The sequence below is a fragment of the Pseudomonas sp. H3_D04 genome, from assembly GCF_054669175.1.
Genome location: NZ_CP162801.1, coordinates 5,783,005 through 5,840,347, shown reverse-complemented (window position 1 = coordinate 5,840,347; position 57,343 = coordinate 5,783,005). Strand labels below are relative to the sequence as shown.

At 57.7% G+C, this 57,343-nt stretch carries 54 protein-coding genes (2 of these 54 running past the window's edge); 14 read left to right on the top strand and 40 right to left on the bottom strand.

The annotated features are described in order from the left end of the window. The 25 genes from AB4N91_RS26835 to rpmH all read right to left on the bottom strand — a co-directional run. Window positions 1–1,482, bottom strand: the 5' portion of a protein-coding gene (locus AB4N91_RS26835) for a TnsD family Tn7-like transposition protein (protein WP_460111912.1). It extends 186 nt beyond the left edge of the window; 1,482 of the gene's 1,668 nt are visible here — the first part of the coding sequence; its start codon is at window positions 1,480–1,482; its stop codon lies beyond the left edge, outside the window. A gap of 15 nt (window positions 1,483–1,497) precedes the next feature. Continuing rightward, window positions 1,498–2,949, bottom strand: a complete 1,452-nt coding sequence (locus tag AB4N91_RS26830) for an ATP-binding protein (protein ID WP_160767911.1) — start codon at window positions 2,947–2,949, stop codon at window positions 1,498–1,500. Then, on the bottom strand, window positions 2,946–5,114 hold the full coding sequence (locus AB4N91_RS26825) for a Mu transposase C-terminal domain-containing protein (protein ID WP_460111910.1): 2,169 nt from the start codon (window positions 5,112–5,114) through the stop codon (window positions 2,946–2,948). Before AB4N91_RS26825 ends, AB4N91_RS26830 begins: the two co-directional genes overlap by 4 nt. Continuing rightward, window positions 5,111–5,965, bottom strand: a complete 855-nt coding sequence (locus tag AB4N91_RS26820; protein ID WP_460111909.1) for a TnsA endonuclease N-terminal domain-containing protein — start codon at window positions 5,963–5,965, stop codon at window positions 5,111–5,113. Before AB4N91_RS26820 ends, AB4N91_RS26825 begins: the two co-directional genes overlap by 4 nt. A gap of 280 nt (window positions 5,966–6,245) precedes the next feature. Then, on the bottom strand, window positions 6,246–8,078 hold the full coding sequence (gene glmS / locus AB4N91_RS26815) for a glutamine--fructose-6-phosphate transaminase (isomerizing) (RefSeq protein ID WP_010465454.1): 1,833 nt from the start codon (window positions 8,076–8,078) through the stop codon (window positions 6,246–6,248). A 1-nt stretch (window position 8,079) separates the two neighbouring features. Beyond that, a complete protein-coding gene (locus tag AB4N91_RS26810) occupies window positions 8,080–8,856 on the bottom strand; it encodes a DeoR/GlpR family DNA-binding transcription regulator (protein ID WP_010465456.1) in 777 nt (258 codons plus the stop codon). A 256-nt stretch (window positions 8,857–9,112) separates the two neighbouring features. Beyond that, window positions 9,113–10,480, bottom strand: a complete 1,368-nt coding sequence (gene glmU, locus AB4N91_RS26805; protein ID WP_311097020.1) for a bifunctional UDP-N-acetylglucosamine diphosphorylase/glucosamine-1-phosphate N-acetyltransferase GlmU — start codon at window positions 10,478–10,480, stop codon at window positions 9,113–9,115. Window positions 10,481–10,596: 116 nt separating this feature from the next. Then, entirely contained in the window at window positions 10,597–11,022 is a 426-nt protein-coding gene (locus tag AB4N91_RS26800) for a F0F1 ATP synthase subunit epsilon (RefSeq protein ID WP_010465460.1), read from the bottom strand. 45 nt (window positions 11,023–11,067) lie between these two features. Next, on the bottom strand, window positions 11,068–12,447 hold the full coding sequence (gene atpD, locus AB4N91_RS26795; protein ID WP_008155715.1) for a F0F1 ATP synthase subunit beta: 1,380 nt from the start codon (window positions 12,445–12,447) through the stop codon (window positions 11,068–11,070). A gap of 27 nt (window positions 12,448–12,474) precedes the next feature. Beyond that, window positions 12,475–13,335 carry a F0F1 ATP synthase subunit gamma gene (atpG, locus tag AB4N91_RS26790; RefSeq protein WP_010465463.1) on the bottom strand — a complete coding sequence of 287 codons (861 nt, stop codon included), beginning with the start codon at window positions 13,333–13,335 and terminating at the stop codon, window positions 12,475–12,477. Between the two features lie 50 nt (window positions 13,336–13,385). Continuing rightward, entirely contained in the window at window positions 13,386–14,930 is a 1,545-nt protein-coding gene (gene atpA, locus AB4N91_RS26785) for a F0F1 ATP synthase subunit alpha (RefSeq protein ID WP_010465465.1), read from the bottom strand. Between the two features lie 21 nt (window positions 14,931–14,951). Beyond that, window positions 14,952–15,488 (bottom strand): F0F1 ATP synthase subunit delta, encoded by a 537-nt coding sequence (locus tag AB4N91_RS26780; RefSeq protein ID WP_010465467.1) that lies wholly within the window; start codon window positions 15,486–15,488, stop codon window positions 14,952–14,954. 12 nt (window positions 15,489–15,500) lie between these two features. Then, complete coding sequence (locus tag AB4N91_RS26775) at window positions 15,501–15,971, bottom strand: F0F1 ATP synthase subunit B (RefSeq protein ID WP_007948090.1); 471 nt, start codon at window positions 15,969–15,971, stop codon at window positions 15,501–15,503. Window positions 15,972–16,027: 56 nt separating this feature from the next. Beyond that, on the bottom strand, window positions 16,028–16,285 hold the full coding sequence (atpE, locus tag AB4N91_RS26770; RefSeq protein ID WP_002555987.1) for a F0F1 ATP synthase subunit C: 258 nt from the start codon (window positions 16,283–16,285) through the stop codon (window positions 16,028–16,030). Between the two features lie 133 nt (window positions 16,286–16,418). After that, on the bottom strand, window positions 16,419–17,288 hold the full coding sequence (gene atpB / locus AB4N91_RS26765; protein ID WP_010465471.1) for a F0F1 ATP synthase subunit A: 870 nt from the start codon (window positions 17,286–17,288) through the stop codon (window positions 16,419–16,421). A gap of 16 nt (window positions 17,289–17,304) precedes the next feature. Next, on the bottom strand, window positions 17,305–17,712 hold the full coding sequence (locus AB4N91_RS26760) for a F0F1 ATP synthase subunit I (protein ID WP_010465473.1): 408 nt from the start codon (window positions 17,710–17,712) through the stop codon (window positions 17,305–17,307). 148 nt (window positions 17,713–17,860) lie between these two features. Next, window positions 17,861–18,733, bottom strand: coding sequence for a ParB/RepB/Spo0J family partition protein (locus AB4N91_RS26755; protein ID WP_077748853.1), 873 nt, complete (start codon window positions 18,731–18,733; stop codon window positions 17,861–17,863). 9 nt (window positions 18,734–18,742) lie between these two features. Then, window positions 18,743–19,540 carry a ParA family protein gene (locus AB4N91_RS26750; RefSeq protein ID WP_010465477.1) on the bottom strand — a complete coding sequence of 266 codons (798 nt, stop codon included), beginning with the start codon at window positions 19,538–19,540 and terminating at the stop codon, window positions 18,743–18,745. Between the two features lie 18 nt (window positions 19,541–19,558). Beyond that, window positions 19,559–20,203: a 16S rRNA (guanine(527)-N(7))-methyltransferase RsmG gene (gene rsmG / locus AB4N91_RS26745; RefSeq protein WP_102594524.1), complete on the bottom strand. Its 645-nt coding sequence runs from the start codon at window positions 20,201–20,203 to the stop codon at window positions 19,559–19,561. Continuing rightward, window positions 20,200–22,098, bottom strand: a complete 1,899-nt coding sequence (gene mnmG, locus AB4N91_RS26740) for a tRNA uridine-5-carboxymethylaminomethyl(34) synthesis enzyme MnmG (protein WP_083375399.1) — start codon at window positions 22,096–22,098, stop codon at window positions 20,200–20,202. Before mnmG ends, rsmG begins: the two co-directional genes overlap by 4 nt. A gap of 550 nt (window positions 22,099–22,648) precedes the next feature. After that, window positions 22,649–24,019, bottom strand: a complete 1,371-nt coding sequence (gene mnmE / locus AB4N91_RS26735; protein WP_010465483.1) for a tRNA uridine-5-carboxymethylaminomethyl(34) synthesis GTPase MnmE — start codon at window positions 24,017–24,019, stop codon at window positions 22,649–22,651. Between the two features lie 79 nt (window positions 24,020–24,098). Then, window positions 24,099–25,784 carry a membrane protein insertase YidC gene (gene yidC, locus AB4N91_RS26730; RefSeq protein WP_042932461.1) on the bottom strand — a complete coding sequence of 562 codons (1,686 nt, stop codon included), beginning with the start codon at window positions 25,782–25,784 and terminating at the stop codon, window positions 24,099–24,101. Between the two features lie 2 nt (window positions 25,785–25,786). Then, complete coding sequence (gene yidD / locus AB4N91_RS26725; protein ID WP_010465488.1) at window positions 25,787–26,032, bottom strand: membrane protein insertion efficiency factor YidD; 246 nt, start codon at window positions 26,030–26,032, stop codon at window positions 25,787–25,789. Continuing rightward, the gene (gene rnpA / locus AB4N91_RS26720) at window positions 26,025–26,426 is read right to left on the bottom strand and encodes a ribonuclease P protein component (protein WP_010465490.1); all 402 of its coding nucleotides are present in this window, start codon (window positions 26,424–26,426) and stop codon (window positions 26,025–26,027) included. Before rnpA ends, yidD begins: the two co-directional genes overlap by 8 nt. Before the next feature lie 16 nt (window positions 26,427–26,442). After that, window positions 26,443–26,577, bottom strand: a complete 135-nt coding sequence (rpmH, locus tag AB4N91_RS26715; protein WP_003213577.1) for a 50S ribosomal protein L34 — start codon at window positions 26,575–26,577, stop codon at window positions 26,443–26,445. A 566-nt stretch (window positions 26,578–27,143) separates the two neighbouring features. Between rpmH and dnaA the strand changes: the two genes are divergently transcribed. The 4 genes from dnaA to gyrB are packed head-to-tail and all read left to right on the top strand — an operon-like array spanning window position 27,144 to window position 33,360. Next, window positions 27,144–28,664, top strand: coding sequence for a chromosomal replication initiator protein DnaA (dnaA, locus tag AB4N91_RS26710; RefSeq protein WP_077748849.1), 1,521 nt, complete (start codon window positions 27,144–27,146; stop codon window positions 28,662–28,664). A 39-nt stretch (window positions 28,665–28,703) separates the two neighbouring features. Continuing rightward, the gene (gene dnaN, locus AB4N91_RS26705; protein ID WP_008155702.1) at window positions 28,704–29,807 is read left to right on the top strand and encodes a DNA polymerase III subunit beta; all 1,104 of its coding nucleotides are present in this window, start codon (window positions 28,704–28,706) and stop codon (window positions 29,805–29,807) included. A gap of 20 nt (window positions 29,808–29,827) precedes the next feature. Beyond that, on the top strand, window positions 29,828–30,931 hold the full coding sequence (recF, locus tag AB4N91_RS26700; protein ID WP_010465495.1) for a DNA replication/repair protein RecF: 1,104 nt from the start codon (window positions 29,828–29,830) through the stop codon (window positions 30,929–30,931). Between the two features lie 5 nt (window positions 30,932–30,936). Continuing rightward, a complete protein-coding gene (gene gyrB / locus AB4N91_RS26695; RefSeq protein ID WP_010465497.1) occupies window positions 30,937–33,360 on the top strand; it encodes a DNA topoisomerase (ATP-hydrolyzing) subunit B in 2,424 nt (807 codons plus the stop codon). A gap of 264 nt (window positions 33,361–33,624) precedes the next feature. Here the strand turns inward: gyrB and AB4N91_RS26690 are convergent, their stop codons facing one another. From AB4N91_RS26690 to glyQ, 4 genes are all read right to left on the bottom strand, one after another. Next, entirely contained in the window at window positions 33,625–34,404 is a 780-nt protein-coding gene (locus tag AB4N91_RS26690) for a lysophospholipid acyltransferase family protein (protein ID WP_010465499.1), read from the bottom strand. A gap of 82 nt (window positions 34,405–34,486) precedes the next feature. Beyond that, window positions 34,487–35,026 (bottom strand): D-glycero-beta-D-manno-heptose 1,7-bisphosphate 7-phosphatase, encoded by a 540-nt coding sequence (gmhB, locus tag AB4N91_RS26685; protein ID WP_167362290.1) that lies wholly within the window; start codon window positions 35,024–35,026, stop codon window positions 34,487–34,489. A 4-nt stretch (window positions 35,027–35,030) separates the two neighbouring features. Then, window positions 35,031–37,085, bottom strand: coding sequence for a glycine--tRNA ligase subunit beta (gene glyS / locus AB4N91_RS26680; protein WP_010465502.1), 2,055 nt, complete (start codon window positions 37,083–37,085; stop codon window positions 35,031–35,033). Continuing rightward, the gene (gene glyQ / locus AB4N91_RS26675; protein WP_003213601.1) at window positions 37,082–38,035 is read right to left on the bottom strand and encodes a glycine--tRNA ligase subunit alpha; all 954 of its coding nucleotides are present in this window, start codon (window positions 38,033–38,035) and stop codon (window positions 37,082–37,084) included. The genes glyS and glyQ overlap by 4 nt, the downstream gene beginning before the upstream one ends. Before the next feature lie 81 nt (window positions 38,036–38,116). Here glyQ and tag point away from each other — a divergent pair, with 81 nt between their 5' ends. The 3 genes from tag (at window position 38,117) to AB4N91_RS26660 (ending at window position 40,003) form a co-directional block, all read left to right on the top strand. After that, window positions 38,117–38,674, top strand: coding sequence for a DNA-3-methyladenine glycosylase I (gene tag, locus AB4N91_RS26670; protein ID WP_010465505.1), 558 nt, complete (start codon window positions 38,117–38,119; stop codon window positions 38,672–38,674). Between the two features lie 40 nt (window positions 38,675–38,714). Further along, window positions 38,715–39,602 carry a lysophospholipid acyltransferase gene (locus AB4N91_RS26665; protein WP_010465508.1) on the top strand — a complete coding sequence of 296 codons (888 nt, stop codon included), beginning with the start codon at window positions 38,715–38,717 and terminating at the stop codon, window positions 39,600–39,602. A gap of 161 nt (window positions 39,603–39,763) precedes the next feature. Continuing rightward, window positions 39,764–40,003 carry a PilZ domain-containing protein gene (locus AB4N91_RS26660; protein WP_288114365.1) on the top strand — a complete coding sequence of 80 codons (240 nt, stop codon included), beginning with the start codon at window positions 39,764–39,766 and terminating at the stop codon, window positions 40,001–40,003. Here AB4N91_RS26660 and AB4N91_RS26655 read toward each other — a convergent pair whose 3' ends face one another. The 5 genes from AB4N91_RS26655 to def form a co-directional block, all read right to left on the bottom strand. Then, window positions 40,004–40,318, bottom strand: coding sequence for a tetratricopeptide repeat protein (locus tag AB4N91_RS26655; protein ID WP_010465512.1), 315 nt, complete (start codon window positions 40,316–40,318; stop codon window positions 40,004–40,006). Window positions 40,319–40,496: 178 nt separating this feature from the next. Then, the gene (trkA, locus tag AB4N91_RS26650) at window positions 40,497–41,870 is read right to left on the bottom strand and encodes a Trk system potassium transporter TrkA (protein ID WP_010465514.1); all 1,374 of its coding nucleotides are present in this window, start codon (window positions 41,868–41,870) and stop codon (window positions 40,497–40,499) included. 23 nt (window positions 41,871–41,893) lie between these two features. Continuing rightward, on the bottom strand, window positions 41,894–43,204 hold the full coding sequence (gene rsmB, locus AB4N91_RS26645) for a 16S rRNA (cytosine(967)-C(5))-methyltransferase RsmB (protein ID WP_460111908.1): 1,311 nt from the start codon (window positions 43,202–43,204) through the stop codon (window positions 41,894–41,896). Next, the gene (gene fmt / locus AB4N91_RS26640) at window positions 43,201–44,160 is read right to left on the bottom strand and encodes a methionyl-tRNA formyltransferase (protein ID WP_221107872.1); all 960 of its coding nucleotides are present in this window, start codon (window positions 44,158–44,160) and stop codon (window positions 43,201–43,203) included. Before fmt ends, rsmB begins: the two co-directional genes overlap by 4 nt. Before the next feature lie 57 nt (window positions 44,161–44,217). Further along, window positions 44,218–44,724 (bottom strand): peptide deformylase, encoded by a 507-nt coding sequence (gene def, locus AB4N91_RS26635; protein WP_010465519.1) that lies wholly within the window; start codon window positions 44,722–44,724, stop codon window positions 44,218–44,220. 170 nt (window positions 44,725–44,894) lie between these two features. Between def and AB4N91_RS26630 the strand changes: the two genes are divergently transcribed. The 3 genes from AB4N91_RS26630 (at window position 44,895) to AB4N91_RS26620 (ending at window position 47,716) form a co-directional block, all read left to right on the top strand. Then, window positions 44,895–45,920 carry a LysM peptidoglycan-binding domain-containing protein gene (locus AB4N91_RS26630; RefSeq protein ID WP_010465521.1) on the top strand — a complete coding sequence of 342 codons (1,026 nt, stop codon included), beginning with the start codon at window positions 44,895–44,897 and terminating at the stop codon, window positions 45,918–45,920. Window positions 45,921–46,000: 80 nt separating this feature from the next. Further along, window positions 46,001–47,104 (top strand): DNA-processing protein DprA, encoded by a 1,104-nt coding sequence (dprA, locus tag AB4N91_RS26625; protein WP_010465523.1) that lies wholly within the window; start codon window positions 46,001–46,003, stop codon window positions 47,102–47,104. Window positions 47,105–47,158: 54 nt separating this feature from the next. Then, window positions 47,159–47,716, top strand: a complete 558-nt coding sequence (locus AB4N91_RS26620) for an L-threonylcarbamoyladenylate synthase type 1 TsaC (protein WP_010465525.1) — start codon at window positions 47,159–47,161, stop codon at window positions 47,714–47,716. 127 nt (window positions 47,717–47,843) lie between these two features. On the opposite strand, the gene AB4N91_RS26615 is transcribed toward AB4N91_RS26620, so the two are convergent. Further along, complete coding sequence (locus tag AB4N91_RS26615; RefSeq protein ID WP_460111907.1) at window positions 47,844–48,821, bottom strand: NADPH:quinone reductase; 978 nt, start codon at window positions 48,819–48,821, stop codon at window positions 47,844–47,846. A gap of 163 nt (window positions 48,822–48,984) precedes the next feature. Here AB4N91_RS26615 and hemF point away from each other — a divergent pair, with 163 nt between their 5' ends. Both hemF and aroE read left to right on the top strand, forming a co-directional pair. Continuing rightward, complete coding sequence (gene hemF, locus AB4N91_RS26610) at window positions 48,985–49,899, top strand: oxygen-dependent coproporphyrinogen oxidase (RefSeq protein WP_010465529.1); 915 nt, start codon at window positions 48,985–48,987, stop codon at window positions 49,897–49,899. Window positions 49,900–49,912: 13 nt separating this feature from the next. Then, window positions 49,913–50,734, top strand: coding sequence for a shikimate dehydrogenase (gene aroE / locus AB4N91_RS26605; protein ID WP_010465531.1), 822 nt, complete (start codon window positions 49,913–49,915; stop codon window positions 50,732–50,734). A 128-nt stretch (window positions 50,735–50,862) separates the two neighbouring features. Here the strand turns inward: aroE and AB4N91_RS26600 are convergent, their stop codons facing one another. The 3 genes from AB4N91_RS26600 to betC all read right to left on the bottom strand — a co-directional run bounded on the left by AB4N91_RS26600 (window position 50,863) and on the right by betC (window position 55,036). After that, entirely contained in the window at window positions 50,863–52,431 is a 1,569-nt protein-coding gene (locus AB4N91_RS26600) for a SulP family inorganic anion transporter (protein WP_460111906.1), read from the bottom strand. 153 nt (window positions 52,432–52,584) lie between these two features. Next, on the bottom strand, window positions 52,585–53,505 hold the full coding sequence (choX, locus tag AB4N91_RS26595) for a choline ABC transporter substrate-binding protein (RefSeq protein ID WP_010465535.1): 921 nt from the start codon (window positions 53,503–53,505) through the stop codon (window positions 52,585–52,587). 16 nt (window positions 53,506–53,521) lie between these two features. Then, window positions 53,522–55,036 carry a choline-sulfatase gene (gene betC / locus AB4N91_RS26590; protein ID WP_010465537.1) on the bottom strand — a complete coding sequence of 505 codons (1,515 nt, stop codon included), beginning with the start codon at window positions 55,034–55,036 and terminating at the stop codon, window positions 53,522–53,524. A 114-nt stretch (window positions 55,037–55,150) separates the two neighbouring features. Between betC and AB4N91_RS26585 the strand changes: the two genes are divergently transcribed. Continuing rightward, a complete protein-coding gene (locus AB4N91_RS26585) occupies window positions 55,151–56,101 on the top strand; it encodes a choline sulfate utilization transcriptional regulator (protein ID WP_077748841.1) in 951 nt (316 codons plus the stop codon). Here the strand turns inward: AB4N91_RS26585 and AB4N91_RS26580 are convergent. After that, entirely contained in the window at window positions 56,088–56,765 is a 678-nt protein-coding gene (locus AB4N91_RS26580) for an NAD(P)-dependent oxidoreductase (RefSeq protein WP_010465542.1), read from the bottom strand. The two genes, AB4N91_RS26585 and AB4N91_RS26580, sit on opposite strands and share 14 nt — an antisense overlap. An 84-nt stretch (window positions 56,766–56,849) precedes the next feature. Here AB4N91_RS26580 and AB4N91_RS26575 point away from each other — a divergent pair, with 84 nt between their 5' ends. Then, entirely contained in the window at window positions 56,850–57,176 is a 327-nt protein-coding gene (locus tag AB4N91_RS26575) for a DOPA 4,5-dioxygenase family protein (protein ID WP_010465544.1), read from the top strand. Here AB4N91_RS26575 and AB4N91_RS26570 read toward each other — a convergent pair whose 3' ends face one another. Beyond that, window positions 57,177–57,343: the end of a GFA family protein gene (locus AB4N91_RS26570; RefSeq protein ID WP_010465546.1), read on the bottom strand. 235 nt of this gene lie beyond the right edge of the window; 167 of the gene's 402 nt are visible here — the last part of the coding sequence; the start codon falls outside the window, past its right edge — the gene reads right to left on this strand; the stop codon is at window positions 57,177–57,179.

The window sequence follows — 57,343 nt, the reverse complement described above, 5'->3', positions numbered from 1 at the left end:
CAGAACATGAAGTTCTCTCCCAATTCTGGTACGTGACACGCGGACCGGCTTACCTTTAAAACGATAGAGTACATCAGCACAGTGCCGTACTTCCCCGGCTAGTCTGTTATCGAGAGAAGCGAACATCTCTGAGCTATTGATTCGGGGTGCGCGATGGATACTTGGGTTTGTAGTTGATCTCGACAGCCACTGCTTGTCATTTCGATATAGCCAAGCGTACCCCTTGCACGCATGTGCTTTTTGCAAACGGTAATCGGCCTCGAAGACCCTGCGTCTTGCACATAGCTGAATTTGAAATCGAGCCTTCCTCCAAGCATCTTGACCGCCAGGTACGCTGCGGATGCGGCGATAGACGCACGCCAATGAGACACCTAAAACGGCAGCAATCTTTTTGGCATCAGCTCCCTCAAGGGCATGTTCCCATACAGCGGTCAACGAACAGTCCTGTCCTTTACTCGACGTCTCCGGTAGATCGCGCCTGGGTAGCCGCATGTGTGTTTTCGGACCAGACGCCACTTCCCGCTCCAGCGGGCGTTGTTCATGCAGCAACCTCGCCATGTCAACGTCCAGTGCACCGGCTAACAGAATGTATTTGAGCGGATGATGAGAGGTGATTGGCTTACGAAGCAGCTTCGTGACCCATGTGGCGGGTATATCCCCACCGACGTTCCCGAGTACAGCAAACTCCCAATCTCGAGGCAGTGCTGCAAAAAAATTGGTCATGTGCTGTGCCAGCAGTTGCAGATATAAACGGTGGTTTCCAGAGGCAAGATTAAGCTGTGTTGCCTTTTGCATAAACGTGTAGCGCATCGTATCTGCCGACAACGCACTGACTTCAGATTCAAGGATCTGAAGCGAGCGCAACGCTATATCGTGGAGCGGCGGCTTGCACACCGACGGGATATCAAGAGGTATCGTGTGTGCTTGGACATGCTCGTCACTCGGCAGTGTGAGTTGTCGAGAGTTGCGGCTGGACCAGCGATGATCAAGGATCCTGAGTGACGTGCCGTGATGCGGACAGACCAGCACGCCCGGAAGCATGTGAACCCTATGCCAGTAAGCGACCCCCCGTTGTACCTGATCTTGGGCAATACACTCTTCGCATAACCGCACTCTAGAGGCGAATTCAATACGGCTCGCGTTGACACCCAGCTTCAGCATCAGGCCTTTGCCATCAGCGGTCATCAACATACGAGCATGTTCTACCTGGCGCATACTCAAAAATGGCGCGTAGTAGGGTAATAACGTGTGGCGCATAAGAATCTCGGCTACTGATAGCTCGGTACCGCTGGGTAGCGCTTCGACAAAATCCCTAAGATGACTTGGGAAGGCGACATTCTGTGAAAATGCCGCCGCCGATTTCAGGCCGGAGAACGCGGCTCGGATACTACGAACACCGCAAAGACTGGCATAGCGAGAAATCAGGCTGTGCAGCGTTTCGTCTGGAAACGCTGTGGGGAAGAAATGGAGTTTAAGGTGCACTTCATCACCCCCTACTTACTCTTTTTGATACATCGGCGAGAACTCAAATAGATCCTCGTTAAGCCAGTCCGCAGCTCGCAACGCATCGAGAGGATTGTTGTGTTCACTTAACGATTTAGCCTCTGAGCTTTCCACTGCAGCAGCAACCGGCGATTGGCGCTCTTTCGCGGGAGATGCATCTGCCGGCTTTTCACGGGAAACAACGCTTCGAAGTAAGGAAAGGCGGTCCGCTCGTGCCAACCCGTCGAAAACCATCATTTCGTTCAGTTGCTCCTCAATCGGAAGCAAATCGTCGAACTGCCGCATGCGCTTCGGATCTCGGCTACGCAGAGCCGAAAGGGCTGGCTTGAGAATCTGCATTTTTGAGTTGCTGACCTTCACCAAAGTCTCGGCAGTCAAACACTCGGAGCCACTCTGAACCGCGTATCGCTGACTCAATACCAGCAGCTTGACCAGGAAATCTGTGACACCTTGGGTGTGCTCATACAGTGTGTCTAAAATTTCGTCGGTCAGCTCAGCGGTCTGCTTGCACCATTGATAGCTCCAAAGATTTTCGACCAACAACCGCCACTCCTCATCATCTTTCTCGAAGCGTTTGAATTCGAGCGTACCGGCTCCACAGACTCGGCGGGCCGTACGCATCACTTCTGAGAACAGGCTAATCATCGAGTTCGTGCCACTGAAAACGACCGGAATACCGATGTTGTTAACCAAGTGCAGAAAAAAATTCAGCATGCTCTCCTTACCACCAGTTTTCGCCAGGTGGAGGTTTTGCAGCTCGTCGATCAACAAGGCGCCGATGAAAAATGTACTCGCCACCTGCTCCATTTGTTGCAGCGCATCATTGATGTTTCGGTGCCTGTAGCGCTTGTGGTAGTCCTTGTCCCCTAGAGCATCCCCAACCGCATAAAAAAACTGCTGGCAAAACCCAGCCAGTGATCCATCCCGAGGGCAGTCAAGCTTCAGCCAAGTGATTTGGGTATGAACAAACTGTCTCCCTTCATAGCGCTCATGACGGATTGTCTGTGGATAAAGGCTCAAAATGGCGTGAAGTGCCGTCGACTTTCCAATGCCGCTCAGGCCGACGACGGTAAATGTCTCTGCGGTGGATTTGAACGCATCGTGGTAACGCTGAGCACCGGATAAAGAATGCAAATGCCGGACGGTAGCGGGCGACATCGGGTTACGCCCAACATACCCTCGACGGATGAGCAGCGAGAAGAGAGCCTCCAGTTCCAAGTGCAACAGAAACGGCTGTACCACTGTTCTCAAACGGTCGATACAGTGAATACGAGTGGCTCCTTCGAGGCTCAGCTCTTTCGGATCCACCGGCTGAGGAAAATTCGAGATCAGCTCTATAGCCGTCGCCTCCGAGAGTATTGGAGGCAAAGCTTCAATTAGCGGATTTCCGGCATACTCACGAATATCCTGTTTGACGTAATTGGCAAACGTCTGTGCACCTTTCATTGCGCCTGTCCTGGCCGAATTCTTTTGAGCAAATCGATAACCTGCGCGGTGCGCTCGCCGGCATATGAGTCACGCGCTGTCGGCGTCGATTCAGATTGTTGAGAAGCTGGCTCAGCCCTGACACCTGCTGGTACAACAGCATTTTCACGCTCACGGAGCCGTTCTTCGGCGCGGTTTTCGCGGATGTTTCCTGTGGCCTCGGCCTTGGTGGGAGGAGCAGGCTCCAGCTCTCTTTCAGAAAGGGCATTGGTGATGATCTGATGGACTTGATCGCTAAGCTGCACACGGCTTTCCAGCTCAGCTCGTCGGTGAGCTGGTGGTTTCTGGCGATAGGCTTCGAGCAGGTCAAAAATTTCGTCCGAGCGGTAGTTCGCGTAACTGGCATCCGATTGTCGAAGATCACAACGGATAAACTGCTTGGCATCACCCTGGATCCAAATGTGCGCAGCAGAGTTCGGATCGAACCAACACTCTATTGACCAAACTCCCCCTTTGCGAGCTTTGGCAAACCAGTTTTTCTCTACGGCCATATCACACACGTAGTGCATTCCGCGAAACATCACTCCACGCTTTTGAACGGTCGCGCGCTCTCGGGGCAGGAGGTGGAGGTAAACCATCTCGTCGGGGCGTTTGTTAGATTCGACCAGATCGTTCTCGCAAGCCCAACTCCATATTCCGCTGGGTGTTGGTTCAACGCCGTCATTCATCATTGCCTGCGTCAGCCGGTCAGGCTGACGATGATGCCGGTTATAGTGGAGCACGCAGTTGATGAGGATCTGTGTGAATTCTCTAAGCGTGAGGGTGGCATCGAGCCGGTAGTCTCGCTCGCCTCGCTCTTTATCACGCGCAGCTACCCCGCCAGGTAGCCATCTAATGCCCGTCAGATCATTCAAAATGCCAAACCGACTCTCTACCATAGGCTTCCAATCCGGCCGATATGGCGGGGCAGTGCCCATCTCAATCCCCAAGCCTGACGAAAGCCCTTCTGCTGCCAGTGAGAGCATCTCGCCCCTGTCGGCATAAATCTGGTGGGGCAAGTGGTGACAATCCCAGTCTTCTGCGTTGATTTCAACGCCGTTTTGCGCGCAAAACGCGACCTTTGAAGTAAACGCGTTGAATAGCGCCTGCCTCGCCCCATTCCAACTGGGGCCTTCCAACCCCACATAGAGACCAACGATCATTCCGGAAAAGCTATCCACTACGATATAAACTACGGGGCGGCCTATTAGCATCCGTCTAGAGTAGCTGTTGACCAAATAAATATCGGCAATAGTTGCGTCGATTTCAAACTGGTGACATGGTCCGCGCAGCCAATCGCGAACAGTACCTGAAAGCGGGCGGCAGTCTTTCAGCCACCTCCTCAAACCTTTACGGCCACGCTCAGTTTCTATTTCGTCAAAAAAGATTTGGCCCCAATATCTAAACTGCCTCAAGCTGGGTATTTCTGAACTCGGAAGCAAATGAAGTTTTTCTTCGCTGTTTTTCGAGATATCTCGAACAGAGTAGAATCTTCTCAACATTTCGTCATATGCGCTCGAAATAGATGATTTTTTATCTTTCACGTAAAGCGCATACCCAACACGAATACACTTTTTATCAACATCACTAAGCATCTTGGAGGACGACGTAAGAACGCCTTGAAATTTAGGCTTTCGACCTGGAGGCTTACTCGGATCATATTTTCTATCGGAAACACCTACCGCTGAATAATTCTTAAGCAAGGAGTTTCGGATTTGACCATAGATCCAATAACGGTAAAGAAGCCGATAAATCTTCTTCCGCTGAATCCCCAAGTCTGAAGCTCTTTTGCTAACCAACGGGCCCAATTCCCCCCGTGCGAATATTCGCCCTGGGTAGTCAGGATCTAGCAGAGGGGCAATGATGGCCCATTTTTCGTCTCGGCCCAGCTTGGCTGCCTCGTCCAACTGATCCTCAAGCACAAGCATGAACTCGGGTGTGGCGATGGTCACTGGTTTCGTATCACCACCGGATACCGATCGATGCAGCTGTTCAAGACTAATAGCGTATGGCTGCCTGGGAGGATCAGCTAGGTCAATCACAACAGCCACGTCATGCATTTCATCAAGGTAAATGAGCCTAACGATCGTACCAATAACTGACAAACCGGTAACAGGCTCAAAAACGTCATTTACGAACAAATTCATGACATTTTCTCCTTCGCCGAAATATCGATAGAGTTCTGGATAACTTCGAAGTCAGGAACTAGCCCAGTAAGATGTAGAGGTGAGCTTACCAAGTCGATTTTCAGTACCTTATTCCAAACCAGATGGAAGAGTATTGCTTGGGCGTCGATATAGGAGATGGACAGAAGGGATGCAATTTTTCTCAAACAGTTGGCCAAAGTCCACGGATATCCCCGGCTGTTTGCCAAGCAATCAATAAAATTAGAATGCAGCGATACTTTCATTAAATCACGAGGGAGTTTTGAGTATTTTCTGATTAGCCCAAGGTTTTTAATCAGATCTCGTGTAAAAAACTCGTCTGTGACGATTTTCCAATCGACACCTTGACCCTGCCAAAAGCGCTTTTCAATCTCAAGTTTTTCAAGCGTGCGTTTATTTCCTTTACCTACTAAATCAGAACGATACTTCACAGTTCTAGCTACCGACTTGAAATTTCCATTCTGGTCCTTAACAGTTAGTAGAAAGTCGGTCGTCATCACATAAGGTAGCGTTGTTCTAGGGTACCGGGGGAAGCGTACATCTATAGACGTTGCTATTGCTTGCGCCCTCTCTGAGGGGAGCAATGGGTATTGCTCACGAATATCCACGACGTCTTCTGAAAATTCACACACAAGGAAGTAAGAACGCTCGAGATCTGACAGCAAGTGATGGATCCTGTCGATCTTGACGCCTTGAATCTTGTGCGAACGACCGATCGAAGGAACGTCCTGTACCCGCAGCCAAGGCACGTAGCTCGCCCCGGCGCCTCCGCCAAATCCATTTGCAATGTGCCGATCAATGTCCTGCTGTGATGCAAACTTACGACCTCGCAACCCACGCCTCCTCAGTCTATGTGGACCGCTTCACCTCTTGCCGAGAAAAAGTCGTAGAAGAACATGACCACCGTAGCGACCATATTTAAAGCATTTCTAGACTACACCCGCTGAAAACTGAAGCGATGAATCCAGACCAAAGGAAAGCCTGGAAAGAAGAAACCCCCGTAGATACGGGGGTTTCAGCCTTGTGTCAATCTATGTTTCCGCGTGTCAAACTATATTGATTAGTGTCAATCTATATTGTTCAAAACCAAGTGTTCAGTCAGCTGTGGATAACTTATTCCACCGTCACCGACTTCGCCAGATTCCGCGGCTGGTCAACGTCAGTGCCTTTCAACACGGCCACGTAGTACGACAGCAACTGCAGCGGAATGGTGTAGAGGATTGGCGACAGGATGTCGTGGATGTGCGGCATGTGGACAACGTGGGTGCCTTCGCCGTTGGTCATGCCAGCCTTCTCGTCTGCGAAGACGATCAACTGGCCGCCACGGGCGCGGACTTCCTGGAGGTTGGATTTCAACTTCTCCAGCAGTTCGTTGTTCGGAGCCACGGTGACCACGGGCATGTCGTTATCCACAAGCGCCAACGGGCCGTGCTTCAGTTCGCCGGCCGGGTAGGCTTCAGCGTGGATGTAGGAGATTTCCTTGAGTTTCAGGGCCCCTTCCATTGCGACCGGGAATTGCGCGCCACGACCGAGGAACAGGGTGTGGTTCTTCTCGGCGAACAGCTCGGCGATTTTCTCTACGGTGCTGTCCATGGCCAAGGCTTCGCCCAGCCGTGTTGGCAGACGACGCAGTTCTTCGACCAGAGTGGCTTCGACGCCTTTGGCCAAGGTGCCGCGAACCTGACCCAGGGACAGGGTCAGCAACAGCAAGCCGACCAATTGGGTGGTGAAGGCTTTGGTGGAGGCCACGCCGATTTCGCGACCGGCCTGGGTCAGCAGGGTCAGGTCGGATTCACGCACCAGCGAGCTGATGCCGACGTTGCAGATCGCCAGGCTGGCGAGGAAGCCCAGTTCCTTGGCGTTGCGCAGGGCAGCCAGGGTATCGGCGGTTTCGCCGGACTGAGAGATAGTGACAAACAGGGTATCCGGCTGCACCACGACTTTGCGGTAGCGGAATTCACTGGCGACTTCGACCTGGCACGGGATACCGGCCAGCTCTTCGAGCCAGTACCGGGCAACCATACCGGCGTGGTAGCTGGTGCCGCAGGCGACGATCTGTACGTTGCGCACTTTGGCGAACAGCTCGGCAGCCTGTGGACCGAACGCCTGCACCAAGACACCGTTCGGGCTCAGACGACCTTCGAGGGTGCGTTGAACCACGGCCGGTTGCTCGTGGATTTCCTTGAGCATGAAGTGGCGGAATTCGCCCTTGTCGGCTGCTTCAGCGCCGTCGCGGTACTGCACGCTTTCGCGCTCGACGGTTTGGCCGTTCACGTCCCAGATGTGCACGCTGTCGCGGCGAATTTCGGCGATATCGCCTTCTTCCAGGTACATGAAACGGTCGGTGACCTGACGCAGGGCCAACTGGTCGGAAGCGAGGAAGTTTTCACCCAGGCCCAGACCGATCACCAGCGGGCTGCCACTGCGCGCTGCCACCAGGCGATCTGGTTGATCGGCGCTGATAACGGCCAGACCATAAGCACCGTGCAGTTCTTTAACGGTGGCTTTGAGGGCCACGGTCAGATCGCGCAGGTCCTTGAGTTTATGGTTCAGCAGGTGTGCGATGACTTCGGTGTCGGTGTCCGAGGTGAACACGTAACCCAAGGCTTTCAGTTGTTCACGCAGGGCTTCGTGGTTCTCGATGATGCCGTTGTGCACCACGGCCAGGTCGCCGGAGAAATGCGGGTGCGCGTTGCGCTCGCACGGCGCACCGTGAGTGGCCCAGCGGGTGTGGGCGATGCCGAGGCGACCGATCAGAGGTTCGGCTTCCAACGCGTTTTCCAGTTCGCTGACCTTGCCCGGACGACGCATGCGCTCGAGCTTTTCGTCGTTGGTGAAGACCGCCACACCGGCGCTGTCATAGCCACGGTACTCCAGGCGCTTGAGGCCCTCGAGCAGGATGGCGGTGATGTTACGTTCTGCGACTGCGCCGACAATTCCACACATGCTATTTCTCCTGACTGACAGCCGCGCAAATCAAATTGATGCCGCGGGCCTGAATCTGATCGCGTGCCGCTAGTGGCAGGCGTTCATCGGTAATGAGGGTATGGACGCTGCTCCAGGGCAGCTCCAGATTAGGAATCTTGCGGCCGATCTTGTCGGCCTCCACCATCACGATCACTTCACGGGCGACGTCAGCCATGACCCGGCTCAGCCCCAGCAATTCATTGAAGGTGGTGGTACCGCGAACCAGGTCTATGCCATCGGCTCCGATGAACAACTGGTCGAAGTCGTAAGAGCGTAGTACCTGCTCGGCGACCTGGCCTTGAAAGGACTCGGAATGCGGGTCCCAGGTGCCACCGGTCATCAACAGCACCGGCTCGTGTTCGAGTTCGCTCAACGCATTGGCAACGTGCAAGGAGTTGGTCATCACCACCAGGCCCGGCTGTTGGCCGAGTTCCGGGATCATGGCGGCGGTGGTGCTGCCGCTGTCGATGATGATCCGTGCATGCTCACGAATCCGCGTAACAGCGGCGCGGGCGATGGCTTGCTTGTATTTGGAAACCGGTTGACCGATGTCGGCGACCAGCTCCTGAGGCATGGTGATCGCTCCGCCGTAACGGCGTAGCAGCAGACCATTACTTTCAAGCGCAGCCAAATCCTTGCGAACCGTAACTTCAGAAGTTTCGAAGCGCTTGGCCAGCTCGTCCACACTGACTTCGCCCTGTTCATTGAGCAAGGCGAGAATGTTGTGGCGGCGTTGGGGTGTATTGCGTTTCGACATGAGCGAGTAAGTTTCGATTCGAAAGATAACGGAAGCAATCAAAACCTATTGGCGAAACTTCGTCAAGTCTGCGCTAGAAAAATTATCTGTGGATAAAAAGCTTCGCGGGCAAGTCGGATCGCCGCCCGCTCGCTCCTAAGGACCGGAGTCGTTCACAAAATTTGTTAACGACATGGATCCTTCAAGAGCGAGTGGGCGGCGATCCGACTTGCCCGCGAAGACAATCTCAAAACCGCCGCAACGCGCTGTGGATAACTCAGCTCTTTTTGATCTTCACCGGCCGTTTCCAGCCATCGATGTTTTTCTGACGTGCCCGACCCACAGCCAACTGCGCGTTATCCACATTCTGCGTGATGGTTGAACCGGCCGCCGTCGTCGCACCGGAAGAGATATCCACAGGCGCCACCAACGAGTTGTTGGAACCGATGAACACGTCTTCACCCAAGACGGTTTTCCACTTGTTGGCGCCATCGTAGTTGCACGTGATGGTGCCCGCGCCAATGTTGGTGCGCGCACCGATCTCGGCATCGCCCAGGTAGGTCAAATGACCGGCCTTGGCGCCTTCACCCAGGTGGGCGTTTTTCAGTTCGACAAAGTTACCCACATGCGCGCGAGCTTCAAGCACCGTACCCGGACGCAGACGTGCGAATGGACCGGCATCGCTACCTTCGCCCAGGATCGCACCTTCGATATGGCTGTTGGCTTTGATCACCACGCCTTTGCGCAGGGTGCTGTCCTTGATCACACAGTTCGGGCCGATCACCACGTCATCTTCAATGATGACCTTGCCTTCGAGGATCACGTTGATATCGATCAGCACGTCTCGGCCGACGGTGACTTCACCGCGTACATCGAAGCGGGCCGGGTCACGCAGGGTCACGCCTTGAGCCATCAAGCGGCGACCGGCGCGCAACTGATAATGACGCTCGAGTTCGGCGAGCTGCTTGCGGTCGTTGGCGCCCTGCACTTCCATGGCGTCATGGGGATGCTCAGTGGCCACCACCAGACCATCGCTGACTGCCATTGCGATCACGTCCGTCAGGTAATACTCGCCTTGGGCATTGTTGTTGGAGAGACGGCTCATCCATCCACCCAGCTGTGCGAAAGGCAGGGCCAGAATGCCGGTGTTGCCTTCGGTGATTGCGCGCTCGGACTCGCTGGCGTCTTTCTGCTCAACGATGGCCGTGACCTTGCCGGCGGCATCGCGGACGATGCGGCCATAACCGGTAGGGTCATCCAGCTCGACGGTGAGCAAGCCCAGTTGCTGCGGGGCCACTTTCTTGAGCAAACGTTGCAGGGTTTCAACTTCGATCAGGGGAACGTCACCGTACAGAATCAATACGGTGTCGGACTCGATGAACGGCACGGCCTGAGCCACCGCATGGCCGGTACCCAGCTGTTGGTCCTGCAGGACGAAATTCAGATCATCCGCCGCCAGACGCTCGCGCACCGCTTCGGCGCCATGGCCAATCACCACGTGGATGCGCTGTGGATCAAGTTGCCGGGCGCTGTGGATAACATGGCCAAGCATCGAGTTGCCGGCGATCGGGTGCAGAACTTTCGGCAACGCCGAACGCATGCGAGTGCCTTGGCCGGCAGCGAGAATAACGATTTCAAGAGACATGACTGGCTACCAATCCTGGGTGGTCAGCGGCTGCGACCAGGTTATGAAAAACGGAAAAGAAAAAAGGGTAGCCGAGGCTACCCTTTTTAATCAATCGCGCAACAAGCAATGGCCTATTAGTGGCCAAACTTCTTGCGGATCTGCTGGACGGTGCGCAGCTGAGCTGCGGCCTCGGCCAGACGTGCGGCAGCAGAACCGTAATCGAATTCCGCGCCCCGCTCATGCAAGGCCTTCTCGGCAGCCTTAACGGCTTCCTGAGCGGAGGCTTCGTCCAGGTCGGCAGCACGTTGCACGGTGTCGGCAAGAACCTTGACCATGTTCGGCTGAACCTCGAGGAAACCACCGGAGATGTAATACACCTCCTCTTCCCCGCCCTGCTTGATCAGGCGGATCGGACCAGGCTTGAGATTAGTGATCAGCGGCGCGTGACCCAAGGCGATACCAAGATCACCCAGTGCACCGTGCGCAACCACCATCTCGACCAGGCCGGAAAAGATTTCCCCTTCCGCGCTGACGATATCGCAATGGACTGTCATAGCCATCTGATTGCCTCAACCTAAATTAGCGCCCGTTGCCGGGCGCCGGGATTACAGTTTCTTGGCTTTCTCGATCGCTTCTTCGATGCCGCCGACCATGTAGAACGCTTGTTCTGGCAGGTGGTCGTAGTCACCGTTGAGGATGCCTTTGAAGCCAGCAATGGTGTCTTTCAGGGAAACGTATTTACCCGAAGCACCGGTGAAGACTTCAGCCACGAAGAACGGCTGCGACAAGAAACGCTGGATCTTACGAGCACGGTTTACCAACTGCTTGTCGGCTTCCGACAGCTCGTCCATACCCAGGATCGCAATGATGTCCTTCAGTTCTTTGTAACGTTGCAGAACATACTGTACGCCGCGAGCGGTGTCGTAGTGGTCCTGGCCGATTACGTTCGGGTCCAGCTGGCGCGAAGTCGAGTCGAGTGGATCGACCGCTGGGTAGATACCCAGGGAAGCGATGTCACGGGACAGAACGACGGTGGCGTCCAAGTGGGCGAAGGTGGTCGCTGGCGACGGGTCAGTCAAGTCATCCGCAGGTACGTATACCGCTTGGATCGAGGTGATCGAACCGTTCTTGGTCGAAGTGATACGCTCTTGCAGAGTACCCATCTCTTCGGCCAGGGTCGGCTGGTAACCTACTGCGGAAGGCATACGGCCCAGCAGTGCGGATACTTCAGTACCGGCCAGGGTGTAACGATAGATGTTGTCGACGAACAGCAGAACGTCGTTACCTTCGTCACGGAACTTCTCGGCCATGGTCAGGCCGGTCAGTGCTACGCGCAGACGGTTACCCGGCGGCTCGTTCATCTGACCGTAAACCAGTGCCACTTTGTCCAGAACGTTGGAATCCTTCATCTCGTGGTAGAAGTCGTTACCCTCACGAGTACGCTCACCCACACCGGCGAACACGGAATAACCGCTGTGCTCGATGGCGATGTTACGGATCAGTTCCATCATGTTTACGGTTTTGCCTACACCGGCACCACCGAACAGACCGACTTTACCACCCTTGGCGAACGGGCAAACCAGGTCGATAACCTTGATGCCGGTTTCCAGCAGGTCGTTGCCGCCCGCTTGTTCAGCGAAGGTTGGCGCAGGACGGTGAATGCCCCAGCGCTCTTCGGTGTCGATCGGGCCAGCTTCGTCGATCGGGTTACCGAGGACGTCCATGATCCGGCCCAGGGTCGCTTTACCGACTGGTACGGAGATGGCTGCGCCAGAGTCGGTGACTTCCAGACCGCGCTTCAAGCCTTCGGTGGAACCCATCGCAATGGTACGAACCACGCCGTCGCCCAGCTGTTGCTGAACTTCGAGGGTGGTTTCAGCCGCGCTCACTACTTTCAGCGCGTTGTAGATGCTCGGTACGCTGTCGCGTGGAAATTCCACGTCGATAACGGCGCCGATGATTTGAACGATACGTCCGCTACTCATAGCTGGATCCTCTGAATATTTGAACCGTTAAACCGCGGCAGCGCCGCCGACGATTTCCGAGATCTCTTGGGTGATCGCAGCCTGACGCGCCTTGTTGTAGACCAGCTGCAAATCGCTGATCAAATCACCGGCGTTGTCGGTAGCGTTCTTCATCGCGATCATCCGCGCAGCTTGTTCAGCCGCGTTGTTCTCGACCACCGCCTGGTAGACCTGCGACTCCACGTAACGGACCATCAAGCCGTCAAGCAGCTCTTTGGCGTCCGGTTCGTACAGATAATCCCAGTGGTGCTTGAGTTCCTGATCCGGGGTTGCCACCAGCGGAATCAACTGCTCCACGGTAGGCGATTGCGTCATGGTGTTAACGAATTTGTTGGACACCACGGACAGGCGGTCAATACGGCCGTCCAGGTAGGCATCCAGCATCACCTTGACGCTGCCGATCAGGTCATTGATCGACGGCTCTTCACCCAGGTGGCTGATAGCTGCTACGACGTTACCGCCGAAGTTGCGGAAGAAAGCCGCACCCTTGCTACCAACAACACACAGATCAATCTCGACGCCGTTTTCGCGGTTTACCGCCATGTCCTTGACCAAAGCCTTGAACAGGTTGGTGTTCAAGCCACCACACAGACCACGGTCACTGCTCACCACGACATAACCGACGCGCTTTACTTCACGGTCGAGCATGAATGGGTGGCGATATTCCGGGTTGGCGTTGGCCAGATGGCCAATAACCTGGCGGATGCGCTCCGCATAAGGACGGCTAGCAGCCATGCGCATTTGTGCCTTGCGCATTTTACTGACCGCCACTTTTTCCATGGCGCTGGTAATCTTTTGCGTGCTTTTGATGCTCGCAATCTTACTGCGAATCTCTTTTGCGCCTGCCATGTAACACCTATCAGGTTAGCAAGCGGGAGCCTTGCGGCTCCCGCTGCGGCTTACCAGGTTTGGGTGGCCTTGAACTTCTCGATACCGGCTTTCATGCCAGCGTCGATTTCGTCATTGAAGTCACCCTTCACGTTGATCTTCGCCATCAAATCGGCGTGATCGCGGTTGAAGAAAGCAATCAGCGCTTGTTCAAAGCTGCCGACCTTGGCGATTTCGACGTCAGTCAGGAACCCACGCTCAGCGGCATACAGCGACAGCGCCATGTCAGCGATCGACATTGGTGCGTATTGCTTCTGCTTCATCAGCTCGGTAACGCGCTGACCATGCTCAAGTTGCTTACGGGTCGCTTCGTCCAGGTCAGAAGCGAACTGGGCGAATGCCGCCAGTTCACGGTACTGAGCCAGAGCGGTACGGATACCACCGGAGAGCTTCTTGATGATCTTGGTCTGAGCGGCACCACCCACACGGGATACCGAAACACCGGCGTTCACAGCAGGACGGATCCCGGAGTTGAACATGGCCGATTCCAGGAAGATCTGACCGTCGGTGATGGAAATCACGTTGGTCGGAACGAACGCGGAAACGTCGCCAGCCTGGGTTTCGATGATCGGCAGTGCGGTCAGGGAACCGGTTTTGCCGGTCACTGCGCCGTTGGTGAACTTCTCTACGTACTCTTCCGAAACGCGGGATGCGCGCTCCAGCAGACGGGAGTGGAGATAGAACACGTCGCCTGGGTAAGCTTCACGGCCTGGTGGACGGCGCAGCAGCAGGGAAATCTGGCGATAAGCCACTGCTTGCTTGGACAGATCGTCATAAACGATCAGCGCGTCTTCACCGCGGTCGCGGAAGAATTCACCCATGGTGCAACCGGAGTACGGTGCCAGGAATTGCAGTGCTGCAGATTCCGAAGCGCTCGCTGCCACGACGATGGTGTTAGCCAGTGCGCCGTTTTCTTCCAGCTTGCGAACCACGTTGGCGATGGTCGATTGCTTCTGACCGATCGCGACGTAGACGCAGAAAATGCCGCTGTCTTTCTGGTTGATGATCGCGTCGATCGCCAGAGCGGTTTTACCGATCTGACGGTCACCGATGATCAGCTCACGCTGGCCACGGCCGACAGGAATCATGGCATCGACAGCCTTGTAGCCAGTCTGTACAGGCTGGTCTACCGACTTACGCCAGATCACGCCTGGAGCAACTTTCTCGACCGCATCGGTCTCGGTGTTGTTCAGCGGACCTTTGCCGTCAACTGGGTTACCCAGTGCGTCGACTACGCGACCCAGCAGTTCCTTACCAACCGGAACTTCGAGGATACGGCCGGTGCACTTGGCGCTCATGCCTTCAGCCAGAGACTGGTAGGAGCCCAATACAACGGCACCTACGGAGTCTTGCTCCAGGTTGAGAGCCATACCGAAGACGCCGCCCGGAAACTCGATCATCTCGCCGTACATGACGTCGGCCAGACCGTGAATCCGCACGATACCGTCAGATACGCTGACGACAGTGCCTTCGTTACGGGCTTGGGAGGTCACATCGAGCTTGTCGATGCGGCCCTTGATAATTTCACTTATTTCGGAAGGATTGAGTTGCTGCATTGCTCTGCTGCCCCTTCAAACTCAAGATTTCAATGCTTCGGCAAGGCTCGCGAGTTTGCCGCGAACCGAGCCATCGATAACCAGGTCGCCGGCGCGGATGACAATGCCCCCAATAAGGGATTTGTCTTCCTCGACTTGCAGGCGCACTTCCCGGTTGAGTCGTGCACTGAGAACCTTGGCGAGTTTGTCTTGCTGTTCTTGGTTCAATGCAAAAGCACTGGTCACTTCAACGTCTACCGACTTCTCTTGTTCAGCCTTGTACAGGTCGAACAGAGCGGATATCTCCGGCAAAAGCGGGAGACGGTCGTTTTCGGCAACGACGTGAATGAAGTTCTGTGCCTTGGCATCAAACTTGTCGCCGCACACGTCAATAAACGTGGCGGCCTTGTTTGCGCTCGTCAGTCGCGGGGCCTTGAGCACGCGCTGCATAGTGCCGTCTTGCGACACTGCTGCAGCCAGGCCGAGCATGGCTGACCAAGAGGCCAGTTGCTGGTGGGCCTGGGCGTGCTCGAAGGCTGCCTTAGCGTAAGGTCGGGCCAACGTGGTCAATTCTGCCATGATCGCCCTCGCTTAAATTTCAGCAGCCAGTTTGTTTACCAGCTCCGCGTGCGCGTTTTGATCGATTGTGGAACCCAGGATCTTCTCGGCGCCAGAGACTGCCAGGCTACCCAATTGGGCACGCAGCGCGTCTTTGACACTGTTCAGTTCCTGCTCGATCTCGGCCTGAGCCTGAACCTTCACACGGTCAGCGTCGATACGGGCTTTTTCAACAGCCTCTTCAACGATCTGGTTACCGCGTTTCTTGGCTTGCTCAATGATTTCGGCTGCCTGAGCTTTTGCTTCGCGCAGTTGCTGACCCGCTTTATCTTGGGCCAGCTCCAGGTCGCGAGCTGCTCGGGCGGCAGCGTCCAGTCCATCCGCGATCTTCTTCTGACGTTCGTGCAAAGCCGCGATGACCGGAGGCCACACGAACTTCATGCAAAACAGTACAAAAATGAAGAACGCAACGGACTGGCCAATCAGGGTTGCATTAATGTTCACGCCAACACCTCGCTCGTTCGTTGCACATCACACCAATTACTCGAAGGTTCGAGTAATTAGCCAGCGAGTTGACCAACGAATGGGTTCGCGAAAGTGAAGAACAGAGCGATACCAACACCGATCATGGTTACGGCGTCGAGCAGACCGGCAACGATGAACATTTTAACTTGCAGCATTGGAACCATTTCTGGCTGACGCGCTGCGCCTTCCAGGAACTTGCCGCCCAACAGGCCGAAACCAATTGCGGTACCCAGTGCGCCCAGGCCGATCAACAGTGCAACAGCGATAGCGGTTAGACCAACTACAGTTTCCATCTTTCCTCCCGACTTTTACGTCGTATGGTTTAGGTTTTTTAGATTTTAAAGCGGTAAAACAAATCGTTTCATAGCCCTGTTCGGGCCCCCACCCGTTTGACCGGATGGGACATCAGACTAGTCGAGACTGGTCTTAATGGTTCTCTTCGTGTGCCATCGACAGGTAGACGATGGTCAGCATCATGAAGATAAACGCCTGCAGGGTGATGATCAGGATGTGGAACACAGCCCACGCCCACTGCAGAACTACGCCCAGGCCGCTAAGCCAGAGCAGACCGCTGCCGAACATCACAGCAATCAGAATGAAGACCAGTTCGCCGGCGTACATGTTGCCGAACAGACGCAGTGCCAACGAGATTGGCTTGGCGATCAGTGTCACGAACTCCAGCAGGAAGTTCACCGGAATCAGCAGGGCTTGAACGAAGATGTTCTTGCTGCCGAACGGGTGCAGGGTCAGTTCGCCGATAAAGCCGCCGATGCCCTTGACCTTGATGCTGTAGAAAATGATCAACGCGAACACCGACAGGGCCATGCCCAGGGTAGCGTTCGGGTCAGTGGTGGATACGGCACGGAATGGAATGTGCGCATCACCAGTGATCAGGATGGCCAGCTGAGGAATCCAGTCGACCGGAATCAGGTCGACGGCGTTCATCAGGAAGACCCAGACGAAGATGGTCAGTGCCAACGGTGCAATCACCGGGCTACGGCCATGGAAGCTGTCTTTCACGCTGCCATCGACGAATTCGACCAATACTTCAACGAAGTTCTGCAAAGCACCAGGCTGACCGGAAGTCGCCTTCTTCGCCGCCATGCGGAAAAGAAGAACGAAGATCAGACCCAACGCGACCGACCAGCCGAGAGTATCGACGTGGAAAGCCCAGAAGCCCATTTCTTTGGCTTCTGCTGCGGTGTGGGCAAAACCCCACCCGCCAGTTGGGTGCTGACCGAAGGTCAGGTTCTGCAAGTGGTGCTGGATATAGCCCGAAGCGGTTGTTTCTGCCATGGTTGCCTCAAACGCCCTAAGGTCTCGAAAGTCTTGTTCTCATCAGCAGGGGCGCGAACCAGCTGACCAGTTGGGTCAACACGAAGACGCCGAATACAGCTAGCGGCGCCAATGGCTTCACACCTGCGAACGTCAATGCAAAGAGCACTGCCGTCAAAATCAGTTTGCCCGCCTCACCGGCATAAAAAGACCGGACGATGGCTTGGGCTGCTCGGGCGCCGGAAAACCGAAATGCCCTGTGAGCGAAATAAACATTGGGCAGCAAAGCTATCAGGCCTCCGCAGAGTCCTGAGTACCCGGCAACGACTCCGTGCCATTGCCAGAGCGCCAAAGCGGCGATCAGCAAAACGACAAACTGAGCCATTAACACCGGAAAAACTGCCAGGCGATGGAACGGCAAGCGGTTTGGCGTGCGGCTTTCCATCACAATTACTCCCCAATGGTCGGCTGCCAGAATTCAATAACTTGGCATAATTTGTGCCGACAAAATGCGCGCAGAGTATAGGGGCGGTTCTGCCCCTATTCAACCGTCAGGTAGTGATTTCCGACTGCACGCTACATGAGGAAATGTTTCAACGAATGTGCGCGAGCACACCTTGAAGCTCATCGAGGGAGTTGTAACCAATAACCAACTGCCCTTTCCCCTTCTTTCCGTGGCGGATCTGCACCGCAGAGCCTAGGCGTTCAGCCAGGCGCTGCTCGAGTCGGGCGATATCAGGGTCCTGTTTAACCGGTTCAGCAGGCTCCTGTTTGCCACTCAACCACTGGCGAACCAGTGCCTCAGTTTGGCGCACCGTCAGCCCTCGTGCGACAACATGTCGCGCCCCTTCAACCTGTTGATTCTCCGGTAAACCGAGCAAAGCACGCGCATGACCCATTTCCAGGTCGCCGTGCGACAGCATGGTTTTGATAACTTCCGGCAACGCGATCAAGCGTAGCAGGTTGGCCACGGTCACGCGGGATTTGCCCACGGCTTCGGCGACTTGTTGCTGAGTCAGCTGGAATTCCTGCTGCAAACGCTGCAAGGCCACGGCTTCTTCGATGGGATTGAGGTCTTCGCGCTGGATGTTCTCGATCAGCGCCATGGCGATCGCGGTTTCATCCGGCACATCGCGAACCATCGCCGGGATGGTTTCCTGGCCAGCCTGCTGGCTGGCGCGCCAGCGGCGTTCACCGGCGATGATTTCAAAGCGACCGCTGCCAATCGGACGCACCACGATCGGCTGCATCACGCCCTGGGCCTTGATCGACTGCGCCAGTTCTTCCAGCGCCTGAGGATCCATGTCCCGTCGCGGCTGGTACTTGCCGCGCTGGATCAGGTCCAGGGGCAGGTGCTGCAGCTCACGCTGATCGGCCTGGACCGCTTGTTCTTCCAGCGAGCTGACAGTCGGACCACTCAGCAGTGCATCCAGTCCACGTCCGAGACCTCGTTTCTTGACGGCCATGGGGATTCCTTAAGTTGCCTGAGCGGCGGCGGTGCGTGAGTTTTTGCGTTGACGACGAACAAGCTCGCCGGCCAACGCCAGATAGGCGATAGCGCCACGCGATGCTTTGTCGTAGGCCAGCGCCGGCATGCCATAGCTAGGTGCTTCGGCCAGACGGATATTGCGCGGGATGACGGTGTCGTACAGCTGCTCGCCGAAGTGTTCCTTGAGCTGCGCCGATACATCGTTCATCAGGCTCAGGCGCGGGTCATACATGGTCCGCAACAGGCCTTCGACTTTCAGATTCGGGTTGAGCAATTCAGCGATGCGCTTGATGTTATCCACAAGGTCGCTCAGACCTTCGAGCGCGAAGTACTCGCACTGCATGGGGATAATTACCCCGTCAGCTGCAACCAACGCGTTCAGCGTCAGCATCGACAACGACGGCGGGCAGTCGATCAAAATGTAATCGTAGTTTTCACGGATCGGCGCCAACGCACTGCGCAGGCGACTTTCCTTCATCTGCATTTCCAGCAGAACCACTTCGGCTGCAGTCAGGTCACGGTTGGCCGGCAACAGCTGGTATCCGCCGTGCTCGGAGTAGTGCATGGCCTCAGCCAGGTCGCACTCGCCGATCAGCAGGTCGTAGACCGAGTTTTCCAGCCCGTGTTTATCCACACCGCTACCCATGGTGGCGTTGCCCTGTGGATCGAGATCGATCAACAGCACCCGGCGCTTGGTAGCGACCAGGGATGCTGCGAGGTTGATGCAGGTGGTGGTTTTACCCACACCACCTTTCTGGTTCGCTATCGCGAATACCTTAGCCATTCTTGCTTGTGTTCCCAATCATGCCGTGCGGCGCAGTATCAGCAGATGGCGTTGGCCTTGGCAACCAGGTACGGCCAGGGCGTGTTCGCTATCGAGGTGGAAGTCTGCCGGCAATGCTACCAGCTCATCAGCCGGATGAACGCCCTTCATTGCCAGCCAGCGTGTATCGGCATCGCCCAAGTGGCGAGTCCAGTTGCTGAAGTTTTCCATGCTGCTGAACGCCCGGGAGATTATCCCGTTGAATGGCTGGGCAGGCTGGAAAGCTTCGACACGACTGTGGATAACTTGCAGGTTATCCAGTTTGAGTTCGAGTTTGACCTGGGTCAGGAAACGGGTTTTCTTGCCGTTGCTGTCCAAACAGGTCACTTGCGACTCTGGAAACAGGATGGCCAACGGAATACCCGGCATGCCGCCGCCGCTGCCAACGTCCAGCCAGCGACCATTCTCGACAAACGACATCACGCTCAAACTATCGAGCAGATGACGGGAGACCATTTCGTCCGGATCGCGCACGGCAGTCAGGTTGTAAGCCTTGTTCCATTTGATCAACAGGGCCAGGTACCCCAGCAGCTGCGCATGCTGGGCTTCTGTCAGCGTGACACCGAGCTGGCGAGCGCCTGTGGATAACTCTTCGGCATGTTGCGAGGTGACCAACGAACTCAAGCGCTTTGCTCCAACTGACGGCCCGCGCCGCGTTTTTTCAAATGAATCATCAACAGCGAAATCGCTGCCGGCGTGACACCCGGGATACGTGACGCCTGGCCCAAAGTCTCTGGACGGGTCGCGCCGAGCTTGCTCTGGATCTCTTTTGAGAGACCGGAAATGTTTGTGTAATCGATATCCACAGGCAGTTTTGTATCTTCGCTGGCCCGCAGGCGAGCGATTTCATCCTGCTGGCGATCGATGTAGCCGGCGTACTTGGTCTTGATTTCGACCTGCTCGGCGACTTGTGGATCTTCCGCGCCCCCACCGGTCACGGCGATCAGACCAGCGTAGTCGATTTCCGGACGGCTCAGCAGGTTGAGCAAATTGTATTCGTGAGTCAGCGGCGTACCGAACTTCTCGGAAATCGTATCGCCCTGCTCAGTGCCCGGGCGGACCCAGGTACTTTTCAGGCGCTGTTCTTCAAGGTCGATGCTTTCGCGTTTCTTGCAGAAGGCCGCCCAACGCGCGTCATCCACCAGACCCAGCTCGCGACCTTTTTCGGTCAGACGCAGGTCGGCGTTGTCTTCACGCAGGATCAGGCGGTACTCGGCACGGGACGTGAACATCCGGTACGGCTCTTGAGTTCCGAGAGTAATCAGGTCGTCGACCAACACCCCGATGTACGCCTCGTCGCGACGCGGGCACCAGGCATCTTTGCCCTGCGCACGCAGAGCCGCGTTGGCGCCAGCCAGCAAACCCTGGGCGCCGGCTTCTTCGTAACCAGTGGTGCCGTTGATTTGCCCGGCGAAAAACAGACCGCCGATGACTTTGGTTTCGAGGCTGTACTTCAGGTCACGCGGGTCGAAGTAGTCGTACTCGATGGCATAGCCAGGACGAACAATGTGCGCGTTTTCCATGCCGCGGATCGATTGCACGATCTGCAGTTGCACGTCGAACGGCAAGGAGGTGGATATCCCGTTCGGGTACAGCTCGTGCGTAGTCAAACCTTCCGGCTCGATGAAGACCTGGTGGCTTTCCTTGTCGGCAAAGCGGTGGATCTTGTCTTCGATCGACGGGCAATACCGCGGGCCGATGCCTTCGATCAGCCCTGCATCGGAATACATCGGAGAACGATCAAGGTTGGCGGCAATGATTTCGTGGGTGCGAGCGTTGGTGTGGGTAATCCAGCAGCTCACCTGTTTCGGATGTTGCTCTTTGGACCCCATGAACGACATCACCGGGATCGGTGTATCACCTGCTTGCTCGGTCATCACCGAGAAATCCACAGAACGACCGTCGATCCGCGGTGGCGTACCGGTTTTCAGGCGACCGACTCGCAGCGGCAATTCACGCAGACGATGAGCCAGGGCGATCGATGGCGGATCGCCGGCACGGCCACCGGAGTAATTCTGCAAGCCGATGTGGATAAGTCCACCGAGGAAGGTGCCAGTAGTCAACACCACGGAATCGGCGAAGAAACGCAGACCCATCTGGGTGACAACACCGCGCACTTGTTCCTGCTCGACGATCAGGTCATCAGCAGCTTGTTGAAATATCCACAGGTTCGGCTGGTTTTCCAAAGCTTCGCGGACAGCGGCCTTGTACAGAACCCGGTCTGCCTGAGCGCGAGTCGCTCGTACGGCCGGACCTTTGCGGCTGTTCAACACGCGAAATTGAATACCACCTTTGTCGGTAGCCATGGCCATCGCGCCGCCGAGGGCATCGATTTCTTTCACCAGATGGCTTTTACCGATCCCACCGATGGCGGGGTTGCAACTCATGGCACCGAGGGTTTCCACGTTATGCGTCAACAACAGGGTTTTTGCACCCATACGTGCTGAGGCCAGTGCTGCCTCGGTACCGGCATGACCGCCGCCGATGACGATCACTTCAAAACGGGAAGGGAAATCCACCACGCACCTCGTGCCTGCTTCAGTTAGGTAATCAGGAATAGTTTGAGCTCAGGTTTCTGGACCTGGTCGACAAGTATAGGGACTTCGCCCTTCCTAAAGAACCCTTTGCACAAAATTTAACCAGCTGTGGAGAAGTCGGGGTTATAGAAATTAAAAAGAGAGAAATTTATTAAATCTTTGTTTTTATGTTTATTTCTACTGAGTCACATTTCTGTGGATAGATCGCTACAAGCCTTTATATTCAATATGTACAGCGATTCAAAACCCTGTGGTCATGTACCAAGGAGGCCCTTGGATAACCGGTTTAAGCCTGTGGATGAAAGGGATGGTTATCCACAGGGGCGGTTATCTTCAGTTTTCACGCCCTGTTATCAACTGCCCTTAGTGGCACTTACTCACAGGGCTTAATCCACAGATAAATGCTGATCGAGCAAATTCCGGACACGGAAAATCCGCTCAAGCAGAAAGAATCTGCTCGGCACTGGAGGAAATTTAAGGCAAGGGAGGGAACAGACAGGCGCGAACGGCCTGTCTGTGAATATCGGAAGGACTATTTACCGATGCAGAAGCTGGAAAAAATACGTCCCAGCAGATCATCCGAGCTGAATGCGCCGGTGATCTCACCCAAAGAGTGCTGAGCCTGGCGCAAATCTTCCGCCAGCAGCTCACCAGCACCCGCCAGAGTCAACTGCGCACGGCCATGCTCAAGGGATGCGCTGGCGTGTCGCAACGCATCAAGGTGACGCCTGCGTGCACTGAAGCTGCTTTCCGAAGTCTGCTCGTAACCCATGCAGGCCTTGAGATGTTCGCGTAGCAATTCCAGCCCCATACCGCCAGATTTGGCACTAAGGCTGATGGTGACGTGGCCATCGTCACTGACTTCCAGGGCAATCGCTTCTCCCGTCAGGTCAGCCTTATTACGGATCAGCGTAACTTTTGCCGGATCCGGGCGGATTTCAAGGAACTCCGGCCATAACGCAAACGGATCAAGTGCCTCAGGAGCGGTCGCATCGACCACCAGCAACACCCGATCTGCTTCGCCGATGGCTTTCAACGCCCGCTCGACGCCGATTTTTTCCACCTGGTCATCGGTATCCCGCAGACCGGCGGTGTCGACCACGTGCAACGGCATGCCATCGATGTGGATATGTTCGCGAAGAATATCCCGGGTGGTGCCGGCAATCTCGGTCACGATCGCGGCTTCTCGACCGGCCAAGGCATTCAGCAGGCTGGACTTGCCGGCATTGGGTCGGCCGGCAATGACCACGGTCATCCCGTCGCGAAGCAAGGCACCTTGCCCGGCTTCACGAAGCACTGTGGATAATTCATCGCGCACTTTGTCGAGCATGGCCAGTACGTGGCCGTCGGCCAGGAAGTCGATTTCTTCTTCCGGGAAATCGATCGCAGCCTCGACGTAGATGCGCAGGCCGATCAACTGCTCGGTGAGGTTATGCACACGCAAGGAGAATGCGCCTTGCAACGAACGCAGTGCATTTCGCGCAGCCTGTGCAGAACTGGCCTCGATCAAGTCGGCAATGGCTTCCGCCTGGGCCAGGTCGAGCTTGTCGTTGAGGAAGGCGCGTTCACTGAATTCTCCTGGCCGAGCCAGACGACAGCCCAGTTCCAGACAACGTTTGAGCAGCATATCGAGAACAATCGGCCCGCCGTGCCCCTGCAGTTCAAGCACATCTTCGCCGGTGAAGGAGTTCGGTCCCGGAAAATACAACGCGATGCCTTCGTCCAGCACCTCTTCGTTTTCGTTGAGAAACGGACCGTAGTGGGCAAATCGAGGTTTCAATTCCCGACCGCTGATCGCCCTGGCAGCAATGCTCGCCAACGGCCCGGAAATACGGACGATGCCCACACCGCCGCGACCTTGAGCGGTGGCGACAGCTGCGATGGTTTCCCGAGGAACGCTCATAAACCAGTACCCAGACAAAAGTGACAGATAGCAAAACGCCCCACTAGGGGGCGTTTTGAGTGGTTATCCACAGTGTAAATCAGGCAGCTGCTTTGGTAGCTGCTTCAACTTTACGAGTGATGTACCACTGTTGGGCGATGGACAGGCAGTTGTTCACAACCCAGTACAGCACCAGACCAGCCGGGAACCACAGGAAGAAGAAGGTGAAGATGATTGGCATCAGCTTCATGACCTTCGCCTGCATCGGATCCGGAGGAGTCGGGTTCAACTGCTGCTGGATAAACATGGTTGCACCCATGATGATCGGCAGAATGAAGAACGGATCCTTGATCGACAGGTCAGTAATCCACAGCATGAACGGCGCTTGGCGCATTTCAACGCTTTCCAGCAGAACCCAGTACAGCGACAGGAAAACCGGCATCTGCACGAGGATTGGCAAGCAACCACCCAGCGGATTGATCTTCTCTTTCTTGTACAGCTCCATCATGGCTTGCGACATTTTCTGCCGATCATCGCCATGTTGCTCTTTCAGCGCAGCCAGTTTCGGTGCCACTGCACGCATGCGCGCCATGGATTTGTAGCTGGCAGCCGACAGCGGGAAGAAAATCCCCTTGATCAGCATAGTCAGGAAGATGATCGACCAGCCCCAGTTGCCGATCAGCGCGTGGATGTGTTGCAGCAGCCAGAAGATTGGCTGGGCAATGAACCACAGAATGCCGTAATCGACGGTCAATTCCAGACCTGGGGACAACTCTTTCAGCACAGCCTGGCTTTTTGGACCAGCGTACAGAACAGCGCTGACTTCGGCTTTTGCACCTGGTGCAACGGTCACTGCCGGAGCGGTGTAGCCGATGATGTAGTTGCCTTTGCTGTCTTTACGGGTCTGGACGAGGTTGTTTTCGCCCTTCGCCGGAATCCACGCGGTCACGAAGTAGTGTTGCAACCAGGCAACCCAACCGCCGTTAACGGTTTCTTTCAGCTGAGCCTTGTCCATGTCCTTCATCGACACTTTCTTGTACGGCTCGTTACTTGTCCACAGGGCGGCGCCCAGGTAAGTCGCGGTGCCGGTGGCAGTGCTGGAAGAAGGATCGGAGCTGGCGTCACGCTTCAGCTGGGCGAACATCGCACCCGACCAAGGCTTGGCGCTTTCGTTGTCGATCAGGTAGGAAACGGTTACGTCATACAAGCCACGTTTTACGGTGAAACGCTTGATGTAGTTGACGCCGTCCTTGCTGAACTTGAGGTCCACGACCATTTGGTCCTGACCGTCAGCCAGTTGGTAGATCTTCTTCTCGGAGGAGTAAACCGGGCGACCGGCTGGACTTGCGTCCGGACCGTCGGTGCCGATCAGACCGCTCTGGGCCAGATAAGTCCGCTCGTTGCCGTTATCGAACAACTGGAATGGAATTTCCGGATGGTCCTGGCGACGTGGATACAGCGGCAACGTCAGTTGGGCAACATCACCACCTTGTGGATCGATAGCCAGGTTGAGCACATCCGTTTTGATCTGGATGAGGTCTTTGCTTACAGCCACTGGTGTTTCAGTAGGTGCAGTTGCACTGGTATCACTTGGTGCGCGTGGAATGTCGTCACTGACAGAAGCATTATTGCCAGTCGCCGTGTCCGGTAGGCCCGGTGCGGTAGTACTGGAAGCAACATTCTGAGTCGGCAGGGCAGCCTGGCCATAGTCCTGGTTCCATTTAAGAACCATAACGTAGGACACGATTGCCAGGGCGACGATCAGGATCGTGCGTTTGATATCCATGATTACTCGGCCATCGAAGAAGAACGGGAGGTAGGGATAGGCGGAACCGGGTCATAACCACCGGGATTCCACGGATGACAGCGACCTAAACGACGAAAGGTCAGCCAGCCACCGCGCAGAAGGCCATGATTTTCTATGGCTTCATACGCGTAGCAGGAACAACTGGGGTAGAAACGACAGTGACTGGCCATCAGAGGACTAATGGCATAGCGATAAAACTGGATCGGAACGAGTGCCAGTTTACGCATCGGGACTGTCTACCCCTACAGTTTCGGTTTTGACTGCTGGTACCGGCTTGCTACGTGCCAGACGCTTCCAGAGCTTGCCGAAATGCTGAATCAATTCGGGGTTTTCTACGTCACCCAAACCTTTGCGCGCGACGATAACGATGTCCCAACCGACCAGTGAATCCTGGTTCAGGCGAAACGATTCGCGCATCAGACGTTTGAGGCGATTGCGCTCGACGGAGAGCTTTACGCTCTTTTTCCCGATAACCAACCCGAGACGGGGGTGATCAAGATCGTTGTTGCGCGCAAGGAGCAGGAGATTTTTCCCCGGAACCTTGCCGGTAGGGGAGTCAAAGACTGCCTTGAAATGCCGGGGAGTAAGCAGACGCTTTTCCCGACTGAAGTCCTGACTCACCTCCAGTGCCGGATTATCAAACTGCCAGACGCGCACGACCTTTGGCGCGACGACGCGACAGGACGGCACGACCGTTCTTGGTAGCCATGCGAGCACGGAAACCGTGGGTACGAGCGCGTTTGATAGTGCTTGGTTGGAAAGTACGTTTCATTGTCGTGTTACCTGGTTCGTCCACAACGGGCCGGAATGGCCCCCGTTTTAAGAGACCGGGGATTCTAGAGAAAGCAAGCCTCTAGGTCAATTTCCAACCAGCGTTTCCTTATAAATAGATCTCCAGGCCTTTTCTCGTCCGCACGCCTTCGCTAGATATAGAAATAAAGAAGGAAGTTATTTAAAGCTTTTTTATAAAGCTTATAAAAGCTAGGGAGGCGGTCATCTGTGGATAACTACCTTCAGACCTTCTATCCCGTGCTGTACAGAGAATGACAACTACGGTGGAAAACAGGGGGCAGCCTGTGCTGCACTGTCGGATAAGCTGTGTGTGGAATGGCCAGTTATCCACAGGCGTGTTATCCACCGAGTTTCACCCCCACTTGTCCAGTGCCCTCATGGGCGGTTATCCACAGAGCTTATGCACATACCATTGGTCGCCTTTTTGGCGGTTAACGCGTTGATAATTCATGGCCTGTGCGCAACCTGCATGTGGATAAGTGGGCGTCTGGCCGCTACAATGGCCGCTTGTTTTTGCCTCACCGGCTTTCAACTTAGGGGATATCCGTGTCAGTGGAACTTTGGCAGCAGTGCGTGGAGCTTTTGCGCGATGAGCTGCCTGCCCAACAATTCAACACTTGGATCCGTCCACTACAGGTCGAAGCCGAAGGCGACGAGTTGCGTGTCTACGCACCGAATCGTTTTGTTCTCGACTGGGTCAACGAAAAGTACCTGGGCCGCGTCCTTGAACTGCTGGATGAGCATGGCAATGGCATCGCGCCCGCGCTCTCCTTATTAATAGGCAGCAAACGCAGTTCGGCACCGCGTGCGGCACCAAATGCACCGTTGGCCGCCGCTGCTTCCCAGGCTCAGGCCGCTCAAGCGCCTGTCAGTGCTCCAGCGCCAGCCCCGGCGACCGCACCGACCAAGCGTGCGACGCAAAAAGTGGCGGAGGTCAGTGAAGAGCCGTCTCGCGACAGCTTCGACCCGATGGCCGGCGCCAGCTCGCAACAGGCTCCTATTCGGTCCGAGCAGCGCACGGTGCAAGTCGAAGGCGCGCTCAAGCACACCAGTTACCTGAACCGCACGTTCACCTTCGAAAACTTCGTCGAGGGTAAGTCCAACCAGCTGGCCCGGGCTGCGGCCTGGCAGGTCGCGGATAACCCCAAGCACGGTTACAACCCGCTCTTCCTTTATGGCGGCGTCGGCTTGGGTAAGACTCACTTGATGCATGCTGTGGGTAACCATCTATTAAAGAAGAACCCGAATGCCAAGGTCGTGTACCTGCACTCGGAGCGATTCGTCGCCGACATGGTCAAGGCCCTGCAGCTGAACGCGATCAACGAGTTCAAACGCTTCTACCGTTCGGTGGATGCGCTGCTGATCGATGACATTCAGTTCTTCGCTCGCAAAGAGCGGTCCCAGGAAGAGTTTTTCCACACCTTCAACGCCCTGCTTGAAGGTGGCCAGCAGGTCATTCTTACCAGTGACCGCTACCCGAAAGAAATCGAAGGCCTTGAAGAGCGCCTTAAATCCCGCTTCGGCTGGGGCCTGACGGTTGCCGTCGAGCCGCCGGAGCTGGAAACCCGCGTCGCGATCCTGATGAAAAAGGCTGACCAGGCCAAAGTCGATCTGCCACACGATGCGGCGTTCTTTATTGCCCAGCGTATCCGCTCCAACGTCCGTGAGCTGGAAGGCGCGCTTAAACGCGTGATCGCACACTCGCACTTCATGGGCCGCGACATCACCATCGAGTTGATTCGCGAATCCCTGAAAGACCTGTTGGCGCTGCAAGATAAATTGGTCTCTGTGGATAACATTCAGCGCACGGTCGCCGAGTACTACAAGATCAAGATTTCCGATCTGCTGTCCAAGCGTCGTTCTCGCTCGGTCGCACGTCCGCGTCAGGTTGCAATGGCGTTGTCCAAAGAGTTGACTAACCACAGCCTGCCAGAAATCGGCGATGTGTTTGGTGGCCGCGACCATACGACCGTTTTGCACGCCTGCCGCAAGATCAACGAACTTAAGGAATCCGACGCGGACATCCGCGAGGACTACAAGAACCTGCTGCGTACACTGACTACTTGATGAACACCAGCGCAGCTTATTAAGGCAAGGGACTAGACCATGCATTTCACCATTCAACGCGAAGCCCTGTTGAAACCCCTGCAACTGGTCGCAGGCGTCGTCGAGCGCCGACAGACCTTGCCGGTGCTCTCCAACGTGCTGCTGGTTGTCGAAGGCCAGCAACTGTCGCTGACCGGTACCGACCTGGAAGTCGAGCTGGTCGGTCGTGTGCAACTCGAAGAGCCTGCGGACCCGGGTTCCATCACTGTGCCTGCGCGCAAGCTGATGGACATCTGCAAGAGCTTGCCGAACGATGCGCTGATCGACATTAAGGTCGATGAGCAGAAGCTCGTCGTGAAGGCCGGTCGTAGCCGCTTCACCCTGTCGACCCTGCCGGCCAACGATTTCCCTACGGTCGAAGAAGGCCCTGGCTCGCTGACTTGCAGCCTGGAGCAGAGCAAGCTGCGTCGTTTGATCGAACGCACCAGCTTCGCCATGGCCCAGCAGGACGTGCGTTATTACCTGAACGGCATGCTGCTGGAAGTGTCCGAAGGCATCATCCGCGCCGTGGCCACCGACGGTCACCGTCTGGCGATGTGCTCGATGAAGGCCGATATCGGTCAGCCGGATCGCCATCAGGTCATTGTGCCGCGCAAAGGTATCCTTGAACTCGCGCGCTTGCTGACCGAGCCGGACGGCATCGTCAGCATCGTGCTGGGTCAACACCACATCCGCGCGACCACCGGCGAGTTCACCTTCACTTCGAAACTGGTCGACGGTAAATTCCCTGATTACGAGCGCGTTCTGCCAAAAGGCGGCGACAAGCTGGTACTCGGTGATCGCCAAGCCCTGCGTGAAGCATTCAGCCGCACTGCGATCCTGTCCAACGAGAAGTACCGCGGTATCCGACTGCAATTGGCCAACGGCCAGCTGAAAATTCAGGCGAACAACCCGGAGCAGGAAGAAGCTGAAGAAGAAGTCGGCGTCGAGTACAACGGCGGCAATCTGGAAATTGGCTTCAACGTGAGCTATCTGCTCGACGTGCTGGGCGTGATGACCACCGAGCAGGTTCGCCTGATCCTGTCCGACTCGAACAGCAGTGCGCTGGTGCAAGAGTCCGACAACGATGACTCGGCCTACGTTGTCATGCCGATGCGTCTGTAATCATGCTCAGCAGAAGCTAGATGTCTTTAAGTCGCGTCTCGGTCACCGCGGTGCGTAATCTGCACCCGGTGACCTTCTCCCCCTCCCCCCGAATCAATATTCTTTACGGCGCCAACGGCAGCGGCAAAACCAGTGTTCTGGAAGCCATTCACCTGCTGGGGCTTGCCCGTTCGTTTCGTAGCACCCGATTGTTGCCGGTCATTCAGTACGAGCAACTGGCATGCACGGTGTTTGGGCAGGTTGAATTGGCCGAGGGTGGCCATAGCGCGTTGGGGATATCTCGAGACAGGCAGGGCGAGTTTCAGATTCGCATCGATGGCCAGAACGCTCGCAGTGCGGCGCAACTGGCGGAGATCCTGCCGCTTCAGTTGATTAACCCGGACAGCTTCCGCTTGCTGGAAGGCGCACCGAAGATTCGTCGGCAGTTTCTCGACTGGGGTGTGTTCCACGTGGAACCGCGATTCATGTCCACCTGGCAGCGCTTGCAGAAGGCCCTGCGCCAGAGAAACTCTTGGCTGCGGCATGGTACACTTGACGCCGTTTCGCAAGCGGTTTGGGACAGGGAACTGTGCCAGGCCAGCGCTGAAATAGATGAATACCGCCGCGCTTACATCAAAGCCTTGAAACCAGTCTTTGAACAGACCTTGAGCGAACTGGTTGAGCTCGAGGGTTTGACGCTCAGCTATTACCGCGGTTGGGACAAGGACCGGGAGTTGAGTGCTGTGCTCGCCGGGTCCCTTCAGCGGGATCAGCAAATGGGTCATACCCAAGCCGGACCACAACGTGCTGATTTGCGCCTTAGGTTGGGTGCACATAACGCCGCGGACATCTTGTCCCGTGGTCAGCAGAAGTTGGTGGTCTGTGCATTGCGGATTGCCCAAGGGCACCTGGTAAGCCAGGCCCGACGCGGCCAGTGTATTTATCTGGTGGATGACCTGCCGTCCGAACTGGACGAGCACCACCGTCGCGCGCTTTGCCGCTTGCTGGAAGACTTACGCTGCCAGGTGTTTATCACTTGTGTAGATCACGAATTATTGAGGGACGGCTGGCAGACGGAAACGCCAGTCGCTCTGTTCCACGTGGAACAGGGCCGTATCACCCAGACCCACGACCATCGGGAGTGAAGGCATTGAGCGAAGAAAATACGAATACCTACGACTCAACGAGCATTAAGGTGCTGAAAGGCCTGGATGCCGTCCGTAAACGTCCTGGTATGTACATTGGTGACACCGACGATGGCAGCGGTCTGCACCACATGGTCTTCGAGGTAGTCGACAACTCCATCGATGAAGCGCTCGCTGGCCACTGTGACGACATCAGCATCATTATCCACCCGGATGAATCCATCACTGTTCGCGACAACGGTCGTGGCATCCCGGTAGACGTGCACAAAGAAGAAGGCGTTTCGGCAGCCGAGGTCATCATGACCGTGCTGCACGCCGGCGGTAAGTTCGACGACAACTCCTACAAAGTATCCGGCGGTCTGCACGGTGTAGGTGTTTCGGTGGTCAACGCCCTGTCCGAAGAGCTGGTCCTGACCGTTCGCCGCAGCGGCAAGATCTGGGAACAGACGTACATTCACGGCGTTCCGAAAGAGCCGATGAAAATTGTTGGTGAGAGCGAAACCACCGGCACCCAGATCCACTTCAAACCGTCCGATCTGACCTTCAAGAATATCCACTTCAGCTGGGACATCCTGGCCAAGCGGATTCGTGAACTGTCCTTCCTCAACTCCGGTGTCGGTATCGTCCTCAAGGATGAGCGCAGCGGCAAGGAAGAGCTGTTCAAGTATGAAGGTGGCCTGCGTGCGTTCGTTGAATACCTGAACACCAACAAGACTCCGGTCAACCAGGTGTTCCACTTCAACATCCAGCGCGAAGACGGCATCGGCGTGGAAATCGCCCTGCAGTGGAACGACAGCTTCAACGAGAACCTGTTGTGCTTCACCAACAACATTCCACAGCGCGATGGCGGTACTCACTTGGTGGGTTTCCGCTCCGCACTGACGCGTAACTTGAACACCTACATCGAAGCGGAAGGCCTGGCGAAGAAGCACAAGGTCGCGACCACCGGTGACGATGCCCGTGAAGGCCTGACCGCAATCATTTCGGTGAAAGTCCCGGATCCGAAGTTCAGCTCTCAGACCAAAGACAAGCTGGTGTCTTCCGAAGTGAAGACCGCGGTCGAACAGGAAATGGGCAAGTACTTCTCCGACTTCCTGCTGGAAAACCCGAACGAGGCCAAACTGGTCGTCGGCAAGATGATCGACGCGGCTCGCGCTCGTGAAGCGGCGCGTAAAGCCCGCGAGATGACCCGTCGCAAAGGCGCGCTGGATATCGCCGGCCTGCCGGGCAAACTGGCTGACTGCCAGGAAAAAGACCCTGCCCTGTCAGAACTGTACCTCGTGGAAGGTGACTCTGCTGGCGGCTCCGCCAAGCAGGGTCGCAACCGCCGGACCCAGGCCATCCTGCCGTTGAAAGGCAAGATCCTGAACGTCGAGAAGGCGCGCTTCGACAAGATGATCTCTTCGCAAGAAGTGGGCACCTTGATCACCGCGCTGGGCTGCGGCATCGGCCGCGACGAGTACAACATCGCCAAGCTGCGTTACCACAACATCATCATCATGACCGATGCTGACGTCGACGGTTCGCACATCCGTACCCTGCTGCTGACCTTCTTCTTCCGTCAGTTGCCGGAACTGATCGAGCGCGGCTACATCTATATCGCTCAGCCGCCGCTGTACAAGGTCAAGAAAGGCAAGCAAGAGCAATACATCAAAGACGACGACGCCATGGAAGAGTACATGACGCAGTCGGCCCTGGAAGACGCGAGCCTGCACCTGAACGAGGATGCTCCGGGTATTTCCGGACCTGCCCTTGAGCGTCTGGTGAACGACTTCCGTCTGGTAATGAAGACTCTCAAGCGTCTGTCGCGACTGTATCCACAGGAACTGACCGAGCACTTCATCTATCTGCCTGCTGTCAGTCTGGAGCAATTGTCTGATCACGCAGCGATGCAGAATTGGATGGCCCAGTACGAAGTCCGTCTGCGCACTGTCGAGAAGTCTGGCCTGGTCTACAAAGCCAGCCTGCGTGAAGACCGTGAACGTAACGTCTGGCTGCCAGAGGTCGAACTGATCTCCCACGGCTTGTCGAACTACGTCACCTTCAACCGCGACTTCTTCGGCAGCAACGATTACAAAACCGTTGTATCCCTGGGCGCTCAACTGAGCACCTTGCTGGACGACGGTGCGTACATCCAGCGTGGCGAGCGCAAAAAGCCGGTCACCGAGTTCAAGGAAGCCCTTGAATGGCTGATGGCTGAAAGCACCAAGCGTCACACCATCCAGCGATACAAAGGTCTGGGCGAAATGAACCCGGATCAGCTGTGGGAAACCACCATGGACCCAAGCCAGCGCCGGATGCTCAAAGTGACCATCGAAGACGCCATTGGCGCAGACCAGATCTTCAACACCCTGATGGGTGATGCGGTCGAACCTCGTCGTGACTTCATCGAAAGCAACGCCTTGGCGGTGTCTAACCTGGATTTCTAATCCAGCAGCTGACTGCTAATTGAAAAAGGCCAACGCTCAGCGTTGGCCTTTTTTATACCTTCAAAGATGATCGCAGAGCCAAACACATCGCAAATCGCAGGCATAAAAAAACCGGCTATATCAGCCGGTTTTTTTGCGCCCGAAAAAAACTTATGCACCATTTCCGGAGTTTTATGAGTTTAAGAAATATATATATAAATCATAAAGATACGATCACAAAACGTTAATTTTCGGTAAAACGGTACACAGGTTATCCACAGAATCTCAGACAGCCACTTGATCGTTGGCCGAGGGGGCGGCTGGGGCGGCTGGCAGCGAACCCATTTCCCGCTGCATCTGCTCGTTCCAGCTCTGCACACGGTCATTCAGATCGGCAATGGCGCGCGGCCCACTGCCTACGGCGTACATCGGCTCGCCAATGATCACGGTGATGACGCCCTGCTTCTTCGCCCAACCGGTTTTCGGCCAGAACTTGCCGGCATTGTGCGCAATCGGCAGGACTGGAAGTGCGGCATTGACCGCCAATGCGGTGCCACCGCGTGAGAACTTGCCGATGGTGCCATAAGGAACGCGAGTCCCTTCGGGGAAGATCAGCACCCAGACGCCATCCTTCAGCAATTCATGTCCCTTCTTCGCCACATGCTTGAGCGCAGCTTTCGGATTGTCGCGGTCGATAGCGATCGGTCGCAACATGGCCATGGCCCAGCCGAAGAATGGCACGAACAGCAATGAGCGCTTGAGCACTTGGCTCAATGGCTCGAAGTAGGCAGAGAGAAAGAAGGTCTCCCAGGTGCTCTGGTGGTTCGACTGAATCACGCAGGGCTGGTCAGGCACGTTCTCGGCACCCCTTACTTCGTAGCTGATGCCCAGAAAGACTTTGCTCAGCCACAAGGCGCAACGGCACCAGTACACATTGATGAAGCGATACCGCGCCTTGAACGGCAGAAACGGCGCGATTAAAAAGCTCAGGCTGCACCAAAGCAAGGAGCTGGTGCCCAGCAGCAGGTAAAAGAGGAAGGTTCTGATGGCCTGCAGTATCGACATGGCGACATTTACCGTTGCGGGCACTGCCCGCCTATTCAAGCGCACTCCCGATCAATCCTTGGTCAGGAACAATCGAAGCACTCTAATTGTGGATAAGTTCTGCGGCAATCGCCGCAAGATCGTCAAAAATCAAGGTGCCCACCGGCAGGGTCTTGCCCAGAGTCTTTTCGCCTTTCCCGGTCTTTACCAAAACTGGCTGAGAGTCGACGGCTTTGGCGGCTTCCAGGTCACCAAGGGTATCGCCGACGAACCATAGATGAGTCAGCGATACGTTGTAATGAGCGGCGATGGTTTTCAACATCCCGGGTTTTGGCTTGCGGCAATCGCAGCCGTCGTCCGGCCCGTGCGGGCAGTAGACAATCAGCCCGACCTCGCCGCCCTGCTCCGCCACCAACGAACGCAAGCGCTCGTGCATAGCGTCCAGGGTAGCGATGTCGTAATAGCCGCGAGCGATGCCCGACTGGTTGGTAGCCACCGCCACCGTCCAGCCGGCCTTGCTCAACTGCGCGATGGCTTCGATCGAACCGGGGAGCGGAATCCACTCCTCCACCGACTTGATGTAAGCGTCGGAGTCGTAATTGATCACCCCGTCCCGATCGAGAATCAGCAGTTTCAACAGCAGTCCCTCAGCCCAGCATCGAAATGTCGGCAACGCCGAGGAACAGTCCACGCAGGCGCGCCAGCAATGCGTAACGGTTTGCGCGGACCTTGGCGTCTTCAGCGTTGACCATCACGGCCTCGAAGAACGCATCCACCGGCTCGCGCAAGGCAGCCAGACGGGCCAGCGATTCGCTGTACTGACGGGCAGCGGCCATCGGCTGTACAGCCTGGTCAGCCTGCTGGATCGCCGAGTACAGGGAGAACTCGTTGGCATTGTCGAAGTACTTGGCTTCCACGACCGAAGGAATGGAGCCTTCGACCTTGCTCAGCAAGTTCGAAACGCGTTTGTTCACTGCGGCCAGGGCTGCGGCTTCCGGCAATTTGCGGAACGCTTCCACGGCTTGTACGCGCTGATCGAAGTCCAGGGCAGAACCCGGTTTCAGGGCACGGACCGACAGGTAAGTCCCGACATCCACGCCTTCGTCTTCGTAACGGGCACGCAGACGGTCGAAGATGAACTCCAGCACCGAATCGTTCAGGCCGGCAGCCTTGACCTTGGTACCGAACGCATTCACGGCGAATGCCACGGCGTCGTTCAGGTCGAGGTCGAGCTTCTTGTCGATCAGGATGCGCAACACGCCGAGTGCAGCACGACGCAGGGCATACGGGTCTTTGCTGCCGGTTGGCAGCATGCCGATGCCGAAGATACCGACCAGGGTATCGAGCTTGTCGGCGATGGCCACGGCCGCACCGGTCAGGGTGGTCGGCAGTTCAGCACCGGCACCGCGCGGCATGTACTGCTCATTCAGGGCCAGTGCGACTTCTTCCGGCTCGCCATCGTTGAGGGCGTAGTAGTAACCGGCGACGCCTTGCATCTCCGGGAACTCACCGACCATCTCGGTCGCCAGGTCGCACTTGGACAGCAGGCCGGCACGGGAAGCCCAGGCTGCGTTGCCGCCAATGCGTTGCGCGATGAACGCGGCCAGTTTGGAAACGCGCTCGGCCTTGTCGTAGACGCTGCCGAGTTTTTCCTGGAACACCACGTTCTGCAGGCGCAGGTTGAAGTCTTCGAGTTTCTGCTTCTTGTCTTGCTTGAAGAAGAACTCGGCGTCGGTCAGGCGTGGACGAACCACTTTCTCGTTACCGGCGATGATCTGTTGCGGGTCTTTGCTTTCGATGTTGGCCACGGTGATGAAACGTGGCAGCAACTTGCCGTCGGCATCCAGCAGGCAGAAGTACTTCTGGTTGTCCTGCATGGTGGTGATCAGGGCTTCTTGTGGCACGTCGAGGAAACGTTCCTCGAACGAGCACACCAGCGGCACCGGCCATTCGACCAGCGCGGTCACTTCGTCGAGCAAGGCTGGAGGAACGATGGCAGTACCTTCCTGCATCGTCGCCAGCTCTTCGGTGCGTTTGCTGATCAGCTCGCGACGTTCGTTGGCATCGGCCAGTACGTAGGCGGCACGCAGGTCGCTCAGGTAATTGGCCGGCGAAGTGATACGCACGCTTTCCGGGTGATGGAAGCGGTGACCACGGGAATCACGACCGGACTTCTGGGCGAGGATCGTGCAATCGATGACCTGGTCACCGAGCAGCATTACCAGCCACTGGGTCGGACGAACGAATTCTTCCTTGCGAGCACCCCAGCGCATGCGCTTTGGGATCGGCAGGTCGTTCAGCGAATCTTCAACGATGGTCGGCAGCAGGCTCGCAGTCGGCTTGCCGGCGATGCTTTGGCTGTAACGCAGTTTCGGGCCGCTTTGATCGATTTCGCTCAGGTCGACGCCGCATTTCTTGGCGAAGCCCAGTGCTGCTTGAGTCGGGTTGCCTTCGGCATCGAACGCGGCCTGACGTGGCGGGCCGTCGAGGTTGATGCTGCGGTCCGGTTGCTGAGTCGCCAGCGAGGTGATCAGCACAGCCAGACGACGTGGTGCGGCGTAGACGGTTTTGGTCTCGTAGTTCAGGCCCGCGGCTTGCAGGCCCTTGTCGATACCGGCCAGGAACGCGTCGGCCAGGGTGTTCAGGGCTTTGGGTGGCAGTTCTTCGGTGCCCAGTTCAACCAGAAAATCTTGAGCACTCATTGTGCAGCCTCCAGCTTGGCCAGTACTTCGTCACGCAGGTCCGGGGTCGCCATCGGGAAGCCCAGCTTGGCGCGAGCCAGCAGGTAGGCTTGCGCAACGGAACGCGCCAGGGTGCGCACACGCAGGATGTATTGCTGACGCGCGGTCACCGAGATCGCCCGGCGCGCATCCAGCAGGTTGAAGGTATGGGAGGCCTTCAACACCATTTCGTAGCTCGGCAATGGCAGCGGCTGGTCGAGTTCGATCAGGCGCTTGGCTTCGCTTTCGTAGAAGTCGAACAGTTCGAACAGCTTCTCGACGTTGGCGTGTTCGAAGTTGTAGGTCGACTGCTCCACTTCGTTCTGGTGGAACACGTCGCCGTAAGTCACTTTACCGAACGGACCGTCAGCCCAGACCAGGTCGTAGACCGAGTCCACGCCTTGCAGGTACATGGCCAGACGTTCCAGACCGTAAGTGATCTCGCCGGTCACCGGGTAGCACTCGATGCCGCCCGCTTGCTGGAAGTAAGTGAACTGCGTCACTTCCATGCCGTTGAGCCAGACTTCCCAGCCCAGACCCCAGGCGCCCAGTGTCGGCGATTCCCAGTTGTCTTCGACGAAGCGGATGTCGTGGACCAACGGGTCCAGGCCGACGTGCTTGAGGGAGCCCAGGTACAGTTCCTGGAAGTTGTCCGGGTTCGGCTTCAGGACTACCTGGAACTGGTAGTAGTGCTGCAGACGATTCGGGTTTTCGCCGTAGCGGCCGTCAGTCGGGCGACGACTGGGCTGCACATAAGCGGCGTTCCAGGTTTCCGGGCCAATGGCGCGCAGGAATGTAGCGGTGTGGAAAGTGCCGGCGCCTACTTCCATATCGTAGGGCTGAAGTACCACACAACCTTGCTCGGCCCAGTATTGCTGGAGGGCGAGGATCAAGTCTTGGAAGGTACGCACGGCTGGCGTAGGCTGGCTCACGAAATTCACCTGTTTCTTGGGCTGCGATTTAAAGAGCGGGAGTATACCCGATTCGGTCCTGCGCACGCCCCCTGGAGCCTTATGCCACGCTGCTTTTGGTGTTCCGAAGATCCGCTGTACATGGCTTATCACGATCAGGAGTGGGGCACGCCGCTACGCGATGCGCAGGGTTTGTTCGAGTTGCTTTTGCTCGAAGGGTTCCAGGCCGGCCTTTCCTGGATCACCGTGCTGCGAAAACGTGAGCGATATCGCGAGGTATTGTTCGGCTTCGACGTACAACGGGTGGCGCAGATGAGCGACGCGGAAATCGATGAATTGATGCTCGATCCGGGCATTATTCGCAATCGCCTCAAACTCAACGCCGCCCGACGCAACGCCCAGGCCTGGCTGGCGCTGGAGGACCCGGTAACGTTTCTCTGGTCCTTCGTCGGCGGCACGCCTGTGATCAATCATTTCAAGGATCGCACCGAAGTGCCGGCGGTCACGCCGACGGCGGTGGAGATGAGCAAAGGCTTGAAAAAGGCCGGCTTCACGTTCGTCGGTCCGACCATTTGCTACGCACTGATGCAGGCCTCGGGCATGGTCATGGACCACACGCAAGACTGCGACCGCTACGCTCAGCTCGCCAACGGCGGTTAGAATGGCCGCCTCGCGCACAGCACAAGATCAGGAGTGACCTGTGGATAAGTTTAAAGGCGCCTTGCTGGTAGGCGCTCTGCGGCTGTTTGCCCTGCTCCCTTGGCGGGCAGTGCAAGCCGTGGGCTCGGCCATTGGCTGGGTCATGTGGAAAACACCCAACCGTTCCCGCGATGTGGTGCGGATCAACCTCGCCAAGTGCTTCCCCGAAATGGACCCGGCTGAACGCGAGCGTCTGGTCGGCCAGAGCCTGAAAGACATCGGCAAGTCACTGACCGAAAGCGCCTGCGCCTGGATCTGGCCGGCCCAGCGTTCCATCGACCTGGTGCGTGAAGTCGAAGGGCTCGATGTGTTGAAGGACGCCCTCGCCTCCGGCAAGGGCGTGGTCGGCATCACCAGCCACCTGGGTAATTGGGAAGTGTTGAACCACTTCTATTGCAACCAGTGCAAACCGATCATTTTCTACCGACCGCCGAAACTGAAAGCGGTGGATGATCTGCTGCGCAAACAGCGGGTGCAATTGGGTAACCGCGTGGCCGCTTCCACCAAGGAAGGCATCCTCAGCGTCATCAAGGAAGTGCGCAAAGGTGGTGCAGTGGGTATTCCCGCTGACCCGGAACCAGCCGAATCCGCTGGGATATTCGTACCTTTTTTCGCCACCCAGGCGCTGACCAGCAAGTTCGTACCGAACATGCTCGCCGGCGGTAAAGCGGTCGGCGTGTTCTTGCATGCCCTGCGCCTGCCGGACGGTTCAGGTTACAAAGTGATCCTGGAAGCCGCGCCCGAAGCCATGTACAGCACCGATACCGAAACGTCGTGCGCAGCCATGAGCCAGGTGGTCGAGCGGTATGTGCGGGCCTATCCGAGCCAGTACATGTGGAGCATGAAGCGCTTCAAGAAGCGGCCACCCGGTGAAGAGCGTTGGTATTGAGTTGATTGGCATGATCTGTGGATAACTTGTAGGAGCAAGGCTTGCCCGCGAAAGCGATATAGCATCCAGCATCAATGTTGAATGTAATGACCTCTTCGCGGGCAAGCCTCGCTCCCACAGGGGGCAGGTTATCCACAACGGTTCATACAAGGGCGCAAAAGATGTCCGAACACCGCAAATCGTTTCGCATCAAGATCACTCATGAAAGCTTCGGCGAATGCCTGGGCCAAACCCGCAACCTTTCGACGACGGGCGTCTACGTCAAGCATTCGGGCTTGTCGTCGTTGCCTAAAGGCGCGGTGGTTTATGGGCAGGTACAAGACTTGCCCACAGGTGCGCCGCGAGTGCGCATGGAAGTGGTGCTGGTCGACGCCGATGGCATCGGCCTGCGTTACCTCTGATCAGTGCGCCTGACGCTCAAGCTTCTTCAGAAACACCGTCATCTCCTTCTCTGCCTGCTTGTCGCCATGCGCACGGGCGGCTTCCAGGCCCTGCTCCCACGCCTGACGCGCAGCTGGAAAGTCGGCAAGCGCCAGATGAGCCTTGCCTAAGAGCTTCCAGGCGGCCGAATACTTTGGATCGAACTCGACGCAACGCTGGAAATGCTCGGCGGCCTTGGCGTTTTCCCCAAGATCCAGATAACCCTTGCCCAGGCCGAAGCGCAGCAATGAGTTATCCACACCCTTGGCGAGCATTTTTTCCAGGGATTCGAGCATGGGGGGTTCCTTGTTGAGGTGTGTCAGGCGTTGATCTGTTTTAGTGAGGTCGCCTTCGCGAGCAGGCTCGCTCCCACAATTGATCTTCAGTGAACACGAATTTGGTGTGCGGCGAAAATCCCACTGTGGGAGCGAGCCTGCTCGCGAAGAGGCCCGCGCAGACGCCAAAAATGCTTGATCAGAAGAAGCTGAGCCCCACATGGAACAGCTTCTCCACATCCCGAATATGCTTTTTATCCACAAGGAACAAAATCACATGGTCGCCCGCCGCGATCACCGTGTTGTCATGCGCAATGATCACTTCCTCATCACGAATGATCGCGCCAATCGTCGTCCCCGGCGGCAAACCGATGTTCTGGATCGCCTTGCCAATCACCTTGCTCGATTTTTCATCACCATGGGCAATCGCCTCGATGGCCTCCGCCGCGCCGCGGCGCAATGAGTGCACGCTGACGATATCGCCGCGTCGCACGTGGGCCAGCAGCGTGCCGATGGTTGCCAGTTGCGGGCTGATGGCGATGTCGATATCGCCGCCCTGGATCAAGTCCACGTAAGCCGGATTGTTGATGATCGTCATCACCTTCTTCGCACCCAGGCGCTTGGCCAGCAGCGAGGACATGATGTTGGCTTCGTCATCGTTGGTCAGGGCCAGGAAGATGTCTGCGTCGGCAATGTTCTCTTCCATCAGCAAGTCGCGGTCGGAAGCACTGCCCTGCAACACCACGGTGCTGTCGAGGGTGTCCGAGAGATGGCGGCAGCGGGCCGGGTTCATCTCGATGATCTTCACTTGGTAGCGGCTTTCGATCGCCTCGGCCAGGCGCTCACCGATCTGCCCGCCACCGGCAATGACGATGCGCTTGTAGGTTTCATCCAGACGGCGCATTTCACTCATCACCGCGCGGATATTTGCCTTGGCGGCAATGAAAAACACTTCGTCATCCGCCTCGATCACCGTATCGCCCTGGGGCAGGATCGGCCGATCGCGGCGGAAAATCGCTGCAACCCGGGTTTCAACATTGGGCATGTGTTCCCGCAACTGGCGCAGTTGCTGGCCCACCAACGGTCCGCCGTAGTAGGCCTTCACCGCCACCAGTTGCGCTTTGCCTTCGGCGAAGTCGATCACCTGCAACGCGCCCGGATGCTGGATCAGGCGCTTGATGTAATTGGTGACAACCTGTTCCGGGCTGATCAGCACGTCAACCGGAATTGCTTCGTTATCGAACAGCTCGGAGCGCGTCAGGTACGCGGCTTCGCGGACCCGGGCGATCTTGGTCGGGGTATGGAACAGGGTGTGGGCGACCTGACAGGCCACCATGTTGGTTTCGTCGCTGTTGGTTACTGCCACCAGCATGTCGGCATCGTCCGCGCCGGCCTGACGCAGCACCGTCGGCAACGAGCCGCGGCCCTGCACGGTACGGATGTCCAGGCGATCGCCGAGGTCGCGCAGGCGTTCGCCGTCGGTGTCGACCACGGTAATGTCGTTGGCCTCGCTGGCCAGATGTTCTGCCAGCGAACCGCCGACCTGGCCTGCGCCGAGGATGATGATTTTCATCCAGTCACTCCCTTATAAACCGGTTAACCGCGCGCGGCGGCGATCTTGATCAGCTTGGCGTAGTAGAACCCGTCGTGGCCGCCTTCCTGGGCCAGCAACTGGCGACCGTGAGGTTGCTTGATACCGGCCGCCGTGGCGAGGTCCAGTTCACGCGCACCCGGCGTGCGAGCGAGGAAGGCTTCGATGACTTCAGTGTTCTCGGTCGGCAGCGTGGAGCAGGTGGCGTAAAGCAGAATCCCGCCGACTTCCAGAGTTATCCACATGGCGTCCAGCAGCTCGCCCTGAAGCACCGCGAGTGCAGCGATGTCATCCGGTTGGCGAGTCAGCTTGATGTCGGGGTGACGTCGGATCACGCCAGTCGCCGAGCATGGCGCATCCAGCAAAATGCGCTGGAAGGGTTTGCCGTCCCACCAGGTGGCCGTGTCGCGGCCGTCGGCAGCGATCAGCTCGGCGCTCAGGCCCAGGCGTGCGAGGTTCTCGCGCACGCGCACCAGACGCTTGGCTTCCAGATCCACGGCCACGACGCCCGCCAGTTTTGGCTCGGCTTCGAGGATGTGGCAGGTCTTGCCGCCCGGTGCGCAGCAGGCATCCAGTACCCGTTGGCCCGGCGCGAGGTCGAGCAGATCGGCGGCCAATTGCGCCGCTTCGTCCTGCACGCTGATCCAGCCTTCGGCGAAGCCTGGCAGGCTGCGCACGTCGGCGGCAGCTTCGAGAATGATGCCGTCCTGACTGTAGACGCACGGCGTAGCGGCGATGCCGGCCTCAGTCAGCAGCCCAAGGTAAGCATCGCGGGCGTGATGGCGGCGGTTGACCCGCAGAATCATCGGTGGATGCGCATTGTTCGCCGCGCAAATGGCTTCCCATTGCTCAGGCCAGAATGCCTTGAGGGATTTTTGCAGCCAGCGCGGGTGGGCGGTGCGCACCACCGGGTCGTGTTCCAGCTCGGCCAGCAACGCTTCACTTTCACGCTGGGCGCGGCGCAACACGGCGTTGAGCAAGGCCTTGGCCCAAGGCTTTTTCAGCTTGTCGGCACAACCGACGGTTTCGCCGATGGCGGCGTGGGCCGGGACGCGGGTGTAGAGCAGTTGATAGAGGCCGACCAGCAGCAGCGCCTCGACATCGGCGTCCGCTGCCTTGAACGGCTTCTGCAGCAGCTTGGCCGCCAACGCCGACAAACGTGGTTGCCAGCGCGCCGTGCCGAAGGCCAGGTCCTGGGTGAAGCTGCGATCACGGTCTTCAACCTTGTCCATTTGTGTCGGCAGTGAACTGTTGAGTGAGGCTTTTCCGTTAAGAACAGCGGCAAGTGCCTTGGCGGCGGCCAGACGTGGATTCATTGAGCGTCCGCCGCTTGACCGAGCACGGTGCCGACGGCGAATTTCTCACGACGGCTGTTGAACAAGTCGCTGAAGTTCAGCGCCTTGCCCCCGGGCAATTGCAGACGGGTCAGGCATAGCGCTTGCTCACCGCAGGCGACGAGCAAGCCGTCCTTGCTGGCGCTGAGGATTTGCCCCGGTGCGCCCTGCCCTTCAGCGAGGCTCGCGGCCAGCACTTTCAACGCTTCGCCGTTCAGCGTGCTGTGGGTGATCGGCCACGGGTTGAACGCGCGGACCAGGCGTTCCAGCTCAACCGCCGGACGGCTCCAGTCGATGCGTGCTTCGTCTTTGTTCAATTTGTGAGCATACGTTGCAAGACTGTCATCCTGCACTTCGCCTTCCAGCGTTCCGGCGGCGAGGCCGGCAATCGCCTGGATCACGGCCGGTGGGCCCATTTCGGCGAGACGGTCGTGGAGACTGCCGCCGGTGTCTTCGGCGGTGATCGGCGTGGTGACTTTCAGCAGCATCGGCCCGGTGTCGAGGCCCAGTTCCATGCGCATCACGGTCACGCCGCTTTCACTGTCGCCTGCTTCGACTGCACGCTGGATCGGCGCCGCCCCGCGCCAGCGTGGCAGCAACGAAGCGTGGCTGTTGATGCAACCCAGGCGCGGAATATCCAGCACCGCTTGCGGCAGGATCAAGCCATAGGCGACCACCACCAGCAAGTCCGGCTTGAGTGCGGCCAGTTCAGCCTGGGCGTCTTCGTTGCGCAGCGTTGGCGGTTGCAACACCGGGATGTTGTGTTCCAGCGCGAGTTGCTTGACCGGGCTTGGCATCAGCTTTTGCCCACGGCCCGCCGGACGGTCCGGCTGGGTGTAAACCGCGACGACTTCGTAAGGGCTGGCGAGCAGGGCCTTGAGGTGTTCGGCGGCGAATTCCGGGGTGCCGGCAAAGACGATGCGCAGTGGCTCAGTCATGGGAGCAATCTCTGAAAAGAAAAAGGCTTGCCGCAGCAAGCCTTTGAAAGAAGGGCATCAAGCGTTCTGGCGATGGAGCTTTTCCAGTTTCTTCTTGATTCGGTCGCGTTTGAGGTTCGACAGGTAGTCGACGAACAATTTGCCGTTGAGGTGGTCGCATTCGTGCTGGATGCACACGGCGAGCAGGCCTTCGGCAATCAGTTCATAAGGCTTGCCGTCGCGGTCCAGGGCCTTGACCTTGACCTTCTGCGGGCGATCGACGTTTTCGTAGAAGCCCGGCACCGAGAGGCAGCCTTCCTGGTATTGCTCCATCTCGTCGGTCAGCGGTTCGAACTCGGGGTTGATGAACACCCGTGGTTCGCTGCGGTCTTCGGAGAGGTCCATCACGACGATACGTTTGTGCACGTTGACCTGGGTCGCGGCGAGGCCGATGCCTGGCGCTTCATACATTGTTTCAAACATGTCATCGACCAACTGACGCACTTCGTCGTCCACTACGGCCACAGGTTTGGCGATAGTGCGCAGGCGCGAGTCGGGAAATTCGAGGATGTCTAAAATGGCCATAAGCTTAATTGCTGCACGTGTGAGGTAAAGTCGGGTCGATGGCCTGGCAGGTCCGAAGATGCAGGCTACCGTTGTGAAGCGTAGCTCCTTTTCTTTTATCAAAGAGTCAGGAGCGAGCCACGAGGGCTCTGGCGTTTCACGCGAACGCACATAATAAAGGGATTCACCGCATGAGGAAATCACTACTCGCCTTGCTCCTTCTGGCCTCGGCCGGTTTGGCGCACGGGCAAGTGCAACTCAAGGAAGGTTTTCCACAGCAATACACCGTGGTGACGGGTGACACTCTCTGGGACATTTCCGGAAAATTCCTCCGGGAGCCGTGGAAGTGGCCGGAACTGTGGCAAGCCAATCCTCAGATCGAAAACCCTAATCTCATCTATCCCGGCGACTCGCTGTCGCTGGTCTATGTCAACGGCCAGCCCCGCCTGACCCTCAATCGCGGGGCTTCGCGCGGCACCATCAAGCTCTCGCCTCGGGTGCGCAGCTCGCCGGTGGCCGATGCGATCCCGAGCATTCCGCTGCAATCGATCAACAGCTTTTTGCTGAGCAACCGCATCGTCGACAAGGTCGAGGACTTCGACAAGGCGCCTTATATCGTCGCCGGCGATGCCGAACGCGTGCTCAGTGGCACCGGTGACCGCATTTTCGCCCGTGGCCATTTCGACCCGAACCAGCCGGTCTACGGCATCTTCCGCCAGGGCAAGGTCTACACCGATCCCGATAGCAAAGAGTTTTTGGGGATCAATGCTGATGACATCGGCGGTGGCGAGATTGTGGCCACCGAGGGCGACGTCGCCACCCTGGCACTGCAACGCACGACTCAGGAAGTACGTCTCGGCGACCGTTTGTTCAGCGGTGAAGAACGGTCCATCAACTCGACCTTCATGCCCAGTGCGCCAAAAACCGAGATCAATGGCTTGATCATCGATGTGCCGCGCGGGGTTACCCAGATTGGCGCGCTGGATGTGGTTACCCTGAACAAAGGTCAGCGTGATGGCCTGGCCGAAGGCAACGTGCTGGTGGTGATGAAAACCGGTGAAACCGTACGCGATCGGATCACTGGCCAGCCACTGAAAATTCCCGATGAGCGTGCCGGTTTGCTGATGGTGTTCCGCACTTACGACAAGCTCAGTTACGGGCTGGTACTCAACGCATCGCGCTCGCTGGCGGTGATGGATAAGGTGCGAAATCCGTAAGCAGGCTCCACAAGTTACCAACAGAGTTATCCACAGCTTATTCCCGTTTGAACGGGGCTCATAACGATCAAGGATGATCCATGTCGCTGTCTGCCGTCACACCGGTTTCCCCTGCGGAACTGGAAGCTCGTTTACGTCTGCACCGATTGCCAGAACTCGGCCCGGCGCGTTTCAAGAAATTGCTCGAAGCCTTCGGCTCGGCGTCCAAAGCCATCAGCGCGCCCGCCAGCGCCTGGCGTTCGCTGGGCTTGCCGCTGGCGTGCGCCGAGGCACGGCGCGTCAATGAAGTACGCGATGGCGCGGCCCACGCATTGGCTTGGCTAGAGCGCTCGGGCCAGCATTTACTGATGTGGGACCAGCCTGAGTACCCGGCGCTGCTGGCGGAAATCAGCGATGCGCCGCCGCTGTTATTTGTGGCAGGCGATCCCGACATTCTGGAAAAACCGCAATTGGCGATGGTCGGCAGTCGGCGCGCCTCGCGACCGGGCATGGACACTGCGGCGGCATTTTCGCGCAGCCTGGCCGGCGCCGGTTTCGTCATCACCAGCGGTCTGGCGCTAGGCATCGATGCCGCCGCGCATCAAGCCGCGCTGGACGTGGGCGGGCGAACGGTCGGGGTCCTTGGCACGGGACTTGAAAAGTTTTATCCACAGCGCAATCGGCGGCTGGCGGACGCCATGATCGCCTCGGGCAGCGCAGTGCTTTCCGAGTTCCCGCTGGATGCCGGCCCCAGTGCCGGAAACTTCCCCCGGCGCAACCGGATCATCAGCGGTTTATCCCTCGGGGTGCTGGTGGTCGAAGCGAGTGTCGCCAGCGGTTCATTGATAACGGCGAGGCTGGCAGCGGAGCAAGGACGCGAGGTGTATGCGATTCCAGGATCGATCCACCACCCTGGCGCCAAGGGTTGTCATCAGCTGATCCGTGACGGTGCGGTATTGGTGGAAACCACCGAGCATATCCTCGAAGCCTTGCGCGGCTGGCAACGGTTGCCGTTGTCCACAGAGACGCTGCAAGCACCCACTCATCCACTGCTCCTGTTGCTTCACGCCGCGCCCCACACCAGCGAAGCGTTGTCGGTCAGCAGTGGCTGGGCCTTGTCCAAAGTGCTTGCAGCGTTGACGGAGCTGGAAATGGACGGCCGGGCGGTGTGCGAAAGCGGGCGCTGGTTTGCGCGGGTGAGCTAGGTTTTATAAGGAAGATCGGTAAACTGCGCAGAGCCTTATTCCGGAGAGTTTTTCATGGTCAACAGTTGGCGCGTGCAACAAGCCGCACAAGCCGTTCGCGCAGGGGCAGTAATTGCCTATCCAACCGAAGCGGTCTGGGGCCTGGGTTGCGATCCGTGGGATGAAGAAGCGGTCTATCGTCTGTTGATGATCAAGGGCCGGTCTGTGGAAAAGGGCCTGATTCTGGTTGCCGACAATATTCGTCAGTTCGACTTCCTGTTCGAAGACTTCCCGGAACTGTGGATGGACCGCATGGCCAGCACTTGGCCGGGGCCGAATACCTGGCTGGTACCGCATCAGAATCTGTTGCCGCAGTGGATTACCGGCGTGCATGAAACCGTAGCGCTGCGCGTCAGCGACCACCCGCTGGTGCGGGATCTGTGCGCGGTGGTCGGGCCGCTGGTGTCGACCTCGGCTAACCCTCAGGGCCGGCCAGCGGCGCGGACGCGAATACGCGTCGAGCAGTATTTCCGTGGGCAAGTGGACTACGTGTTGGGCGGGAATCTGGGTGGCCGCAAGAATCCGAGCGTGATTCGCGATGTCGCGACCGGGAACGTCATTCGCCCGGATTAATCCCGCAGTAACACCTGTGGCGAGGGAGCTTGCTCCCGCTGGACTGCGCAGCAGTCCCGTTCTTTTAAAGATATGAGGGGCCGCTTCGCGGCCCAGCGGGAGCAAGCTCCCTCGCCACAGTTTGATGTTAAGGCAGCAGAACAGTCGAGCCAGTCGTACGCCGTGCGGACAACTCGGTCTGCGCCTTCGCCGCCTCAGCCAACGGATACTTCTGGCTGACGTCCACCTTAAGTTTGCCGCTGATGATCATCTCAAACAGCTCATCGGCCATGCGCTGCAGGTTTCCTGCGTTATTGGCGTAGGTCGCCAGCGTCGGCCGGGTCACGTACAACGAGCCCTTCGCCGCCAAAATCCCCAGGTTCACCCCGTCCACTGCGCCGGACGCATTGCCGAAGCTCACCACCAGGCCCCGTGGTGACACGCTATCGAGCGACGTTAGCCAGGTGTCCTTGCCGACGCCGTCGTACACCACCGGGACTTTTTTGCCGTCAGTCAATTCCAGCACCCGTTGTGCGACGTTTTCGTGGCTGTAATCGATAGTCGCCCATGCGCCGTTGGCTTTGGCCAGTGCGGCTTTCTCCGGCGAGCTGACCGTGCCGATCAACTTCACCCCCAAGGCCTTCGCCCATTGGCAGGCCAAGGATCCGACACCGCCCGCGGCGGCATGGAACAGGATGGTTTCGCCACCCTTGAGTTCATACGTCTGACGCAGCAGGTATTGCACGGTCAGGCCCTTGAGCATCACACCGGCGGCCTGTTCAAAACTGATGGCGTCCGGCAAGTGCACCAGGTTGGCCTCCGGCAAAACGTGAACCTCGCTGTAGGCGCCCAACGGGCCGCTGCCGTAAGCCACACGGTCGCCGACCTTGAACCGGGTCACTTCGCTGCCCACCGCCTCGACCACGCCCGCACCTTCCGAGCCCAGGCCCGATGGCAGGGCGGGCAACGGATAGAGACCACTGCGGTAGTAAGTGTCGATGAAGTTCAGGCCGATCGCCTTGTTGGCCACGCGAACCTGCTGCGGGCCGGGCTCGGCGGGTTGATAGTCGACATACTCGAGCACTTCGGGGCCGCCATGGGCGCGGAACTGGATACGCTTTGCCATCAGAACTCTCCTTAGGTCATTTGCGAAGCTCCCTATCGGACTCCTAAGCTTGACCTTCGTCAACTGCGGCAGGCCCATCTGCGATGTTATGCTACGCGCCCATTTGCGCCGGCCCCTGCTCCGATGGAGCGCCGCGTAGTTTTGCCCGATTCAAGGTGATGACATGACGACCCGCACCGAGGCCGTAAAAGCCTACCTGCTCGACCTGCAAGACCGGATTTGCGCAGCCCTTGAAGCCGAAGACGGCGGCACGGCATTCGTCGAAGACGCCTGGACCCGGCCTGCCGGCGGTGGCGGTCGCACGCGAGTGATCGAAAACGGCGCGGTCATCGAAAAGGGTGGCGTCAACTTTTCCCACGTCTTTGGCAGCGGGCTCCCACCCTCCGCCAGCGCCCATCGCCCGGAACTGGCCGGCCGTGGTTTCGAAGCCCTGGGCGTGTCGCTGGTGATTCACCCGCACAACCCGCAGGTGCCGACTTCCCACGCCAACGTGCGCTTTTTCATTGCTGAAAAAGAAGGTGAAGAACCGGTCTGGTGGTTCGGCGGCGGTTTCGACCTGACCCCTTATTACGGTAACGAAGAAGACTGCGTGCACTGGCACCGCGTCGCCGAACAGGCCTGTGCGCCGTTCGGCCCGGACGTCTATCCGCGCTACAAGGCCTGGTGCGACAGCTATTTCCACATCAAGCATCGCCACGAGCCACGGGGCATCGGCGGTCTGTTTTTTGATGACTTGAACGAGTGGGACTTCGACACCAGCTTCGCCTTCATGCGCGCCATCGGTGACGCCTTCATCGAGGCCTACCTGCCGATTGTGCAGCGCCGCAAGAACGATGCGTTCACCGCCAAACAGCGTGAATTCCAGGAATTTCGCCGTGGCCGCTACGTCGAGTTCAACCTGGTCTACGACCGTGGCACGCTGTTCGGCCTGCAATCGGGTGGGCGCACCGAGTCGATCCTCATGTCCCTGCCCCCGCAAGTCCGCTGGGGCTACGACTGGAAAGCCGAGCCGGGCAGCGAAGAAGCTCGCCTGACCGACTATTTCCTGCAAGACCGCGATTGGTTGGCCAAGGCCTGAACGAGGAGTTCTGATGGACCGTTACGTCGTATTCGGTAACCCGATTGGTCACAGCAAGTCGCCGCTGATCCACCGCTTGTTTGCCGAGCAGACCGCTCAGCAACTGGACTACAGCACCTCGCTGGCGCCACTCGACGACTTTTCCGACTTCGCCAAGACGTTTTTCCTCGAAGGTCGCGGGGCGAATGTGACGGTGCCGTTCAAGGAAGAGGCTTATCGCCTGGCCAACAGTCTGACGGCACGGGCGCAGCGGGCAGGCGCGGTGAACACCCTGAGCAAACTCGCCGATGGCACGTTGTTGGGTGACAACACCGACGGCGCCGGACTGGTGCGGGACCTGACGGTCAACGCCGGTTTCAGTCTCAAGGGCAAACGCATCCTGCTGCTCGGCGCTGGCGGCGCGGTGCGCGGTGCGCTGGAGCCGTTGCTGGCCGAGCAACCCGCTTCGGTAATTATCGCCAACCGCACCGTCGAGAAAGCCGAGTTGCTGGCGGAATTGTTCGCGGACCTGGGGCCGGTGTCGGCCAGCGGTTTTGACTGGCTGCAAGAGTCGGTGGACCTGATCATCAACGCGACATCGGCGAGTCTGTCAGGCGATGTACCGCCGATTGCCAGCAGCCTGATCGAACCGGGCAAGACGGTGTGCTACGACATGATGTACGGCAAGGAGCCGACCTCGTTCTGCCGCTGGGCCACTGAACACGGTGCGGCGGTGTCGATGGATGGATTGGGGATGCTCGCTGAGCAAGCGGCAGAAGCGTTTTTCCTGTGGCGCGGTGTGCGACCGGATACAGCGCCAGTGCTGGCCGAACTACGCCGCCAACTGGCGCTGTAGTTCTTTGTGGCGAGGGAGCTTGCTCCCGCTCGGGTGCGAAGCGCTCGCAGATTTTCAGGGCTGCTTCGCAACCCGGCGGGAGCAAGCGCCCTCGCCACAAGTTATGCGTTCGTCATCAGAGTGGTGTGTTAGTCCTCAAACCGGATCGGGCATTTCTCCGCCCCTTCAAGCTTCCTCAACTCCTCCACCACCTGCGGCCGCGCGCTGCGCAGCGTCAGGCTGCGATTCTGCTTGAGCAGCCGCCGCGCTTCCTGATGCAGCATTTCCACCCCTGAATAGTCGATGAAGTTGATCTGCTGCGCCTCGATCACCACCCGTGCGCCGTGCATCCGTTGCAAACGCACTTGCAGGTAATGGCTGGCGCCGAAAAAGATCGACCCGCCGACCTGCAGAATGTCTTCATCGCCTTCACGCCAATGCTGCACTCGCGGTTGTGAAGTCCGCTTGAGGTAAAAGAACAGCGAAGCCAGGACCCCGGCATAGATAGCTGTCTGCAATTCCAGCAGCAGCGTGGCCACGCAGGTCAGCGCCATGACCAGGAACTCGGCGCGGCTGACCCGCAACAGCGCGCGGATGCCGCGATGATCGACCAAACCCCAGGCGATCAACAGGATGCTCCCGGCCATGGCCGGGATCGGAATGTGCGAAATCAACGCCGCGCCGAAGATGGCGAACAGCGCCACCCACAGTGCTGAAAATACCCCGGCCAGCGGTGAGCAGGCACCCGCCTCGTAACTCAGGCCCGAGCGGGTGAAGGAACCGGCTGACAGCGAGCCGGAAAAAAACGCACCGACCATGTTCGAAAAACCCTGGGCGCGTACTTCCTGATTGGCGTCGAGCAATTGCTGGGAGCGTGCCGACAAGGAACGGGCAATCGACAGGCTCGTCACCAGCCCGAGCATCCCCACCGCCACGGCGCTGGGCAGCAGGCGAAGGATCAGATCCAGGTCCAGCGGCAGTGGGCTGAAGGGCGGCAGCCGCCCGACAAACGCACTGACCAACTTCACATGGCTAAACATCGACGGCCAGAACCACACCAGCAGTCCGCTCAGCGCCAAGGTGATCAAAAGCGTCGGCCAGCGTGGCAGCAGTAATTTCAGGATCACGCCCACCCCGACGGTGGCCAGACCCAGCACCAGCGAAGGTTTATCCACGTCACCGAGGTGTTTGAACACCATCAAAAAGCTGTCCAGCGCCGTGGACTGATTGGGCAGGTCCAGCCCCAGCAGGTTCGGCAACTGGCCGATGGCAATCACCACCGCCGCGCCGAGGGTGAAGCCCAGCACTACCGAGTGAGAAACGAAATTCACCAGGGCGCCAAAGCGCAACAATCCGAGCAGCCACTGGAAAATGCCGGCGAGCAGTGTCAGAAGCAGGATCAAGGTGACGTAGTCTTCTGACGCGGGAACGGCCAGAGGACTGACGCTGGCATACAGGACGATGGATATCGCCGCTGTAGGACCACAGATCAAATGCCACGACGAACCCCAGAGGCAAGCGATCAGCACCGGAATGATCGCGGCGTACAGGCCGTATTCCGGCGGGAGACCGGCGATCAGGGCGTAGGCAATGGATTGCGGCAGCGCAAGAATGGCGCCGCTGAGGCCAACGATCAGGTCACGCCCGACGCTGGCGCGGGTTTGCCGGGGCAACCAGGAAAGGAAGGGAAAGAGTGAATGGCGGCTGGGGAAGGCCATGGGTCCTCTCGGGTGGAGTTTTGCGCAAGGGTATCAGTACGGGGTGAACATTGTGGCGAGGGAGCTTGCTCCCGCTCGGGAGCGAAGCGCCCGCAGATTTTTAGGGCTGCTTCGCAGCCCAGCGGGAGCAAGCTCCCTCGCCACAGGTAACCCTTACAACTTCGCTTTTACCGCCGGCAACGCATCTTTCCCATCCACGGTTTTCACGCCATCCAGCCATTTATCCAGCACGGCAGGGTTGGCCTTGATCCACGCCTTGGCTGCCTCGGCATTGCTGATTTTCTTGTTCACCACCTCGGCCATGATGCTGTTCTCCATCTCCTGGGTGAAACTCAGGTTGGTGAGCAGCTTGCCGACGTTCGGACAGGCCTGTGCATAACCTTTGCGGGTCAGCGTATAAACGCTGCCGGTGTCGCCGAAATACTTCTCGCCGCCTTTCAGGTAATGCATTTTCAACTGCACGTTCATCGGGTGCGGCGTCCAGCCGAGGAAGGTCACGAACTTCTGTTTTTTCACTGCGCGGGACACTTCGGCCAGCATGGCCTGCTCGCTGGACTCGACCAGTTTCCACTGGCCCATGTCGAAGTCGTTCTTCTTGATGATCTCTTGCAGCGAGATGTTCGCCGGGGCGCCGGAACCGATGCCGTAGATCTTCTTGTCGAACTTGTCGGCGTATTTATTCAGGTCGGAAAAGTTATGCACACCCGCGTCCCACACGTAATCCGGGACGGCCAAGGTGAATTCGGTGCCGTCGAGGTTCTTCGCCAGTTGGGTGACATCACCCGTGGCGACGAATTTGTCATAGAAGCCCTGCTGCGCCGGCATCCAGTTCCCCAGGAACACGTCGACCTGGCCATCCTTCAGCCCGCCAAAGGTGATCGGCACCGCGAGGGTGTCGACCTTGGCCTTGTAGCCCATGCCGTCCAGCAGAAACCCGGTGATGGCGTTGGTCGCAGCGATGTCGCTCCAGCCCGGATCAGCCATTTTCACCGTGTCGCAGCTCTGATCGGCAAAGGCCGATGCACTGCCCAGAGCCAGTAGCCCGACCGTCAGTACTGTGGATAACTTTTGCATGGACTTCCCCTTAACATTATTGGTTTTGGCAGGGTTGTGGATAACGTGCTTTACGTTCCAGATCGTCGAGGTCGATGTGGTTGCGCATGTATTGCTGACTGGCGTCTACCAGCGGCTGGTGATCCCAGCTCTTCAGCTTGCCGATGGTCAGCGCCTCGGCGACGAATCGCCGGCGACGCTGGCTCGCGAGCACCTGTTGGTGGATCGCCGGAATGTCCCATTTGGCCCGTGCTTCAGACAGAAACGCCTCGAACAGCGGCCGATGTTGCGGCGATTGGCTGAGTTCTTCCTGTTCGCGCGGGTCGTTGTGTACGTCGAAGAGTAGGCAAGGGTCATCTTCGCTGTAGATGAATTTGTAAGCGCCACGGCGGATCATCATCAAAGGGCTGATGGTGCCTTCGGCCATGTATTCGCCGAAGACTTCGTCGTGACCGCCCTGCCCTTGCAGGTGCGAGACCAGCGAACGACCGTCCAGTGGCAAGCCCGGCTCCAGCGAACCGCCGGCCAGCTCTACAAAGGTTGGCAGCAAATCAGCGGTGGAAACCGCAGCACTGACCCGCCCGGCGCCGAATTGTCCCGGTGCGCTGATCAACAGCGGTACGCGGGCGGCCATTTCGAACCAATGCATTTTGTACCAGAGGCCGCGCTCGCCGAGCATGTCGCCGTGGTCGCCGGAGAAGACGATGATGGTGTCATCGATCAGCCCGGTATCTTCCAGCGTTTGCAGGAGTTTGCCGACGTTGCTGTCGATATAGCTGCAAGCTCCGAAATAAGCACGACGCGCATCGCGAATCTTATCCACAGGCAGCGGCTTGTCCCACAGGTCATACACCTTGAGCAAACGCTGGGAATGCGGATCAAGTTCGGTTTGCGTCGGGGTTTCCGGCAGCGGGATGTCGGCATCGTCGTACATGTCCCAAAAAGCCTTGGGAATGGTGTACGGATCATGTGGGTGCGTCATCGACACGGTCAGGCAAAACGGCTGGTCGCCATCCTCGCGAATGTGATCGAACAGGTATTGCTGGGCCTTGAACACCACCTCTTCGTCGAAATCCAGCTGATTGGTGCGCACGCACGGCCCGGCCTGCAGCACCGAAGACATGTTGTGGTACCAGGTCGGACGCACGTCCGGTTCATCCCAGTTCACCGACCAGCCGTAGTCGGCCGGGTAGATGTCGCTGGTCAGGCGCTCTTCATAGCCGTGGAGTTGATCCGGGCCACAGAAATGCATCTTGCCCGACAGCGCGGTGCGGTAGCCGAGGCGACGCAGGTAGTGGGCATAAGTCGGTACATCGGCGGGGAAATCGGCCGCGTTGTCGTAGGCGCCGATCTTGCTCGGCAATTGACCGCTGACCAGGGTGAAACGCGACGGCGCGCACAGTGGGCTGTTGCAATAAGCGGCGTCGAACACCACGCCTTCGGCGGCGAGGCGGCTGAGATTGGGCAATTTGATGGGCGAGGAACCGTAGAACGGCAACATTGGCGCGGCCATCTGATCGGCCATGATGAAAAGAATATTCTTGCGCTTCATGTGATCGCGGCATTCCATAGTGAATATTTATGCGAGAGTGCTGCGATCGAGCATGGAGTCCAGGCACTTTGTGGTAAAGCCCATGCACGGCAATGACTAGGATAAGCACCGCTTATGTATGACGCCCTTGGAAGTTTGTCGCTGGACCTGCTGCGAGCGTTTGAAGCGGCGGCCCGCCATCGCAGTTTTACCGCCGCAGCGGTAGAGCTGGGCACTACGCAGCCCGCCGTCAGCCAGCAGATCAAACGCCTGGAAGAACAACTCACCGCGCGGTTGTTTGATCGCATTTACCGTGGCATTGAGTTGACTGAGGCCGGGACCATTCTTTTCGAGCAGGTTCAGCTCGGTTTGCAGAATATCGATGCCGGATTAAGCGCGATCAGCACACAGCATCAACATGAAGTCTTGCAGGTGGCCACGGATTTCGCTTTTGCCGCGTATTGGCTGATGCCCCGATTGCACCGCTTTCATAAAGCCAATCCCCACGTCGACGTCAGCCTGGTCACCAGCGAGCGCAATCACAACATGCTGCGCACTGATATCGATGTGGCGGTGTTGTTTGGGGATGGCCGCTTCAAGCAGGGCGAAAGCCATTGGCTGTTCAGCGAAGAAGTGTTTCCGGTCTGCAGCCCGCTGCTGTTGAAGGATCGTCCCCTGCCCTTGCCGGCCCAGTCATTGCTGGAATTTCCACTGCTGCACCTGCGCGGCGAAAACAGCAGCAACTGGTTTGACTGGAGCGGCGTCTTTCGCGAGTTAGGGATTACATCGGCCCCGGCCCCCGGGCAATTGCGCTTCGACAATTACACGTTGCTGATTCAAGCGGCGATTGGTGGTCAGGGTGTTGCAATCGGCTGGCGGCACCTTGTGGATAACTTGCTGGCGCAAGGTTTGTTGTGTCGACCGATAGCCGACACGGTGATTTCCAGGCTCGGCTACTACGTGGTTTTGCCCCAGCGAAAACGGCGTGGGGTATTGATCCAACAATTTGTGGACTGGTTGATGGCTGAGCAGGCCAGCAGCGCCCAATCGCTGAATGGTTTACCGCTGCCGTCTATCGCCGTGTAGGGTCGGTCGAAACGAAGTTCACATGCTCGCGAACGTGAAGATTCAGCCGCAGCTCATCGGCAATCCCTACGGCCACGCGGTTCAACCGTTCAAGCGGTTCGGCCAGGCCCGGTTCAAGGCTGCTGCTGACGTGGCTGAAATGTTCAATCGTCAGCCCCGGCACTCCGCGAGGCGCATTGACCAGGGTCCAGTGCAAGGCACTGCTTTGCAGTGCATCAAGGATTTCCTCGGCGGCATGCCGCTGAAGGGGGTCCAGCGCTTCAGCCTCTGTGTCGTCGAGTTCGGCAAAATCCCCCACCAGGAACAGCCGGGCAATACCGGCCGCCTGCATGCCCTCGATCAGCGCGTCCACGGCCAACACCTGTTCGACCGGGCCTGGAACGATGGTTTTTTCAACGGTCTCGCTATTGAATGGCAATCCGGGGGCATCCAGCAGGCAAATAACCACCGAACTCCCCGCTACGCTTTGCTTGACGCGTTCGGCCTCGAACAGATCGCCGGTCTTGGTGCGCAATCCTGGGCGCGGTGGGAGCGCCGTCAGGTCATCCAGAATCGCGATCACTTCATGTTGACGCCGTAGCATTTCAGCCATCAGCGCACTGCCCAGGCTACTCATGGCACCATAAAGCACCACTTTGACCACCGGGGTTTCGGCATTTTTCATGGCTGAGGTTCCTTGTTCACAACGTATATGGCGTGTGACCTGTGGGAATAGGTGAGGGTTCGACTGGGTTTCAGAGGGTTTCAGATGCAACAGATCAAGGGTTACCACGCCCATGTCTATTTCGACGCCACGAGCATTGACCAGGCGCGAGCGCTGTGTGAGCACGCCGCGCAGGTGTTCCCGCTGAAAATGGGCCGCGTGCATGAACGTCCCGTGGGTCCGCACCCGGACTGGAGTTGCCAATTGGCGTTCGGGCCGGAGCTGATCGGCGAAGTGCTGCCGTGGCTGGCGCTCAACCGCAAGGGTTTGGTGGTGTTTCTGCACCCGGACACCGGCGACGATTTGCTGGACCACACCGAGCACGCGATCTGGATGGGCGCAATCCGGCCGCTGGACCTGTCTATTTTTTGATCAGAGGTTTTCTTCGGCTTCGCCGGGCAAATGTTCGTCCAAGTGCAGCCAGGGTAAGTGGCTGCGGGTCCAGATGTGACGCTCGGCCGGGGCTTGCTCCGGGTGATCGAGGGTGGCGATGGTCACGTCGATACTCTCGGGGCTCAGATGTGTGATCAACGCCAGTT

Excerpts from the sequence above, each read along its gene's own strand:
- AB4N91_RS26830 (WP_160767911.1), bottom strand. The coding sequence starts at position 2,949 with ATGAAAGGTGCACAGACGTTTGCCAATTACGTCAAACAGGATATTCGT.
- AB4N91_RS26825 (WP_460111910.1), bottom strand. The coding sequence starts at position 5,114 with ATGAATTTGTTCGTAAATGACGTTTTTGAGCCTGTTACCGGTTTGTCA.
- glmS (WP_010465454.1), bottom strand. The coding sequence starts at position 8,078 with ATGTGTGGAATTGTCGGCGCAGTCGCAGAACGTAACATCACCGCCATC.
- AB4N91_RS26810 (WP_010465456.1), bottom strand. The coding sequence starts at position 8,856 with ATGTCGAAACGCAATACACCCCAACGCCGCCACAACATTCTCGCCTTG.
- glmU (WP_311097020.1), bottom strand. The coding sequence starts at position 10,480 with ATGTCTCTTGAAATCGTTATTCTCGCTGCCGGCCAAGGCACTCGCATG.
- AB4N91_RS26800 (WP_010465460.1), bottom strand. The coding sequence starts at position 11,022 with ATGGCTATGACAGTCCATTGCGATATCGTCAGCGCGGAAGGGGAAATC.
- atpD (WP_008155715.1), bottom strand. The coding sequence starts at position 12,447 with ATGAGTAGCGGACGTATCGTTCAAATCATCGGCGCCGTTATCGACGTG.
- atpG (WP_010465463.1), bottom strand. The coding sequence starts at position 13,335 with ATGGCAGGCGCAAAAGAGATTCGCAGTAAGATTGCGAGCATCAAAAGC.
- atpA (WP_010465465.1), bottom strand. The coding sequence starts at position 14,930 with ATGCAGCAACTCAATCCTTCCGAAATAAGTGAAATTATCAAGGGCCGC.
- AB4N91_RS26780 (WP_010465467.1), bottom strand. The coding sequence starts at position 15,488 with ATGGCAGAATTGACCACGTTGGCCCGACCTTACGCTAAGGCAGCCTTC.
- atpE (WP_002555987.1), bottom strand. The coding sequence starts at position 16,285 with ATGGAAACTGTAGTTGGTCTAACCGCTATCGCTGTTGCACTGTTGATC.
- atpB (WP_010465471.1), bottom strand. The coding sequence starts at position 17,288 with ATGGCAGAAACAACCGCTTCGGGCTATATCCAGCACCACTTGCAGAAC.
- AB4N91_RS26760 (WP_010465473.1), bottom strand. The coding sequence starts at position 17,712 with ATGGAAAGCCGCACGCCAAACCGCTTGCCGTTCCATCGCCTGGCAGTT.
- AB4N91_RS26755 (WP_077748853.1), bottom strand. The coding sequence starts at position 18,733 with ATGGCCGTCAAGAAACGAGGTCTCGGACGTGGACTGGATGCACTGCTG.
- AB4N91_RS26750 (WP_010465477.1), bottom strand. The coding sequence starts at position 19,540 with ATGGCTAAGGTATTCGCGATAGCGAACCAGAAAGGTGGTGTGGGTAAA.
- mnmE (WP_010465483.1), bottom strand. The coding sequence starts at position 24,019 with ATGAGCGTTCCTCGGGAAACCATCGCAGCTGTCGCCACCGCTCAAGGT.
- yidC (WP_042932461.1), bottom strand. The coding sequence starts at position 25,784 with ATGGATATCAAACGCACGATCCTGATCGTCGCCCTGGCAATCGTGTCC.
- yidD (WP_010465488.1), bottom strand. The coding sequence starts at position 26,032 with ATGCGTAAACTGGCACTCGTTCCGATCCAGTTTTATCGCTATGCCATT.
- rpmH (WP_003213577.1), bottom strand. The coding sequence starts at position 26,577 with ATGAAACGTACTTTCCAACCAAGCACTATCAAACGCGCTCGTACCCAC.
- dnaN (WP_008155702.1), top strand. The coding sequence starts at position 28,704 with ATGCATTTCACCATTCAACGCGAAGCCCTGTTGAAACCCCTGCAACTG.
- recF (WP_010465495.1), top strand. The coding sequence starts at position 29,828 with ATGTCTTTAAGTCGCGTCTCGGTCACCGCGGTGCGTAATCTGCACCCG.
- AB4N91_RS26690 (WP_010465499.1), bottom strand. The coding sequence starts at position 34,404 with ATGTCGATACTGCAGGCCATCAGAACCTTCCTCTTTTACCTGCTGCTG.
- glyS (WP_010465502.1), bottom strand. The coding sequence starts at position 37,085 with ATGAGTGCTCAAGATTTTCTGGTTGAACTGGGCACCGAAGAACTGCCA.
- tag (WP_010465505.1), top strand. The coding sequence starts at position 38,117 with ATGCCACGCTGCTTTTGGTGTTCCGAAGATCCGCTGTACATGGCTTAT.
- AB4N91_RS26660 (WP_288114365.1), top strand. The coding sequence starts at position 39,764 with ATGTCCGAACACCGCAAATCGTTTCGCATCAAGATCACTCATGAAAGC.
- AB4N91_RS26655 (WP_010465512.1), bottom strand. The coding sequence starts at position 40,318 with ATGCTCGAATCCCTGGAAAAAATGCTCGCCAAGGGTGTGGATAACTCA.
- trkA (WP_010465514.1), bottom strand. The coding sequence starts at position 41,870 with ATGAAAATCATCATCCTCGGCGCAGGCCAGGTCGGCGGTTCGCTGGCA.
- rsmB (WP_460111908.1), bottom strand. The coding sequence starts at position 43,204 with ATGAATCCACGTCTGGCCGCCGCCAAGGCACTTGCCGCTGTTCTTAAC.
- fmt (WP_221107872.1), bottom strand. The coding sequence starts at position 44,160 with ATGACTGAGCCACTGCGCATCGTCTTTGCCGGCACCCCGGAATTCGCC.
- def (WP_010465519.1), bottom strand. The coding sequence starts at position 44,724 with ATGGCCATTTTAGACATCCTCGAATTTCCCGACTCGCGCCTGCGCACT.
- AB4N91_RS26630 (WP_010465521.1), top strand. The coding sequence starts at position 44,895 with ATGAGGAAATCACTACTCGCCTTGCTCCTTCTGGCCTCGGCCGGTTTG.
- dprA (WP_010465523.1), top strand. The coding sequence starts at position 46,001 with ATGTCGCTGTCTGCCGTCACACCGGTTTCCCCTGCGGAACTGGAAGCT.
- AB4N91_RS26620 (WP_010465525.1), top strand. The coding sequence starts at position 47,159 with ATGGTCAACAGTTGGCGCGTGCAACAAGCCGCACAAGCCGTTCGCGCA.
- AB4N91_RS26615 (WP_460111907.1), bottom strand. The coding sequence starts at position 48,821 with ATGGCAAAGCGTATCCAGTTCCGCGCCCATGGCGGCCCCGAAGTGCTC.
- hemF (WP_010465529.1), top strand. The coding sequence starts at position 48,985 with ATGACGACCCGCACCGAGGCCGTAAAAGCCTACCTGCTCGACCTGCAA.
- aroE (WP_010465531.1), top strand. The coding sequence starts at position 49,913 with ATGGACCGTTACGTCGTATTCGGTAACCCGATTGGTCACAGCAAGTCG.
- AB4N91_RS26600 (WP_460111906.1), bottom strand. The coding sequence starts at position 52,431 with ATGGCCTTCCCCAGCCGCCATTCACTCTTTCCCTTCCTTTCCTGGTTG.
- choX (WP_010465535.1), bottom strand. The coding sequence starts at position 53,505 with ATGCAAAAGTTATCCACAGTACTGACGGTCGGGCTACTGGCTCTGGGC.
- betC (WP_010465537.1), bottom strand. The coding sequence starts at position 55,036 with ATGAAGCGCAAGAATATTCTTTTCATCATGGCCGATCAGATGGCCGCG.
- AB4N91_RS26585 (WP_077748841.1), top strand. The coding sequence starts at position 55,151 with ATGTATGACGCCCTTGGAAGTTTGTCGCTGGACCTGCTGCGAGCGTTT.
- AB4N91_RS26580 (WP_010465542.1), bottom strand. The coding sequence starts at position 56,765 with ATGAAAAATGCCGAAACCCCGGTGGTCAAAGTGGTGCTTTATGGTGCC.
- AB4N91_RS26575 (WP_010465544.1), top strand. The coding sequence starts at position 56,850 with ATGCAACAGATCAAGGGTTACCACGCCCATGTCTATTTCGACGCCACG.